This is a genomic window from Paraeggerthella hongkongensis, assembly GCF_003726035.1.
GTDB lineage: Bacteria > Actinomycetota > Coriobacteriia > Coriobacteriales > Eggerthellaceae > Paraeggerthella > Paraeggerthella hongkongensis.
Window position 1 is genome coordinate 1 of the sequence record NZ_QICD01000017.1, and the last position, 48,423, is coordinate 48,423.

Annotated in this window: 36 protein-coding genes and 1 riboswitch; of the genes, 24 read left to right on the top strand and 12 right to left on the bottom strand. The window is 63.4% G+C overall.

The annotated features are described in order from the left end of the window. Positions 1–566 precede the first annotated feature (566 nt). From DMP08_RS08525 to DMP08_RS08560, 8 genes are all read left to right on the top strand, one after another. Positions 567–1,118, top strand: coding sequence for a MarR family winged helix-turn-helix transcriptional regulator (locus DMP08_RS08525; protein ID WP_123192494.1), 552 nt, complete (start codon positions 567–569; stop codon positions 1,116–1,118). Then, positions 1,109–3,271 carry an ABC transporter ATP-binding protein gene (locus DMP08_RS08530; protein ID WP_123192495.1) on the top strand — a complete coding sequence of 721 codons (2,163 nt, stop codon included), beginning with the start codon at positions 1,109–1,111 and terminating at the stop codon, positions 3,269–3,271. Before DMP08_RS08525 ends, DMP08_RS08530 begins: the two co-directional genes overlap by 10 nt. Continuing rightward, a complete protein-coding gene (locus tag DMP08_RS08535) occupies positions 3,268–5,151 on the top strand; it encodes an ABC transporter ATP-binding protein (RefSeq protein ID WP_123192496.1) in 1,884 nt (627 codons plus the stop codon). The genes DMP08_RS08530 and DMP08_RS08535 overlap by 4 nt, the downstream gene beginning before the upstream one ends. Positions 5,152–5,236: 85 nt before the next feature. Then, complete coding sequence (locus tag DMP08_RS08540; RefSeq protein ID WP_123192497.1) at positions 5,237–6,028, top strand: HAD family hydrolase; 792 nt, start codon at positions 5,237–5,239, stop codon at positions 6,026–6,028. Positions 6,029–6,201: 173 nt separating this feature from the next. Continuing rightward, complete coding sequence (locus DMP08_RS08545; RefSeq protein ID WP_123192498.1) at positions 6,202–7,755, top strand: ribonucleotide reductase subunit alpha; 1,554 nt, start codon at positions 6,202–6,204, stop codon at positions 7,753–7,755. A gap of 3 nt (positions 7,756–7,758) precedes the next feature. Then, positions 7,759–8,340, top strand: coding sequence for an RrF2 family transcriptional regulator (locus tag DMP08_RS08550; RefSeq protein WP_123192499.1), 582 nt, complete (start codon positions 7,759–7,761; stop codon positions 8,338–8,340). Then, positions 8,331–9,209 carry an HhH-GPD family protein gene (locus DMP08_RS08555; RefSeq protein ID WP_123192500.1) on the top strand — a complete coding sequence of 293 codons (879 nt, stop codon included), beginning with the start codon at positions 8,331–8,333 and terminating at the stop codon, positions 9,207–9,209. The genes DMP08_RS08550 and DMP08_RS08555 overlap by 10 nt, the downstream gene beginning before the upstream one ends. 468 nt (positions 9,210–9,677) lie before the next feature. After that, positions 9,678–10,259 (top strand): manganese efflux pump MntP, encoded by a 582-nt coding sequence (locus DMP08_RS08560; RefSeq protein WP_123192501.1) that lies wholly within the window; start codon positions 9,678–9,680, stop codon positions 10,257–10,259. Between the two features lie 175 nt (positions 10,260–10,434). Here the strand turns inward: DMP08_RS08560 and pheA are convergent, their stop codons facing one another. Then, complete coding sequence (pheA, locus tag DMP08_RS08565) at positions 10,435–11,286, bottom strand: prephenate dehydratase (protein ID WP_123192502.1); 852 nt, start codon at positions 11,284–11,286, stop codon at positions 10,435–10,437. A 360-nt stretch (positions 11,287–11,646) separates the two neighbouring features. Here pheA and DMP08_RS08570 point away from each other — a divergent pair, with 360 nt between their 5' ends. Genes DMP08_RS08570 through DMP08_RS08580 form a run of 3 tightly spaced genes read left to right on the top strand, consistent with a single transcriptional unit; the run spans position 11,647 to position 15,211 of the window. Next, positions 11,647–12,858 carry a hydrogenase small subunit gene (locus DMP08_RS08570; RefSeq protein ID WP_123192503.1) on the top strand — a complete coding sequence of 404 codons (1,212 nt, stop codon included), beginning with the start codon at positions 11,647–11,649 and terminating at the stop codon, positions 12,856–12,858. A gap of 6 nt (positions 12,859–12,864) precedes the next feature. Further along, complete coding sequence (locus DMP08_RS08575; protein ID WP_123192504.1) at positions 12,865–14,511, top strand: nickel-dependent hydrogenase large subunit; 1,647 nt, start codon at positions 12,865–12,867, stop codon at positions 14,509–14,511. A 1-nt stretch (position 14,512) separates the two neighbouring features. Beyond that, the gene (locus tag DMP08_RS08580; RefSeq protein WP_123192505.1) at positions 14,513–15,211 is read left to right on the top strand and encodes a cytochrome b/b6 domain-containing protein; all 699 of its coding nucleotides are present in this window, start codon (positions 14,513–14,515) and stop codon (positions 15,209–15,211) included. A gap of 115 nt (positions 15,212–15,326) precedes the next feature. Here DMP08_RS08580 and DMP08_RS08585 read toward each other — a convergent pair whose 3' ends face one another. After that, on the bottom strand, positions 15,327–15,884 hold the full coding sequence (locus DMP08_RS08585) for an NADPH-dependent FMN reductase (RefSeq protein WP_123192506.1): 558 nt from the start codon (positions 15,882–15,884) through the stop codon (positions 15,327–15,329). Between the two features lie 97 nt (positions 15,885–15,981). Here DMP08_RS08585 and DMP08_RS08590 point away from each other — a divergent pair, with 97 nt between their 5' ends. The 4 genes from DMP08_RS08590 (at position 15,982) to DMP08_RS08605 (ending at position 18,212) form a co-directional block, all read left to right on the top strand. Then, positions 15,982–16,410 carry a viscotoxin-A3 gene (locus DMP08_RS08590; protein ID WP_114565878.1) on the top strand — a complete coding sequence of 143 codons (429 nt, stop codon included), beginning with the start codon at positions 15,982–15,984 and terminating at the stop codon, positions 16,408–16,410. Between the two features lie 5 nt (positions 16,411–16,415). Then, positions 16,416–16,958: a hydrogenase maturation protease gene (locus DMP08_RS08595; RefSeq protein ID WP_244596892.1), complete on the top strand. Its 543-nt coding sequence runs from the start codon at positions 16,416–16,418 to the stop codon at positions 16,956–16,958. Positions 16,959–17,118: 160 nt separating this feature from the next. Beyond that, positions 17,119–17,541, top strand: coding sequence for a DUF488 family protein, N3 subclade (locus tag DMP08_RS08600; protein ID WP_123192507.1), 423 nt, complete (start codon positions 17,119–17,121; stop codon positions 17,539–17,541). Between the two features lie 254 nt (positions 17,542–17,795). After that, positions 17,796–18,212 carry a PaaI family thioesterase gene (locus DMP08_RS08605; protein ID WP_123192508.1) on the top strand — a complete coding sequence of 139 codons (417 nt, stop codon included), beginning with the start codon at positions 17,796–17,798 and terminating at the stop codon, positions 18,210–18,212. A gap of 19 nt (positions 18,213–18,231) precedes the next feature. On the opposite strand, the gene DMP08_RS08610 is transcribed toward DMP08_RS08605, so the two are convergent. Continuing rightward, positions 18,232–19,374: an aldo/keto reductase gene (locus DMP08_RS08610; protein ID WP_123192509.1), complete on the bottom strand. Its 1,143-nt coding sequence runs from the start codon at positions 19,372–19,374 to the stop codon at positions 18,232–18,234. A gap of 68 nt (positions 19,375–19,442) precedes the next feature. Then, positions 19,443–20,105: an endonuclease III gene (gene nth, locus DMP08_RS08615; protein WP_123192510.1), complete on the bottom strand. Its 663-nt coding sequence runs from the start codon at positions 20,103–20,105 to the stop codon at positions 19,443–19,445. 495 nt (positions 20,106–20,600) lie between these two features. On the opposite strand from nth, the gene mfd reads away from it, so the two are divergent. Next, positions 20,601–24,086 carry a transcription-repair coupling factor gene (gene mfd, locus DMP08_RS08625; protein ID WP_123192512.1) on the top strand — a complete coding sequence of 1,162 codons (3,486 nt, stop codon included), beginning with the start codon at positions 20,601–20,603 and terminating at the stop codon, positions 24,084–24,086. Then, the gene (locus DMP08_RS08630) at positions 24,083–25,048 is read left to right on the top strand and encodes a DMT family transporter (protein WP_244596890.1); all 966 of its coding nucleotides are present in this window, start codon (positions 24,083–24,085) and stop codon (positions 25,046–25,048) included. Before mfd ends, DMP08_RS08630 begins: the two co-directional genes overlap by 4 nt. Positions 25,049–25,083: 35 nt before the next feature. Here DMP08_RS08630 and DMP08_RS08635 read toward each other — a convergent pair whose 3' ends face one another. Then, positions 25,084–25,620, bottom strand: a complete 537-nt coding sequence (locus tag DMP08_RS08635) for a DUF1697 domain-containing protein (RefSeq protein WP_123192513.1) — start codon at positions 25,618–25,620, stop codon at positions 25,084–25,086. A 119-nt stretch (positions 25,621–25,739) separates the two neighbouring features. Here DMP08_RS08635 and DMP08_RS08640 point away from each other — a divergent pair, with 119 nt between their 5' ends. Then, a complete protein-coding gene (locus DMP08_RS08640) occupies positions 25,740–26,831 on the top strand; it encodes a dipeptidase (protein WP_123192514.1) in 1,092 nt (363 codons plus the stop codon). Positions 26,832–27,077: 246 nt separating this feature from the next. On the opposite strand, the gene DMP08_RS08645 is transcribed toward DMP08_RS08640, so the two are convergent. The 6 genes from DMP08_RS08645 to DMP08_RS08670 form a co-directional block, all read right to left on the bottom strand. Further along, positions 27,078–27,479: a PaaI family thioesterase gene (locus DMP08_RS08645; RefSeq protein WP_123192515.1), complete on the bottom strand. Its 402-nt coding sequence runs from the start codon at positions 27,477–27,479 to the stop codon at positions 27,078–27,080. An 84-nt stretch (positions 27,480–27,563) separates the two neighbouring features. Next, the gene (locus DMP08_RS08650) at positions 27,564–28,616 is read right to left on the bottom strand and encodes a hypothetical protein (RefSeq protein WP_123192516.1); all 1,053 of its coding nucleotides are present in this window, start codon (positions 28,614–28,616) and stop codon (positions 27,564–27,566) included. Positions 28,617–28,632: 16 nt separating this feature from the next. Next, positions 28,633–29,757 (bottom strand): 4Fe-4S dicluster domain-containing protein, encoded by a 1,125-nt coding sequence (locus tag DMP08_RS08655; RefSeq protein ID WP_123192517.1) that lies wholly within the window; start codon positions 29,755–29,757, stop codon positions 28,633–28,635. Then, the gene (gene gltX, locus DMP08_RS08660; protein ID WP_123192526.1) at positions 29,750–31,243 is read right to left on the bottom strand and encodes a glutamate--tRNA ligase; all 1,494 of its coding nucleotides are present in this window, start codon (positions 31,241–31,243) and stop codon (positions 29,750–29,752) included. Before gltX ends, DMP08_RS08655 begins: the two co-directional genes overlap by 8 nt. A gap of 205 nt (positions 31,244–31,448) precedes the next feature. Then, positions 31,449–32,207 (bottom strand): lipoprotein intramolecular transacylase Lit, encoded by a 759-nt coding sequence (locus DMP08_RS08665; RefSeq protein ID WP_123192518.1) that lies wholly within the window; start codon positions 32,205–32,207, stop codon positions 31,449–31,451. A 10-nt stretch (positions 32,208–32,217) separates the two neighbouring features. Further along, positions 32,218–33,588, bottom strand: coding sequence for an ATP-grasp domain-containing protein (locus tag DMP08_RS08670; protein ID WP_123192519.1), 1,371 nt, complete (start codon positions 33,586–33,588; stop codon positions 32,218–32,220). A 480-nt stretch (positions 33,589–34,068) separates the two neighbouring features. After that, a riboswitch (SAM riboswitch) is annotated at positions 34,069–34,161 on the top strand. A gap of 8 nt (positions 34,162–34,169) precedes the next feature. On the opposite strand from DMP08_RS08670, the gene metK reads away from it, so the two are divergent. The 6 genes from metK (at position 34,170) to rlmKL (ending at position 47,335) form a co-directional block, all read left to right on the top strand. Then, positions 34,170–35,435, top strand: coding sequence for a methionine adenosyltransferase (gene metK, locus DMP08_RS08675; protein WP_123192520.1), 1,266 nt, complete (start codon positions 34,170–34,172; stop codon positions 35,433–35,435). A 165-nt stretch (positions 35,436–35,600) separates the two neighbouring features. Next, the gene (gene priA, locus DMP08_RS08680; RefSeq protein WP_123192521.1) at positions 35,601–38,006 is read left to right on the top strand and encodes a replication restart helicase PriA; all 2,406 of its coding nucleotides are present in this window, start codon (positions 35,601–35,603) and stop codon (positions 38,004–38,006) included. Positions 38,007–38,137: 131 nt separating this feature from the next. Continuing rightward, positions 38,138–40,912 (top strand): ATP-binding protein, encoded by a 2,775-nt coding sequence (locus tag DMP08_RS08685; protein ID WP_123192527.1) that lies wholly within the window; start codon positions 38,138–38,140, stop codon positions 40,910–40,912. A gap of 149 nt (positions 40,913–41,061) precedes the next feature. Beyond that, on the top strand, positions 41,062–43,338 hold the full coding sequence (locus DMP08_RS08690; protein ID WP_123192522.1) for an EAL domain-containing protein: 2,277 nt from the start codon (positions 41,062–41,064) through the stop codon (positions 43,336–43,338). A 220-nt stretch (positions 43,339–43,558) separates the two neighbouring features. Continuing rightward, positions 43,559–44,794 (top strand): RNA polymerase sigma factor RpoD, encoded by a 1,236-nt coding sequence (gene rpoD / locus DMP08_RS08695; RefSeq protein WP_114565859.1) that lies wholly within the window; start codon positions 43,559–43,561, stop codon positions 44,792–44,794. A gap of 213 nt (positions 44,795–45,007) precedes the next feature. Further along, on the top strand, positions 45,008–47,335 hold the full coding sequence (gene rlmKL, locus DMP08_RS08700) for a bifunctional 23S rRNA (guanine(2069)-N(7))-methyltransferase RlmK/23S rRNA (guanine(2445)-N(2))-methyltransferase RlmL (RefSeq protein ID WP_123192523.1): 2,328 nt from the start codon (positions 45,008–45,010) through the stop codon (positions 47,333–47,335). A 95-nt stretch (positions 47,336–47,430) separates the two neighbouring features. Here rlmKL and DMP08_RS08705 read toward each other — a convergent pair whose 3' ends face one another. Beyond that, entirely contained in the window at positions 47,431–48,102 is a 672-nt protein-coding gene (locus DMP08_RS08705) for a LemA family protein (RefSeq protein WP_161555451.1), read from the bottom strand. Positions 48,103–48,423: the final 321 nt, after the last annotated feature.

The following is a 48,423-nucleotide window of genomic DNA, read 5'->3' on the forward strand; positions in this document are numbered from 1 at the left end:
GCCCGAGATCAAAGCAAAACCCCTGATCGTGAGATCAGGCAACAGACTCAAAACACTTCAAAACGTCCGGCTAACTGCACAAACGCCTATTTAAACAAGGGTGTTCGGCTGACTTCGCAATTCAACCTTCTCATGCGTTCTCGTATGCTTCTGCGTGCGAGGGGGAAGGGAAGGCTCTCGTACGGAATGGGGCTGGCGGTTATCGACGGTAGGCGAATCACGCGTGTTGTTTCGCAGCCTCCTGGGGACTCGCGCGATTGCGCAGCCGTGCAATCGCGGGGCGGGCGAAGCGCTCGCGAGCCCACGCTCTACAACCAGGGGGCGGACGGGGTGCCTGCGCCAAGGCCGCGCTCCGTGATCCTAAGGGGGACGAGGCGCCCGCGGCAACCCCGCAGCTAGTCGCCGTTCCCGTGCTCTGTACGCGGCGCATGCAGGTTCTGTGTTCAAATAAACATTTCGGTACGCAGTATTTAACTCATGTTAAAGTTTAGCAACTAAATTATAGGGGTATGGGAAGGTCCGCCATTTGCGTTGCGCAGAATCTTCCCCAGCATGAGAGGAACGATATGCCTGATTCGTTCGGACAGATCAGAAGCGAGCTTTTCGAGCTCATGGGACGCATGAGGCACGGCAGCTTCACGCCGCCGACCCCCGATGGCATGACGCCCTCGGAGGCGCGCACGATCATGGCTGTAGACGAGATGGTTCGTCGCCACGGAGAGGCGCGACCGAATCGCGTGGCCGAGTTCGTGCGCACGACGCCCAGCGCGCTGTCTCAGACGCTTCGGTCGCTTGAAGACAAGAACCTCATAGAGCGCCGTCGCTTGGGCGGGGATTATCGGGGCGTCACCGTCAGCCTTACGCAGGACGGAGAGCGTCTCGCGCAAGAGGGAAGACGTCTTCGCGACGAGTACATTGACCGGGCCATAGCCTATGTTGGGGAAGGAGACATGCGCCACCTGGTGCGCATCCTGGGCAAGATGGCGGAGTTCCGCGAGCAGCACGGCGGCTTGGAGGCTGCGTCGACATGCGGAGGATGCTCATCCGATCCTTCGCGCGATGATGCGCAGAGGGATTGCCCTGTCGATGCGAAAGGCGGCGACGTTTCGTGCGCATAATTCGCTATCTGAAAAACTGCAAGCTCGCGGTGGCACTCATCGTGTGCTTGCTGGTTGTTCAAGCGGCCACGGATCTGGCCCTGCCGAACTACACGTCGCAGATCGTGGATGTGGGCATCCAGCAATCGGGCGTGGAACATGCGGCTACCGAGGAGATGACCGCGAAGACCCATGATGCCGTAGCCATGCTGCTGCCCGAAAACGACGAGCAGGTGTTTCGCGCTGCGTACGATCAGACGGAGCAGGGCACGTACAAACTCAACGATCAGGGACGCAGGGAGATGGATGCCCTCGACAAGATGGTATCCGTCCCCCTCGTGATCGCCCACTACGCCGACAAGATCCCTGATTTCGACCTCGATCAGGCTTTGCATGCCTATCGGGAGGGAATCGTCACGAAGGAGCAGGTTCTTTCGCTGCGCGAGCAAGCCGAAGAGCAGGTGGGGGACAAGGGCGAGGCCATTGTCGAGCAACAGGCCATCGCCGCCGCGAAAGCCGAATACGAAAACCTCGGTTACAATTTGTCCGACATGCAGATGGGCTACCTCGTTCGCGTGGGCCTGTTGATGCTGGGCCTTGCTGCCGTGGGCATGGTCGCTGCCGTATGCGTGGGCTTCATTGCCTCTCGCACGGCTGCGAAGGTGGCTGCGAGCTTGCGTTCCCGGCTGTTTCGCCAAGTGGTCGGCTTTTCGGACGCCGAAGTGCAAAGCTTTTCGGCCGCGTCCCTCATTACCCGAGGGACCAACGACGTCCAGTTGGTGCAGATGGTGATCGTCATGCTGCTTCGCATGGTGCTGTACGCTCCCATCCTGGCTGTAGGCGGCATCATCATGATCTCGCGCACGAGCCTTTCGATGAGTTGGATCATCATTGCAGCGGTGGTCGTCATCTTCGCGGTCATCATGGTGCTCATGCGCGTGGCGCTGCCCAAGTTCCGCATCATGCAGACGCTTGTCGATCGCGTGAACTTGGTGTCGCGCGAGATGCTTACGGGGCTGCCCGTCATCCGCGCGTTCGACCGCCAAGAGCACGAAGAAGCCCGCTTCGACGAGGCCAGCACGCGCTTGATGAAAACTCAGCTGTTCACGAACCGCGTTATGACGTTCATGATGCCGTTGATGATGTTGATCATGAACGTGGTGTCGGTGCTGATCGTATGGGTGGGCGGCAGCTATATCGATACAGGGGCCATCCAAACCGGCGACCTGATCGCGTTCATCACCTATTCGATGGTCATCATCATGGGCTTTCTCATGATCGGCATGATATCGATCATGCTTCCGCGCGCCGACGTGGCCGCGCAGCGCATCAACGAAGTGCTCGAGGCGCGTTCGACCGTGTGCGATCCTTCCGCCGACGAAGCCTGCGATCAACGTCTGGTCGAGCGTACCGACGGGGCTGCCATCGCGTTCAACGACGTGAGCTTCAAGTACGGCGACTCCAAAGAATGCGTGCTCGAGCACGTCGATTTCGTGGCCGAGCCGGGCAAGACCACGGCTATCATAGGCTCCACGGGGTCGGGCAAGTCCACGATTATCAAGCTGATCGAGCGTTTTTACGATGTGACCTGCGGATCCGTTACCGTGGACGGCATCGACGTGCGCGACGTGAGCCAGCACTGCCTGCGCGCCCAGCTGGGCTACGTTCCTCAGGAGTCGTTCCTGTTCAGCGGTACCATCGGTTCGAACATCGCGTATGGCAACGAGGATATGCCCCCCGAGCGCATCGAGGCGGCTGCCTCCATCGCCCAAGCCGGCGAATTCATCGCCTCAAAAGAGGAAGGGTTGGGCGCCCGCGTTTCACAGGGCGGAACGAACGTGTCGGGCGGGCAGCGACAGCGCCTGGCCATCGCCCGTGCTTTGGCAACCGATGCGCGCGCCTATCTGTTCGACGACAGCTTCTCGGCGCTCGACTACAAAACCGATGCCGCTTTGCGTCGCGAGCTGGCGGCGCGCCTGTCCGACAAGACGGTGGTCATCGTGGCGCAGCGCATCTCGACGGTTTTGAACGCCGATTTGATCGTGGTGCTCGACGAAGGCCGCGTGGTGGGAAAGGGCACGCACGAACAGTTGATGGCGTCTTGCAAGGAGTACCGGGAGATCGCGATGTCGCAGCTTTCGGAATCGGAACTGAACGGAGGCGATGCCGCATGAGCGAACGGAAACCTTCCGACCAGCAGCAGGCCGAGGCGCCGCGCCGCGGCCCCTTCGGCGGTCATGGGCCCGCGGGGCGCATGATGCCCGGCGAGAAGCCCAAGGATTTCAAGGGCACGCTTGGCAAGCTCGTCTCGTTCATGGGGCGTTTCAAGGCGGCGCTCGTGGTGGTCGTCGTGTTCGCCATCGGATCGACCGTCTTCAATATCGTGGGGCCGAAGGTGCTCTCCACTGCGACGACCGAGCTGTTCAACGGCATTGTTGCCAAGATCGACGGCACGGGCGGCATTGATTTCGACGCCATCGCGCGCATCCTGGCGTTCACGCTGGGCTTGTATCTGCTGTCGGCAGCGTGCTCGTTCGTCCAGGGCTGGATGATGAGCTCGATCTCGCAGCGTACGTGCTATCAGCTTCGCCGGGCTATTGCCGAAAAGATCGACCGCATGCCCATGGGGTACTTCGAGCGCACGCGGGTCGGCGATACGCTTTCGCGCATAACGAACGATGTGGACACGCTGGGACAGAGCCTGAACCAGGGCGTGACCCAGCTCATCACGTCCGTGACGACCATTATCGGCGTGTTGGTCATGATGGTGAGCATCAACCCGCTCATGACGCTGATCACCGTGCTCATCCTGCCCGTGTCGGTAGTGCTCATCCTGGTTGTGGTGAAGCGTTCGCAGAAGTACTTCGTGGCTCAGCAGAACACGTTAGGCGAGATCAACGGCTTGGTGGAGGAGACGTTTTCGGGGCACGCCATCGTGAAGGCGTTCAACCGCGAGCAAGGTGCGCTCGAAAGCTTCAACAAGACGAACGGACGGCTGTATGCATCGGCGTGGAAATCGCAGTTCATCAGCGGTCTTATGCAGCCCATCATGAACTTCGTGGGAAACCTGGGTTACGTGGCCGTGGCCGTGGCAGGCAGCTTTCTGGCCGTGCAAGGGGTTATCACGGTGGGCGACATCCAGGCGTTCATTCAGTACGTCAAGAACTTCACGCAGCCCATCACGCAGCTGACGCAGGTGTCCAACGTGCTGCAGCAGATGGCGGCGGCGGGGGAGCGCATCTTCCGGTTCCTGGAGCAGCCCGAGGAAGAGCCCGAGCGCGTGTCCGCGCGCACGGTCGACGTCGAGTGTCGCGTGTCGTTCGATCACGTGCGCTTCGGCTACGATGCCCAGAACCCGGTCATCAAGGACTTTTCGGCCGAGGTCGCTCCGGGGCAGACCGTTGCGCTGGTGGGGCCTACGGGTGCGGGCAAGACGACCATGGTGAAGCTTCTCATGCGATTCTACGACGTTCAGGACGGCGCGATACGGATCGGCGGCGTGGACGTTCGCGACTTCGCGCGCGACGATGTGCGCAGCTTGTTCGGGATGGTGCTGCAGGATACGTGGCTGTTCAACGGAACGATTCGCGAGAACATCCGCTACGGCAGCTTGCACGCGACCGACGAGGAAGTGGAAGCGGCGGCGAAGGCTGCGTACGTCCACCATTTCGTCCAGACGCTTCCCCAGGGCTACGACACCGAGATCAACGAGGACGCCAGCAACATCAGCCAAGGCCAGCGCCAGCTTTTGACCATTGCGCGCGCCATCTTGGCCGACCGGCGCATGCTCATCTTGGACGAAGCAACCTCGAGCGTCGACACGCGCACCGAGGAGCGTATCCAGAAGGCCATGGACAATCTCATGCGCGGGCGCACCTCGTTCGTGATCGCGCATCGGCTGTCCACTATCAAGCGCGCCGATCTGATCCTGGTCATACGCGACGGCGATATCGTGGAGCAGGGGTCGCACGATGAATTGCTGGAACTTGGCGGTTTCTACGCAGAGTTGTATAATTCTCAATTCGTTGCATGTAACGACGGTAGCGAGGGGTAGCGCGCGGCGGGCGGGGGTCCGCATGCGAGTCCCTGTCCGCCGCGCCAAGGGCGCGGCGCCGCCGACACGATGAGAATGGAATGCCATGTCCCGGAGCGGGGATCAGAGCGCGAACGTAGAACCGAACGTTGAAGCGAAGCCGAATCAGGAGGGCGCGGGGGTTGCTGCACCCGCAGGCGCGCGTGGCCAAGCGGGATCGACCGATTCCGACGCGCCCGTGCAGTTGGCGGTGTTCGATTTCGACGGTACGAGCATCGACGGCAACTCCCCGGTCTTGCTGGTGGCCCACCTCATGAAGCTGGGCCTTCTGCGCAAGCGCGTGGTCTCCCGCATCCTGCTATGGGCCGCTGCCTACAAGCTGCGCCTTCCGCAGAACGAGGCGCGCGTGCGCGGGCTGGTGTTCACGGCTTTCGAGGGATGGCCTGCCAAGAAGGTGGATACGTTTTTAGCTGACTTCTACGACCACAGCATTGCGCCGATTTTCCGTCCACAAGCCGATGCCGCCATGCGCGCCCATGCGGAAGCGGGCGACGTGGTGCTGGTGGTTTCCGCCACCTTCGAACCCATTATCCTGCGCGCCATGGAGCACCATCCCTTCGCGTACCAGGTGTCCACGCGCATGTGCGTCGCTCCCGACGGCACCTACGAGCGTCGCGTGGAGGGGCTTCCGGTCGAAGGCGAGGAGAAGCTGGCTGCGGTGCAGCGCTTCGGCGACGAGCATTTCGGCCCCGGCAAGTGGGAGTTGGCTGCCGCGTACGGTGACCATCATTCCGATCGCGTGGTTTTGGGCGCCGCGAAACGGGCGTTTGCCGTCACGCCGGATCGTCCGCTCACCCGTACGGCGCGCGCGTGCGGATGGAGCATCCTCAACTGGTAGCCTCTTTGGTTTCGGCGTTTTCGTTTCGCCCGCCCTCTGATTTCCGGGCGCAGTGTTTTTTGGGTTTTGAGTGCATGCCGTGCCGCATGGGTCTCTATCGGGTAAAATGTGACCTCAACATAGTCATTTTTGCGCACGATGTGCAGATACCATACGCAAAGGAGGTTGGGTACATGCTCGAGAACGACGCGAACAGCTCGCCCAGCCAAAACGACGAGCACGATAATTCATCCAGTGAGTACCTTCGCCGAGCTGCGCAGGCTTGCGCAGCGGGCGATGCGGTGCTGGGGATGCACTTGTACCTTGCCGCTTTCGAGCAGGCGCGCCGCGCCGACGGCACGGCGCCCGACGAGGCGGCGCTCGAAGGTCTCAAGCAAGCATGGGCGCTTGCCTGCGCGCTCAAGGAGCGTTCGATTGCCGAGTACGTGTTCGAGCGGCTGGAACCGTACCTGTCTTCCGACGAGACGGTCTCCTGCGCCGAGCAGCTGCAGGGCTTGGCTCTCGACAAGCTGCAGGAGTTCGGCCTTTCGCGCGAGGATCTGGAGGACATGACGGACCTCATTTCGCAGGACTTTCTGGGTTTTGACGGCGCGCGCCTCCTGCGCGTCGAGCACGTGACCGCCCCGGCGCAGCGCGCAGGGAAGGCGAAGTCCGCTCCCGGAGCGGCGGCGCCTGTCGAAAAGGATGCGTCGGCGGATTCCGAGGCCGCGTCTTCTTCCGACGAGGCCAAAGCAGCGGCGGCGCTTGAAAGCGCGGATGCAGCCGGCCATGACGCCGACAGCGCGGCTGTTCTTTCCACGCTTGAGCGCATCACGTATCGAGAGCTGGTGGGATACGATCGAACAGTGGCGCTCATGCGCGATTTCGGAGTGGGTATGCAGGGCGACCCTCAGTTCCAAGAACTGGTCAGGCAGCTGAACGCGCGGCACGGGCTGGATCGCATGCCCGCCGCCGACGCGCTGTTGTTCCGCTCTCCGGCGCGCGAGGATGCGAACCGGTTCATGGTTGCCACGCTAGGCGAGCTGGGCTTGCCTGCGCTGCGCATGCGCATGGAAGAGAACCTGCAGGGCATGCCCGTCCTTTGCGTGATGGCCCAGGCCGACCGCCAGCCTCAGTTGAACGCGGCTCGCAATGCTTTCGAAGGCGCGGGCGTTCTGCTGCTGGAGGATCTTGACCTGTGGGCATCGCCGGTGTCCGAGCCTGCAGGGGACGACTTCGGCGGCTTCCTCATGGCGAGCCTGTCCCGCGGCGCGCGCGAGGCCATCAATCTCATACGCTCGGCTGTCGAGAACCCCGACGTGTTCGTGTTGGCTTCTGCGTCCGAGGCGGGGGAGATCGAGCCGTTCTTCTACGATCTTCTGGAGCCGTTGTCCATTGTCGACATCGATTTCCCTACGGCGTCGGAGCGTGCGGACATTTGGATGGAGATCGCGCGCGAGCATCCTTCGCTGCGCGGCGTCGACCAGGCGGCCCTCGTGCGCTATTCGGCCCAGATGCCTCGCTACGACATCTACATGGCGGCGCGGGAGGCCGTGGAGGAAGCGTACAAGGCAAGCCTTATGGCGCGGCGCTACGTGCCGGTGACGGCGGACAATCTGTTTGACAAGATGGCGGCCTACCAGCCGCTTGACTCGGAGGAATATCGTGCGCTCGAAAATGCGGTGATCAGCGATTTTCGTCGCGACCTCGAGCACTTGGAGGACCTGCTGAAAGGGGAAGAGGGATAATCGATGGACATCACACGACGCTGCGATTACGCTTGCAGGATACTTCGTGCCGCTTATAAAAGCGGTGACGCTTACGTGTCGGTGTCCGATATCGCCGAAGACGAGGGAATTCCCTACGCGTTTGCGCGCAGCATCCAGCACGATTTGGTCAAGGGCGGGCTTATCAAAACGGTGCGCGGAGCGCGCGGCGGCCTAGCCCTCAATTGCGATCCTGCGGAGGTCACGCTGCTCGAGGTCTTGGAGGCCATCCAAGGCCCGGTGAGCGTGTCGTTGTGCGTGCTGGACCCCGAATATTGCGAGAAGCAGAAATCCTGTGCGTACAACAAGTTGTGGCAGGGCGCGGATCGCCTGCTCAACGATTACTTTGGATCCATTACGCTTAAGGATTTGATCGAGCTGGGGGCAACGCATCCCGTGGTGGAGGCGGCTCTTGCGAAGGCTCGCAGCAAGGAGGCTCCCGCACATGCGCCCGCCGACGCTCGCTCCGAGACATGCAGGGTAGCAAGCTGCTCGGTTTCCTGCGCTCATCTGGCCGTCGAGGCTCCGGACGACGCGGTCCCGGAAAGCTCGCAGCCGTGCGCGTAGCGGGTTTCGATTCGGCTTCGTGGCCCGCCGATGCTCCGTTGGCTCGCGAGACGTTCGAGGCCAAGGTTCGCGAAGAAGGGGCGCTGCGCTATCGGGAGCTGCCTTGGCGCTATCTGGACGACCCTTACGCGGTTTTGGTTTCGGAGGTCATGCTTCAGCAAACGCAAGTGACGCGCGTTTTGAAGCACTGGGAGCGCTGGATGTCGCTGTTCCCCACGGTCGACTCGCTGGCTGCGGCTGGCACCGCCGATGTTCTGGCGCAATGGCAGGGGCTTGGCTACAACCGGCGCGCCCTTGCCCTCAAGCGCGCGTGCGAGGAATGTTCCGCCAACCATGGCGGCGCTCTTCCCGACACGGCCGAACAGCTGCAGCAGCTCCCCGGCATCGGCCCCGCTACGGCGGCCGGCGTCATGGCGTTCGCGTTCGGCAAGCCTTCGATCTACATCGAAACGAACGTGCGCACGGTGTTTCTGCATGAGGTATTCCCCCAGCGCGACAAGGTGTCCGATCGGGAGCTGACGCCGCTCGTGGCCGCTACGTGCCCGCAAGACGATGCGCGCGCCTGGTACTACGCGCTTTTGGATTACGGCGCGCATCTGAAAACGCTTGTCGCCAACCCTTCGCGGCGCAGCGCTCATTACGCGAGGCAATCGACCTTCGACGGGTCGCGCCGTCAGAAGCGTGCCGAGCTGGTGCGCGTGGTGCTGGCCGAGCCAGGCATCGGCTTCGACGATCTGGCCGCTCGTCTAGATGCGTTCGAGCGCGCGGCGGGTCGCGACGGCGTGGATGCCGAGACGTTCGACTCCATCGTAAACGACCTAGTGCGAGAAGGGTTCTTCCGCCAAGAAGAAGGTGTCTTCAGGGCGTAGCGTGCGTGCTGTCTGCCTTCGTCTGCGTTCTGAAGTGGGCGCAAAACGGTACCTGGGGCAATTCGCGGGTGCTTGCGCGCGGTTTGAAGCCGCTTGAGTTTTTCATGACCTGGTGTTTTGCTTTTCGCGTGCGGCGATCCGGTGCATAAAGCGCGCCTCCGCCTGTCATAGGCGGCACTTTGCGTCCAGGCTGAGCGCGCGGCCCGCTAAAAGATGGGCGCGCGAGCGGGTCTCTGTGGTAGAATACCTCAATCCCGTGGGGGAGTAGTCGGCGCCGTACGGCGTGGCTGGGTCAACATACTGCTTCGGACGAAGCTGGCCAGCATTAAATGACAAGACTCGCGGTGTGGCGAAGGCGTCGCACCGTGCATTTCCGTAACCGGCGCGCGCCGGTATTTTTATGCCCTGGTGCGGGGAAGAGGCTGCGCGGGGTTTGCTGGGGTTGAAGGCGGACGAGAGGATTGCGCTGTGGGTTTTGTCGAATTGCTGCTGGTGGGCGTAGGTTTGTCCATGGACGCGTTTGCGGTTTCCGTGTGCAAGGGGTTGTGCATGAAGCGCCTGAACATGCGTCAAGCGTTGGTGATCGCGTTGTTCTTCGGAGGGTTCCAGGCGCTCATGCCGCTGATCGGTTGGGCGTTGGGTACCCAGTTCGAGCAGTTTATCACGCCGGTCGATCATTGGGTCGCCTTCGGGCTTTTGCTGATCATCGGCGCGAAAATGCTATGGGACTCGTTTCACGGCGACGATGACGAACAGCTTTCCTGCGCGGTGGACGGGCGACTTGACCTGCGCGAGCTGACGATGATGGCGGTGGCTACCAGCATCGATGCCTTGGCCGTGGGCATCACGTTCGCGTTTCTGCGCGTTGACATCGTGGCTTCGGTGGTCGTCATCGGCGTGACCACGTTCGCGCTTTCCCTTGTCGGCGTGGCGGTGGGGCACCGCTTCGGTGCGCGCTACGAAAAGCCCGCTACCGTCGTTGGGGGCGTCGTGCTCATTCTCATCGGCTTGAAAATCCTGCTCGAGCACCTGGGGATACTGACGTTCTAACGATTCTCGAGAACCTTCCAGGCAGAACCCGGGCCAGCGAAGAGCTGCCCGGTGGAATGGCCGCGATCGGCGGAGGGGCCGGGGAAGAGGTCCGCCGAGCGAGTTCCGCAGCGAAGCGAGGACTGTCTGAGCGATTGGGCCTCTTTCCCGACCCCGGTTCCCATAGGTTGATGCGCTAGCCGACCGGGTAGCTGCCGAGCACCTTCACCTCGCGCAGCTTGAGGCGCAGGCAGTTGAGCGCGGTTTGCACGGGCAGGTCGTTCACGCTGCCTTCCAGGTCCACGAAGAACATGTACTCGCCAAGCGCCTGTTTGGTGGGCCGGGACTGGATCTTGGTCAGGTTGATGCCCGCGTAGGCGAATTCGGACAAGATCATGAGCAGCGCGCCCGCCTTGTCCGCTTGCAGAAACAATGCGAGCGAGGTCTTGAAGCGCTCTCCCTCGAAAACCGGCGGATGCCCCTGGCGGCCGATGAGCGCGAACGAGGTTTGGTTGCCGTAATGGTCCTCGATGCCCGCTTCGGCTACGCGCGCTCCGTACAGCTTCGCGGCGAACGAGTTGCCGATGCCGGCTACTTCGGGATCGGATGCGGCCAGGCGCGCGCTTTCCGCGGTGGAAGACGTGGTGATGGTGGCGCGCCCCGGAAGCTGCTCGTTCAGGTAGCGTCGGCATTGCGCGAGGCCTTGCGGATGCGAGGCAACCGTCTTGATGCGCGTAAGATCGCTTTCGGGATGCACCAGCAAGCAGTGGTGGATGTCGAGCACTGCTTCGCCCAGGATGGTGGCCGAGCTGCGAAACGCGAAGTTGTCGAGCGTGGCCGTTACCGGACCTTCGAGGGCGTTTTCCATAGCTACGACGCCGTAGGCGCAGCGGCCGCGATCCACGCAATCGAACACCTCGCTGAAAGACGGGCATTCCACCAGGTTCGGCTCGTCGATTCCCAAGCGCGCGGCAAAGGACCGCGCGGCCTCGTCGCTGTACGTTCCAGCGGGTCCCAGGTAGGCGAAAGAAGCTTCTGTCAGCGTCATGTTGAATCCTTCTAGTTCTCAGGTTCTCTTTGCATATCGTGTGCTATCATACCCGTTTTGCGACGGGAGAAGTGGTGCACGACAAGAAACCGAACGGTCGCTTGCGTCGATTTACGGCTGGTTTCTTGCGTCGGACTGTTTGCATAGCAGGGGGCGAAACCCGGCAAATGCTGCATCAAAATGCAGGCATGAGCCGAAATGGTGAATACTGTTTGTTACGGCTTCGGACGGCGGTAACACTTTCGCGCCATTTGCGGGTTAAACGTTGCGCTCGCGCACCTTTTCTCCATTTTTGCATAACCGTCGTGGAGAATGCATAAGCAGGTAAGCAAGACGAGAAGCACCTGAGGAGGTGTGCACATGGGAAAAGAGGCCACCGTATCTGAGTTTCAGGATATGCTGGCGGCTCGAGGAGTAAGCCGCCGCGATTTCATGAAGCTTTGCGGCGCGGTCGCAGTTGCCGCCGGGCTGTCCGAACTGGCTGCTCCGAAGATAGCGCAGGCTCTCGAAAAATCCGTGATCGGCGCAACGAAGGGTAAGTTGTACCCGGTCATTTGGATCGAAGGCGCGTCGTGCACGGGTTGCACTGAGTCGTTCGCCCAAGTTGAGACGCCGAGCGCGGCTACGATCGTGCTCGAGATGATCTCGCTCAACTATTCCGAGACGCTTTCGGCCGCTGCCGGTCATTCCGTCGAAGAGGCGAAGGCGCAGACGATCGAAGCCGGCAACTACATCCTTATCTACGAGGGAGCTGTGCTGGAGGGATGGGGCGGCCAGGCTCTGCGCGTCGCCGATGCTCCGGGCACGCATCATCTGGAGGAGGCCGCTGCGAACGCCAACGCGGTCATCGCGCTGGGATCTTGCGCGGTCAACGGCGGTTGGATGGGCGCGCACCCCAATTCTGCGGGCGCCTTGGGCGTTCAGCAGTATCTGGAGAAGGCCGGCATCAACGTTCCGGTGGTGAACATTCCCGGCTGCCCGGCCAACCCCGAATGGCTCGTGTCCGTTTTGGTGGACGTCGTCCTCATGGACAACACGCTGCCCCCGCTTGACAACCAGAACAAGCCCGTCGGCATCTTCGGCCAGACCGTTCACGACAACTGCGAGCGTCGCGGTCATTTCGAGAACGGCGAGTTCGTGTACCAGTTCGGCTCCAAGGAAGAAGCCATGGGCTACTGCCTGTACCCGCTGGGATGCCGTGGTCCTCAGACGAAGTCCAACTGCGGCGTCGTGCTGTGGAACGACCGTCGCAGCTGGTGCGTCCAGGCCGGCTCTCCTTGCATCGGCTGCTGCGAGGCCAACCCCAACGATCCGGGCCAGAACTGGGTCGAGGTCAACACCCCGTTCTACAAGCGCCATCGCGACCTGCGCATCGGCGACTGGATGGTCCAGCCCGGCACTATCGCTTTGGGCATCACCTGCTTCCTGGCGGGCGCCCTGGTCGTGCACGGCTTCGGCATGAAGCTGTCCGGACGCATGGACGGCGGCGCGGACTTCGAGAAGGTGCGCGCTTGGGATGCCAAGCACCCCGACAAGTCCATCGGCAAGTACGACGATAAGGAAGGGAGGTAAGCCTACATGACCCGTTCAGTCATCGACCCGGTCACCCGTATCGAGGGCCATCTCCGCATCGAGATGGAAGTCGAGAACGGCAAGGTCTCCGACGCCTGGGTGTCCGGCGGCTGCTTCCGCGGTATGGAGCTCGTCGTGCAGAACCGCACGCCCGAAGATGCGGCGCAGATCGTGCAGCGCATCTGCGGCGTGTGCCCGGTGTCGCACGCTCACGCGTCCGCCATTGCCGCCGAAAAGGCTTACGGCATCAAGATCTCGAACAATGCGCGCATCATCCGCAACCTGATCGAGGGCGCGCAGTTCCTGCATAGCCACATCTTGTGGTTCTACAACCTGGCTGCGCTCGACTACGTGAACCCGCTCAACGCGCTCAAGGCCGATGCGGCCGACGCGTACGATTTGGCGCAGGCCGCCGGCACGTCCATCAACAGCGACTTCAACGTGCTGAAGGAGCGCCTGACGAACTTCGCCGACAACGGCCAGCTGTCCATCTTCTCGGGCAACTGGTTCGACGCCGAGGACGGCACCGCCTATCAGCTGCCGCCCGAGCTCGACCTCATCTGCACCGCGCACTATCTTGAGGCGCTGACCATGCAGGCGAAGGCTTCGCAGGTTTCCGCTTTGCTGGGCGGCAAGATGCCGCACGTCATGACGATCATCCCCGGCGGCACCGCGTTCGTGCCCACCGATCAGAAGCTCGACGATCTCAAGGGCCTCGTCGACGAGATCTACACCTGGGTTGCCACCACCATGATCCCGGACACCTTGGCTATCGCTCCGTACTACATGGACGCGCTCACCTGGGGCAAGGGTTGCGGTCGCTACATCGCTTGGGGCGTGTTCGAGAACAAGAGCATGGAGATGGCGGATCGCTATCTGCCCATGGGCGTCGTCGACGACAAGCTCAACCTGTCCGACGTGCAGGAGAACCTCATCACCGAGTACATGGGCCGTTCCTGGTACAAGGGCGACGCGACCATGACGTCTCCGTACTTCGTTACGGAGCCGGAGTACACGTCCTACGACGTGAACGACCGCTACACGTGGGTCAAGTGCCCCGCGTACGACGGCAAGGCTTGCGAGGCTGGCGGACTTTCCCGTATCTTGGCTGCGTACAAGCGCAACGTGCCGTTCGTCAAGGAGCACGTTGACGGTCTGCTGGATGCGCTGGGCGCTCCCGGCCAGATCGGCGTTGCCCAGTCCACGCTCGGCCGTACTGCCGTTCGTCAGATCGAGACGCTCTACATCGCCGGCCTCATGAAGGAATGGACCGACGAGCTGGTTGAGGCCGTCAAGAGCGGCGACAGCGAGTACTTCCGCGAGCCCGCCACCATCACCGGCGCCGGCTCGGGCTTCTGGGAAGCTCCGCGCGGCGCGCTTTATCACAGCGAGACCGTCAAGGACGGCAAGATCGATGGCTACCAGATCATCATTCCGTCCACGTGGAACTTGGCTCCCATGAACGGCAACGGCGAGAAGGGCCCGCTGGAGCAGGCGCTTATCGGCGTGCCCGTGGGTGATGTGGAGAAGCCGATCAACGCTTTGCGCACGGTTCACAGCTTCGACCCCTGCACGGCATGCGCGGTGCACGTCACCGAGCCGGCCACGGGCAAGAGCTTCGAAACCGTCACGAGCCCGTGGGGGGTGAAGTAACATGGCGCACTTGGCACATTATCGCGAAGCGCATCCGATGCCCTTCGTCATCACGCACTGGATCAACCTGGTTGCGATGGTCCTGTTGATCGTCACCGGCTTCGCTATCCACTTCCCGTTCTGGCCGCTGTTCATGGGCATTGCCCGCGGCGTGCATGTGTTCTGCGGCTTCGTGCTGTTCATCAACTGCATCGTACGCGTGCTGATGGCGTTCTTCGTCAAGTCCGCTCCGGACGGCGGTACGCGCTATCAGGTTACGGACTACAAGACGTGGCTGCCGCAGGCTGACAACCGTCACCAGCTGGGCGCGTGGATCAAGTACTATCTGTTCCTGAAGAAGGACCATCCGTTGGGCGCCAAGTTGGGCGTGCCCCAGAAGATCAGCTACCTGCTGATCCCCGTGCTCATCGTCGTCATGTTCTACACGGGTCTTGCCCTGTGGGCTCCTACGATGAACCTCGGGTTCTTCGCTGCCGGCACCGACCTGGTGGGCGGTCTTATGTCGATGCGCATCATCCACTACTTCATGATGTACATCTTCATCTGCTTCATGTTCATTCACATTTACTTGGCGAACATCGAGGGCATTTCCCCGACGCTGCTCATGTTCTTCTGGAAGGAGCACGGCGGCTTGGTCTACGATCCCGAGAAGCATACGATCGTGGGCGAGGACGACCTGCATCACAAAGAGAAGGCGTAAGCACTCTTCGTCGAAAGCGGCATAACGTACGAACCGGGCCGGATCCCTTATGGGGTCCGGCCCGGTTTTTTCATCGGCTGGCAGGTTTTTCGCGCTTGCGTACTCGTCCTTGCGCTTAACGTGCGGCTTCGATGAAGCGGACGAAGGCATCTGCTTGTCGTTCCAGATAAGGGGCGGACGCGTCCAGCTTAAGGACGCCCCCTTTGGCTTGCGAGCCAACGTGCGGTATGCAGAGGCGGGGCTTGTTCATGACGCGCACGTTGAGGTAATTCAGCATGCAGGCAAGTTGCTCTTGTGCATGCTCGGCGCCGCTCATGCCGATGCTGGCTCCCGAAAGGGCTACGGGCTTGCCTACGATGACCGGTCCTTCCGTTGCGCTGACCGGTCGCGAGAGCCAATCGAGAAGGTTTTTAAGCGGCCCGGGAATAGCATGGTTGTATTCGGGGCTGAACAGCCATACGCCGTCGGCGTTGCGAACGGCTTGCCGTACGCGAGCGATGGCGGGAGGCTCGGGGTGTTCGGAGTCTTCGTTCATAAAGGGAACGTCGTCCCAGTTCAGAATAGTGAACGTTACGTTGGGGTGTCGCTGTTTCAGCAGTTCGCCCGCCGCCTGTGCAACTTGGAGATTGTAGCTGCCCATGCGTTTCGACCCTACGATGGCAAGTACGTTCATGTGCTCTCCTTCCGCTTTGCCGGACCCTCCCGTAGAAGGGTGCTTCGTGGACTATAATGGCAGGGAATCATTGAGGTTTCGAAAAGGATACCGAACTGTGGCTGAATTAACCGAAGAGCAAATCGCGCAAGAAGAAAAGTTCTTGGAAGGCGTGCCTCGCGTCAACGTGGGCGCGTTGTTCCTTCCTCCCATCTGGGGGCCGGCTCACGGCATGTGGGCCACTATCTTGTTCTACCCCCTATGGCTGTTCGCGGACAACACGTTCTATGCGGCGTTCGCACAGCGCACGCCCTTGGCCATCGGCGTTGCGGTTCTGGTGCTGCTGACGTTGACGGCCGGGACGGTGGCGTTTTCCATCGTGGCGCAGCCGTTCGCCGCGCATCGGGCGGCCAAACGGGGCGTCGACAAGGAAGCGTACTTGAAGCGCGAACGCGTTTGGGCTGTTGCGAGCGTGATCATCGGGCTGTGCATGCTGGCGGCGGCGACGTACTACAACCTGGTCGTGCGTCCGACGATTGGGGCGTGACGGCCATGATGGCGGATGATGCTGCGAAGGGCTGCGACGACGCCCGCGCTTTGCGTTCCATCGCGGTTCTGTGCGTGGGCAACAAGCTCATGCTCGACGACGGCGTAGGGCCGGCCGTGTACGAGGAGCTGATCGAGCGCTACGAGATTCCCCAGAACGTGCAGCTGTTCGATTTGGGGTGCCTCAGCCTTGACATGCTCGATTCCGTTCGTGCGTTCGACATGATCATCACGGTGGACGCCGTGGACGGCACCGATGCCGAGCCGGGCACGGTGTTTCGCTTCGAGCCCGATGCCATGGCGCGCCGAAGCGGAGCCAGCGCATCGCTGCACGACCTCAAACTGATCGACCTGTTCGATTCCGCTGCGCTTCTGGGATACCGGGCGGAAGGCCTGTGCTTGGGCATGCAGGTGGAGAACGCCTCGCCCGCCGTGGTGACCATCGGGCTGACGCCGCGCGTGCATGCGGCCCTGCCGCTTCTGGTCGATACCGTGGCGGGGGAGCTTGCGCGCTTGGGCTCGCCGCTTTCTCCGAAGACGCTCCGCTAGCGTTCGTTCTGCGCATCGCTGCGGGGTGGCGGCGCGTCAACGCGGCATCTTCGATTCGGTGACGGTCGCCTGGTGCTTCTCCTGCGCGCAAGCATGCGCGCTATCGTTTTCGGGAAACGGTAGGATCGCGCGCTGCGCGGTTAGAAGGAGATGCACGTCTATGCTTATTCACACGATCAGCGCGTACGAAACTTCGGCAGAGGATTTTTTCGGTCGTTTGGCCGACTGGCGGGTCGATATGCTGCTTGATACGCGCCTAAAGAACACGAACCAGCTTTCCGGTTTCACTAAACGCGATGACCTGGCGTTTTTTGCTGACAAAGTGGCGCATGCGCAGTATGCGCACGACAAGCTGTTCGCTCCGGCTCCCACGATGCTCGAGCGCTACCTCAACGGCAACATAGGGTGGGAAGGTTACGCGAGCGCCTATCGTGCCGACATGGAAAAGCGCGCGGCGGTCGCGCGGTTCTTCGAACGGTACGGCGATTTCGAATCGGTTGCGCTTGTCGGCACGGCTACGCGCAAGCGCCGCTCCCATACCGAAGTGCTCGCGAACATGCTTCAGGAGGCTTTGAAGTCATAAGTGCCGATCGTCGCGTTCGGCTTTACGCGGATGGAGCAGGGCTCTTGGATCGGCGAGGACCGGCCCCGGCGGCCACGCACCGATCGGGATGCCATTGCTCCCGTGGCTGCCTGCGCGAGGTCGCTGCTGGACGAGGTGGTGCGACCGTAGCGCTGCGGAGTGCGGTGCGCGCTGTGCCACGCCGATGCGGGATTGCCCATCGTAGCGCTCGGCCGGCCGCCGTACAATGGGCCGGACGGAAGGGAGCGTGCGACATGGTTCGATGCGATGCGGCTATCGCGGATGCGATGATGGTGAACGTAACGGCTCAAAAAGAGCTCGAGAGCTTGGAGATATTCGAAGCCGAGCGGGGGCGCGTGGCGTTTCGGCTCGACGTGCCGCAGGAGGTGCTGAACTATCACGGCACCATCCACGGCGGCTTTTTGGCGACGTTGTGCGAGATCGCCGCAGGTATGGCGGCGTATTCGTGCGGCGTGAGCAACGTGGCGTTGACGAGTGCGGTCAACTTCGTCAAAGCGGTGGGGGCCGGCCCCCTTGTTGTGAGGGCGAACACGTCCCACGAGGGTCGCAGCACGGTGATCGCGCATTGCCGGGCCGAAACGCCCGAGGGGCGGTTGGTGTGCGAGGCTACGTTCACGCTGTTCGTGCTCGGGCCGCTTGAACGAGCATAGTGGTCCGAGTTCTCGGGCGCTATCCGAGCAGCTTCGCGATCTTCTCCATGCGCTCGGCGATCGGCACGCCGAAGGGGCATCGGGGCTCGCACGCCTGGCAGGCAATGCAGTCCGCTGCCGTGGCGTCGAGGACGTCGTAATGCGCCTTGACCGATGCGGGGGCTTCGCCTTGGACGGTCGCCAAGTCGTAGAGCTTGTTCGCCATGGCGATGTCGATGCCGGAGGGGCAGGGGGCGCAGTGCCCGCAGTACGTGCACTGGCCGTAGTAGGCGTGTTTGGGCGCATGGGCCAGGACGGTCGCGTAATCCTTCTGAGCGTCGTTCGCGGTTTCGTAGCGCACGGCGTCGGCAACGTGCTCCGGCGTGTCGAATCCTGCCAGGATGCTGGCGGCGGCGGGCCGCGTGAGCGCGTAGTGAATGCATTGGATGGGCGTGAGGGCCACGCCGAACGGCGAAGCTTCGGCGTTGAACAGGCGGCCTCCCGCGTACCCTTTCATGACGGTGAGCCCCACGCCCTCCCGTTCGCAAAGCGCGTAGAACTCGGCTCGAACGGGGTCCATGCCCTCGAGCGCGTCGTCGTAGTCGAAGGCGAACGCCGTTTCCAGGCTGGTCGTGGCTGGCAAAAGGTCGAAAGCCGGGTTAACGCTGAACATGATGACCTCGATCTTGCCCGAACGCGCCGCCGCCTGCGCCACGTCGGGGCGATGCGTGGACAGCCCGATATGGCCGATAGCGCCGCTTTCCTTGAGGTCTCGCACGTAGGCGAAGAACGGCCCGTTCATGATCTGCTCGAACTCGTTCAGGTCGTCCACGTAATGGATCATGCCCACTTCCACATGGTCGGTCCCCAGGCGCGCGAGCAGGTCTTCGAACGCGCTTTGCGCAAGGTCAAGGTCGCGCGTGCGCACGTACTGCCCGTTTTGCCAGGTGGATCCTATGTGGCCTTGGATGATCCAGCGATCCCGGTTGCCTGCGATGGCCTTTCCCAGGTTGCTGCGCACGGCGGGCTCGGCCATCCAGCAGTCCAGAACGTTGATGCCGGCCTGCGTGCAGGCGTCGACGACGGCCTGCACTTCGTCGGCGGGCTTGCGCTCCATCCACTCCGCTCCGAACCCGATTTCGCTCACTTCCAAGCCGGTTTTGCCCAGTTTGCGATAGCGCATATGGTTCCCCCTTCGATCGTTCGATTCGCTGTTTGCGCGCAAGGTCGAGGTCGCGCGTGCGTTCGAGCCTACGCTTTGCCGCAGTTGGGGCAAAGGTCGCAGATGAAGCACTCGCCGCATTTCGGGCGCCGCGCGATGCAGGTTTCGCGGCCGAACAGCACCCATTGGTGGTTGATGGGCCCCCACCATTCGCGTGGGTACAGCTTGAGCAGCGCATCCTCGGTTTTCGCAGGCGTGTCGGCGGAGGGTCCTGCAAGCTTGAGCTTGTGCGCGATCCGGAACACGTGGGTGTCCACGGCGATGCCCTCCACGATTCCGAACGCCTCGTTGAGCACGACGTTCGCGGTTTTGCGGCCCACTCCGGGAAGCTTCTGCAGCTCGTCGATGTCGCGCGGGATCTGGCCGCCGTACTCGGACACCACCAGTTGCGCGCACTTGATCACGTTCGCGGCCTTCGTTCGGTAGAACCCGATGGTTCGGATGATCTCTTCGACGTCGGCCGGGTTGGCGGATGCCAGGTCGGCTACGGCAGGGTAGCGTTCCCAAAGCGCTGGCGTTACCTTGTTGACGCCCTTGTCGGTTGTTTGGGCGGACAGCAACACGGCGATGGTCAGCTTGAACGGGTCGCCCCAGTAATGCAGGGCGCATTCTGCCGCGGGGTAGTGTTCGTTCATGCGCTGCGCGATTTCGATGGCGCGCTCGCGTTTCGCTTTCACGGTTTCGCGGGGCAAGGGATCCTCCTTTGCGGGATGCGATGCGGATGCGGTCAAGTATAGTGAACTTTCGGGTCGGTGTCTGCTTGCAAGGCGGGCCACGGGTGTTTTCGGCTTCGCTGGTCGGCTGGTTTCGAGGTCGTGTCAAATCGAGCGAGTTTTGCTGGTCCTCAATCAAGAATAAAGCGGGCTGGCAAGACTTTGACCAGGCATGATGAAAAACGTCCTTAGGCGATTTTGCGCGGGAAGGCGAAAAATCGCCTCAAAACTCGTCCGTTTTGGCAGGACTCGGAACCGCTGATGCAAACTGCCTGTTGCGAAGCGGGCGAATCGAAGGCGAGGGAGCGGCTTTCGTCGATGTTCTTTGTCGGTTGCCTCCGCTTTCCGCGCAGGCTTTGAGGTACACTGGTCGACGCTCGTCCGCGCTGATGCACGGCGGGCGCATACGCACCAAAGCTTCAAGCCGCCAGCTGCGGCTTTTCGTGCTGCTCGGATAGAGAAAAGGGAACGACCATGCTCATCGACTCGCTCACGTTCGCACTGGAGAAATCCGCGTGCCTCGACGCGTTTTGGGGCAAGCTGGATGCGGGCGAGGACGGCGCGCTCGGCGTGGCGAACTCGGCGCGCCCCTTCTTGATTGCCGCCCGTTTCGCGCACAAGCCGCAAACGACCCTGGTCGTGGTGGCGGGCGAGGACGCGGCGGTGTCGTTCGCCCGCAGCGTGGCGGCTTATCTGGGCGATGAGCGCGTCATCCGCTTTCCCGAGCGAACCGACTATCCGTTCAACCCCAAGCCCAGCGACGCGAGCGTCGTGGCGCGGCGCATGGAGGCCGTTCATGCGCTTTCGACCGGACGGCCGGCCGTCGTCGTGGCCAGCGCGCGCTCGCTTGTCCGCATGCTGGCTCCTGTGGGGTCGTCGGTTGCGACGCCGGTTGTTTTCGAGGCGGGAAAAGAGCTGGTCGCCATGGAGGGCGCCGACGCTGCGGGCATCGCTTCGTTCGAGGATGTGGCGCGTGCTCTGGAGGAGCGCGGCTATCGCAACACCGGAGAGCTTGACGGGCCGGGCACCTTCGCCGTTCGCGGGGGCGCGATCGACGTGTACCCGGGAAATTTGGTGTACCCGGTTCGCTTGGACTTCTTCGGCGACGAGCTGGACGAGGTGCGGCGCATCGTGCCTTCCACGGGGCAGACCATCCAGGCGCTCGCCTATGTGGAAGCGTATCCCGTGATGGAGTTCGCGTGCTCGAAAAGCGCTCTTGCCCGGGCCCGCAAGAAGCTTGAACGCCCAGCTCAAACGAATGCCGCCCTGCGCGATGCGCTTGAGAAGCTGGACGGGGGCCTGCGCTTCGACGGGTCGGACATGCTGCTGCCCTACCTGTACAACGAGACGGTGACGTTGGGCGCCTATCTTCGTCGCGACGCGCTTTCGGTGCTGGTGGAGCCACGTTCCCTATTCGACGACATGACGCACGTCTACGACGATATCGCGGGCCGCGCGAAGGGCACGGGCATCGCCCTCAAGGGGCTGTACGCCGAACCCGGCGCGGTCAGCTTCGGGGAGGGTCAGCGGGCGACTTACGTATCCATCATGCGCGTGGGCGGGCATGTGGACGACGAGCTTCCCGTGAAGCGCGTGGAGGTGGCGGGGCATCCCGACAAGCTGTTCGGGCGTTTGCGCAGTTTGGTGGACACCGACTACACGACGGTGTTCAGCGCACCGAACTTCAGGGCGCGCCAGGACATGAAGCTGGCGTTCGTGGATCATGGACTGCCGATCCAGGAGACGCTCGATATCGAGCAGGATCCGGGCGAGACGGAGGGCGCGGCCAAACGGCGGCTGCGTCGCGGCGTGGTGAACGTGGTGGACGTGGACGTGCCGCTGGGCATGATCATACCGAAGGCCAAGCTTGCGGTGATCAGCGTATCCGACACGCAAGGTGCCTCGACAGCCCGTCCGAGCAGGCACGTCGACATCACGGAGATCACGTTTCCCTACAAACCGGGCGATTACGTGGTGCATGCCGCCCACGGCGTGGCCCACTTCAAGGAGCTTGTCCGCCGCGATGTGGACGGCACGGCGCGCGACTACCTGTTGCTGGAGTATTCGGAAGGCGACAAGCTGTACGTGCCGGTGGAGCAGCTGGATCGCGTGACGCGCTACGTGGGGCCGGAGGGCGCGAGCCCACGGCTTACTCGCCTGAACACGGCCGATTGGTCGCGCGCCATGAAGAAGGCGCGCGCCGCCACGAAGAAGCTCGCCTTCGATCTGGTGGACGTGTACGCGCGTCGCGCCACGGTGCAGGGCTACCGCTTCGAGGCCGACACGCAAGCGCAGCGCGAGATGGAGGAGGCGTTCCCTTACCAAGAGACGCCCGACCAGCTTGCCGCCATCGCCGACGTGAAGGCCGACATGCAGTCGGCCAAGCCGATGGATAGGCTGGTGTGCGGCGACGTGGGCTTCGGCAAGACCGAGGTTGCCCTGCGCGCCGCGTTCAAGGCGACCCAGGATTCGAAGCAGGTGATGGTGCTGTGCCCGACCACCATTTTGGCGCAGCAGCATTACACCAACTTCAAGGAGCGCTGCGAGCCGTTTGGCGTGACGGTGGAAGTGCTCTCGCGTTTCCGCACACCGGCCCAGCAGGCGGCGGCGCTTGCTGGCTTCGCCGACGGCGGCGTGGACGTTTTGGTGGGAACGCATCGCTTGCTCTCCCGTGACGTGAACCCGCACGATCTGGGCCTGGTCATCATCGACGAGGAGCAGCGTTTCGGCGTGGGCCACAAAGAGCAGATGAAGAACCTGCGCGAATCCATCGACGTGCTGACGCTTTCCGCAACGCCCATTCCGCGCACCATGCAGATGTCGCTTTCGGGGGTTCGCGACATGAGCTTGATCCTCACGCCGCCCGACGAGCGGCGCGCCGTCGAAGTCCACGTGGGCGAATGGGATCCCGACGTGGTGAGCGGTGCTATTCGACGCGAGCTGGCGCGCGGCGGACAGGTGTACTACGTGTCGAACCGGGTGCGCTCGATCGACGAAGCCGTGCGTCGCGTGACGGCGGCTGCGGGCGAGGCGCGCGTGGGCGTGGCTCACGGCCAGATGACGCGCGAACAGCTCGAGCGCGTCATGGAGGATTTCAGCGCCGGCGAGCTGGACGTGCTGGTGGCCACCACCATCATAGAGAGCGGCATCGACAACCCGCATACGAACACGCTCATCATCGAGGATTCGCAGCGCTTGGGCCTGGCTCAGATGTACCAGCTCAAGGGCCGCGTGGGCCGGTCGTCCACGCAAGCGTACGCCTTCTTCATGTTCCCTGAGCACATGGAGCTCACCGAGGAGGCCGCGGCGCGCCTGACGGCGTTGAGCGAGCACACCGACTTGGGCAGCGGCATGCGCATCGCCATGCGCGATCTGGAGATTCGCGGAGCGGGCAGTCTCATGGGCGCCGAGCAGTCGGGCAACATGTCCGCCGTCGGCTTCGACCTGTTCGCGCAGATGCTCGCTCAAGCCGTGACGGCCACGCGCGAAGGCGACCTGAAGGCCGTCGATCAGCTGCCGCCGGCGCTGTCCGACATCACGGTGAACGTGCCGGGCCATACCTACCTTCCTGAGGACTACGTGCCGGAGGCGGACGAGCGCGTGCTGTGGTACCGCAAGATCGCATCGGCGGCGACCGAGCAGGCCGTCGAGGACGTGTACCGGGATATGGCCGACAAGCGGCCCGATATGCCGCAGGCCGCGAAGAACCTGTTCGACAAAGCGCGCATCAAGGCGTTCGCGAACGAGCACCATATCAGGACCGTTTCGGTGACGGCGGGTCGTTTGGTGGTGGAGCCTATCGACGTGTCGCGCGACCAGATGACGCCTTTGCGCCGTGCGGGCGGGCGCTACCTGGCCGACAAGCGCAAGCTCCAACTGCCCCTGCGCTATTTCAAGCTTGACGAGGGCGACAACCTTTTGGGGCCAGTCGCCGAGTTCCTGAAAGAGCTGGCAAAGTGACGGGCGAGGCCGTGCGGGCGGGCGAGGCGTTTTTCCGTCAGCGTTTCTGGCGCGGGATCGCGGCCGCCTTGGTGGGCGCGTCGCTGTGGGGCTTCTCGGGGGCGTGCGCGCAGTTCCTGATCGCGGGGTACGGGGCTTCTCCCGCGTTCATCACGGCGGCGCGCATGCTGGGGGCGGGCTTGCTGTTCTTAGCGGTGCTGCTGGTTCGCCAGCGCGCGCATGTTCTGGCGATGCTGCGCGATCGAGCGACCTTGGCGCGTTTGGCGGTGCTGGGCGTGGCGGGGCTGTATCCTTCCCAGATCACGTACACGATCGTCGTCGAGTACACGAACGCCGGTACGGCCACCGTGCTGCAATGCATGGGTATCGTGTTCGTCATGCTGTACGCGTGCTTGGCTACAAAAAAGCTGCCGCAGCGCCGCGAGCTGGTCGGTTTGGTTTTGGCGATGGCTGCAACGTGGCTCATCGCCACGCAGGCCGATCCCGGAGCGTTCGCGGTGCCGGTGGAGGGCCTGCTGTGGAGCGTTGCCAACGGTTTGGCGGTTGCATTCTACATCGTGTACCCGAAGCGTCTGTTCGCGCAATGGGGAAGCTTGCCCGTAACGGGGCTGGGCATGTTCGCGGGCGGGCTTGCGGCGTTGGGGATGTGGCTGGCGGGCGCGGCCTGGGGCCAGCCGCCGGTCGTGCCCAGCTTCGACGCGATCGGCTGGGCGGTGGTCGCGGCGATCATCGCGGTGGGCACGTTCGCGGCGTACGGCCTGTACCTGCACGGCGTGTCGGTGGTGGGCCCGGTGAAGGGCAGCCTGCTGGGGACGATGGAGCCGCTGGGCGCTACGGTGTTCGCGGCGCTTTGGCTGGGGACGGTGTTCACGGGCGCCGATTGGGCGGGCTTCGCGCTTATGGTTGCCATGGTGTTTCTGGTTACCGGGCAAGAAGCCGCAACCGAAGGGCAAGACCGCTAAACGCTGTCTTTCAGCATGAAGCTTGACGCGTTGCGCTACATCCCGGCCAGTTTCCTGACGGTGTTCGCCGTCCTGATCGTCAGCTTGCCGCTAATGCGCGCACTCGCGGTCTTCGACCACCAGTTGGTCTTGCGGTACTCTTTGCGACTGAAGGACCAAAAGATAGCGTTCCGGCAATGCTCTATCCGTTCCAGCCCTTCTTTGGGTTCTCCTATTTCATGGAAGACATCGGAAAACGTGGCGGGCGGCATGATGAAGATCAAGTTATCGTAGATTTCTTTATCTGCGCCTCCCCACCAGGCGGGTGCGTTTTGCAGAATATCCTCGAGCGCTTCTTTGGGCATGCAAAGGACGGGGATAGCGAAGCCAAAGCAGCCGTGTATCATCGACTCGATCTTATTGGTGCATCTTTCTGCGCTGTCGCTGCTTGAGAACAATGCGTTACCGCTGTTCAAATACGTTTTGACTTCCTTGAAGCCAAGCTCTTCGAAGCGTTTTTTCAGCTTTTTCATAGGAATCGTGTTTTTACCGCCGACGTTCACGCCGCGAAGAAACGCAACATACCTTTTCACCGTGCCGCCTTTGCAAGAGTTTTGATTCGATTGTCACCTATTGAAAGCGTGCGCGCAAGGGGCTTTGCAGCGGTACAATAGCAAGGCTTTGATGCGATTCGCGAGAGAGGAGCGCGGCCGTGGGGCTGTTCATGACGTTGGAGGATGCTTCGCCTGAAGAGGCTGCCAAGCTGTGGGGAGACGATGCCTTCTCTCGAGTGAAGGATGCGAATCCTGATCGCTTGCGCGTGTTCGACCTGCATTGCGATACGCTCGATCGCCTGGCGCTTTCGGGCGATCCCGGGGTTCCGGGCGGATTCGCCGAACATGATGCGGCGATCCCTCGCTCGCGCATGAGCTCGCTGGAGGACAACGTCGCCCATGTTTCGCTTGCGCGCACCGCGCCGTTTTCCTGGTGCCAGTGCTTTGCGGTGTTCGTCCCCGACCAGCTGCAAGGCGATGCAGCGTGGGCGCTGTTCGAGCGCGTGAGAAGGTTTTGGGAGACATCTTTGGAGCGCCATCGCGATGCGATCGCGCGCGTGCGCGACGTGCGCGAGATCGAGGATGCGTTTGCGGCGAGCAAGACCGCCGGGATGCTCACCGTGGAGGGCGCGTCGTTTCTGCAGGATGACGGAAAGGCGTCGGCGCGTCTTGACGCGTTGGCGGAAGCCGGGGTGCGCATGGTTACCCTTACCTGGAACGGCCGGAACGCGCTGGGAAGCGGCAACGAAACGCTTGACGGATTAACTTCGTTCGGGGGCGCGTGCGTGCGCGAATTGGAAGCGCGCGGCATCGTGGTGGACGTTTCCCATCTGAACGAGGCGGGCTTCAGGGACGTATGCGCGATAGCTTCCCGACCCTTCGCCGCTTCGCACTCGAACGCGCGGGCGATATGCGACCATCCGCGCAACCTGGAGGATTGGCAGTTGCGCGAGATTGCCGACTGTCAAGGCATCGTCGGCTTGAATTTCTGCCGGGACTTCCTATCGGACCTGCATGCCGATCCTTCGCCTGACGACGTGCTGCGTCACGTCGACCGCATCTTGGAAACGGCGGGGGAGGACGTGCTTGCGCTCGGCAGCGACTACGACGGCTGCGACGTGCCCAGCTGGCTCGATCCATGCGATCGCGTTGCCGACTTGCATGCGCTGCTCGAGCGACAGTTCGGGCCGAACGTTGCCGACAAGGTGTTCTTCGAAAACGCGCGCGCCTTCTTCGATCGTGCGGGGTAGCGGGCTTGCCTGAAAGGTCGGTTTGGTTATTCTCGGATAAGCAGTGTTCTTGTGTTTATGGGCGCACATGAGGACCTGTGGCAAAAAACCGGGTGCTCAGGGTGCGCTGCCGAATACCTTGCCGGTAAAAGGCCTGGTCGCATTTTGGGAAGCGGTCGGAATGCGGCTTTTCGCGCGTTCGAGATCGTCACAGGGCCCATTCGCGCCCAAATCCCGAGCGCTCCCATGGCTTCCGCCCGTGCTTGCTTATCGGTAGCATGTAGCCGTCATGCGTGCGATCCGCTTGCCCAGGTCGTCCTCGACAACAACGGTGTAGAAGGCCAGGTGGCTGCCTGGTTTGTCGCATGTGGCAGTCGCGGTCAGCTTCGACCCTTTCGTTGAGCGGAGAAAGCTGATGGCATGGTCTACGGAAACGGTGGGGCTTTCGCCGATGTTGCAGGCTATGGCCAAGGCGAAGTCCGCCAACGTGAAGATGGCGCCGCCCATGACGCCTCCCATTGCGTTTCGGTGCACGTCCGACAGCTCCATGTCGCAAACGGCTCGTCCCCTGCATCCTTCGACCACGCGGCAACCAGCTGCTTGAGTGGCGAAGCGGTCGTTCTCGAACACGGCTGCGATTTCTTCAAGGGAAGGGTTTTCGGAAAGCATGGGCGTCTCCTTTTCCGGGATGTTCGATGCAAACGCCCCGACGGAGCCGGGGCGTTTCAGGGTTCTGTCGATGCGCGATCGGGTTTATTCCGCGGGAGTTGCAACGGCGGCGTACAGCTCCAGATAATCGCCGTCCGTTACGGTAACGGTTTGAGATCCCCCTGCAATCACGTATTTCGTCTGCGTGATGGAATCGCTATCGAAGTTGAGATCCTTCATGACGAACGCCGCGCTGTCCTGGGAGGCGTTCGCGGACGCCTCGGTGCTCACCGTGACGGCATACGTTCCGGCGGGGATATCGACTCCCACGCGGTACAACCCGTTTTCGTAGGGGGCCTCGGGGGCGAAGCTCGCCTCTTTGCTCGGGTACATGCGCAGTTCGTCTTTGCCGGGCAGGAAGGCGATCGCGTCGCCGGCCTCAAGCTGTGCGAAGTAGTTGCCGAAGTACGAGACCGCCAGCTCAAGCGAATAGGTTCCCGTGTCGTCGTCGCGATCGAACACGTAGTAGGTGCCCTCGGCATCCGAGCTTCCTTCGAGGAAGTAGAGTCCCGGCTCGATGTCCTTTCCCGGGCCTATCTGGTACACGCCGGCCGTGCAGCGACCGTCCTCGACGGTGCTCGGAAGATCTCCCACCGCTTTTTTGATGTCCTCAAGCGCAAGCCCTTCGTAGCGACTGGCGCCGTAGTCGTCCGGGTTGCCGTTTTCGTAGGAATGGTTGTATCCGTATCCCGGTCCGTCGTAGCGAGGGTCGAACGAATCGTTGTAGCTGCGATCGAAGTACAGGGCGCCGCACGCTACGCAGCCGACGCATCCGCCAACGCCCAAAACGAACGCCAGCAGGCACCCGCATAGCACCCAAGGCCACACCTTCTTCTTTTGCGATGGCTGCGCGGCGGCCGGATAGGCCGGGTAGGGAGGCTGCACGGGGTACGGGGGCTGCGGCTGCGGCGACTGGCCCGCCGCAGCGTAGTGCGGCGAGGGCGCACCGGCGTAGGGGGATTGCGGCTGCTGCGGCTGGGGGCCGTCGTATGCCGGGGGCTGCGGCGGCTGGTTCGTGCTGCTGTAGGGTTGCTGGCCGTAAGGCGGCGCGGGCTGGTCGTTTTGCTGGTCGCCCTCGGGGCGCTCGGGTTCGTTCATGTGACCCTCCTAGAACTTATCGTTGCGGCGTGCCGCAGGTCTCGCTTGCCTGTTCGCACCCAGCTTCTTCGGTAAGGAAAACCTCGGCGCTTTCCTCGATCAATTGCACGGCTCCTTGCGCGCAGGCGCTTGCGCACAGGCCGCAGCCTATGCAGTAGCGCGCGTCCAAGGCAAGCGTCCCGTCTGCGGGGTCTGGGTAGCGCGCACCGGTCGGGCATGCCCTGGCGCAGTCGAGCGCGTTCGTGCAGATCGAGCAGTCCGTCTGCGAGATGACGATTGGGATGTTCGGGGCGATGCTCGAGTCGCGGTCGATCGCTTCAAGCAGCATGCGCCGTTTGGGATGCATGGTCTGTTTCGTGTGGCCTTCCGGGGCGAAGTCGTTGAATTGGCGGCTTTCGTTGAGATTGAGACGGGCGCGTGCCCGCGCGCGTTCCTTGCGTTCGTAGAACTGCTGCAAAACGTCGGAGTTGCGCAGGCGACGCTTGCCGGAAGCGACGTCTGCCACGTCGGCCGCAAGATTCGTGAACGCGCTGCGACGATCGACCCCTTCGGGATTCGCCAGGTCCTTGACCAGATTCTCTTTCTCGGGGATCGCTTCAAGGTAGCCTACTTTGCGGCCGGTCCACTGCTCGGCCGTGGCTATGGCGTGCGTGAACAGCATCTCGCCGAAGTCGCCTGCCCGATCGCAATCGGCGCAGTACGTCAGGTCTCCCGCAATGCTGACCGGGATGTTCTCGGCAAGCACGAGCGTCCAGAACTCGGGCGAAAGGGCGGCAAGGCAGGGAAGCACCACCACGTTGGCGGCGGGCTCCAAGCCGGGGAAGATGTTCTCCTTGCACGTGATCACCACGTCTTCGCCGCGCAACGCGATGCGCCTCACGCGGGCGTGCAGGTCGATCATCGTCACGCGCGTGGAGGTGAACGCGTCGCAGATTCCCAGGCATATGCCGCAGTTCGTGCAGGTTCGCGCGTCGATGACGGGCAAGTTCTCCGCGCTGAACGATATGGCTCCATGCGGGCATGCGCGGGCGCATCGGTCGCATTCCGAGCCAAGGGGGCGCGTGCAGAAGTCCCGCAGCACAAGGATGCGCTGCGGGTGCGCGATCCGGTCCTCCTGAACGTTGTCGGCGACCTCAGCCACCGAACACCTCGCTTGCCACCTGGTCGATGCGCGCAAGCACGTCCTCGCGGGGCAAAAGCTCGATGCTCTCGAACAAAGGCGGCGACACCATGTTGCCGCACACGGCTACGCGCAGGGGCTGGAACAGCAGCTTCGGCTTCAGTTCCAGCTGCTCGCCCACGGCGCGGCATGCTTCCTGCAGCGGCTCGGCTTCCCAGGCCACGCTTTGGTCGGCAAGCACGCCGCGGCAGGCCGCCAGAGCTTCGTCGGCGCGAGCGCACTCCTTCTTGAGCACCTTGTTGACGCTCTTCTCGTCGAGCTCGCGCACTTCAGGCCCCCAGAACATGAAGCCCAGCTTGGAAACCACGTCGTCAAGACGCGTCAGGCGTTCCGCTACCAGGGGATACAGCCCCAGGTAGAACTCGGCGCGCGCGGAGATGTCCTCCGGCGTGGCGCCCAGCTCCAGCAGCCAGGGAAGCGAGGCCTGCACCCAGGCGTTCGCGCCCATGTCCTTGATGTACTGGCCGTTCATCCAGTCGAGCTTCGTCTCGTCGAACACGGCGTCTTTCTTGGTCACGCGGTCCAGGCTGAAACGCTCGCACAGGGTGGCGCGGTCGATGAGCGTCGTCTCGCCGTCGAGCGACCAGCCCAGAAGCGCCAGGAAGTTCACCATGGCGTCGGGCAGGTAGCCGCGCTCGCAGAACTCCTCGACCGAGGCTGCTCCGTGGCGCTTCGACAGCTTCTTGCCGTCCGGCCCCAGGATCATCGACAGGTGCGCGAACGTGGGCACGTCGAAGCCGAGCGCCTCGTAGATGAGGATCTGGCGCGGGGTGTTGGACAGGTGGTCGTCGCCGCGGACGACGTGCGTGACGCCCATGTTCGCATCGTCGCACACCACGGCGAAGTTGTAGGTGGGGGAGCCGTCCGTGCGCACGACGATCATGTCGTCCATCACGTCGGCCGGGAAGCTGACGTGGCCGTACACGGCGTCGTCGAACTTGATGGGGCCGTGGTTCTCCGGCACGCGCAAACGCCACACGTGCGGCTCGCCCGCGGCGATGCGCGCGGCTGCGTCAGCGGGGTCGATGGAGCGGCAGGTGCGGTCGTAGCCGGCGTAGCCGCCCTCGTTCGCCTCGGCTGCGGCGCGCTTGGCGTCGAGCACTTCTTTCGTGCAGAAGCAGGGGTACACGCTGCCGCGCTCTTTCATGAGCTCGAGCGCTGCGGCGTACGTGTCCATGCGCTGGGTTTGGAAGTACGGTCCGGCCTGGCCGCCCACCTCGGGGCCTTCGTCCCAGTCGAGGCCGAGCCACTTCATGGCGTTGAGGATGACCTGCACGTTCTCTTCGGTGGAGCGCTCGGGGTCGGTGTCTTCGATGCGCAGGATGAAGTCGCCGCCCATCGCGCGGGCGAACGCCCAGTTGTAGATGGCCGTACGGGCTCCGCCTACGTGCAGCCGCCCAGTAGGCGACGGGGCGAATCGAACGCGAACTTTCTTCTCGTCTGTCATAGCCGTGGTAATCCTCCAGTTGAATAACGTCATGTTCAGGCCGAAGCGCGCGCTTCGGCGGTGCTTGCAAGTATAGACAACCCGAAGGCCGTCGAAAACCACGTCCGTTCATCCTCACTCAAAATGCTCGACCGCGCAGCAGGTAGGGCGTCGCCGTCGCGCAGTCGCGCGCGCAGGGTTTCCTCTTCGAGCGGCTCGTGCGATCTTACCGAAGGGCGGGCGTGCGTCGCAGGAGCATCCCTCCGATCGCTGCGGCCAGCGAAAGCGTTCCCGTGACCGTCAGCCAGACGGCGCCCATTCCCATCCAGAATGCGGGCGGATACATGGTGATGAGCAGCGACTCGTACGAGAACGTCCAGGTTCCGTCGGCGAAGAACAGCGAATGGAACGCGGCGAAAAAGCCGTTGAAGTCGACGACCACCCAGGCAGCCAGCGCGGCGAACACGGTCAGCACGGCGATCCCCGCGCCGGCCAGGACGCTGCCCACGGCCCGCCTCCCAACGCGCGCTCCCAAGTAAACGCAGAGCGCGACGGCGGCCAAGGCGATCGCCGCGAACGCGACGCCTGCCATGGATATCACGCGGTTCACGTCGTCGAGGTGCGAGAGGGCTTCGGGGTCGAGCGTGTAGACGTCGGGCGCGGCGGCAAGGGCCGCTTCGTCGGCCTCGGCGTAAGGGGTCTGCGCGTTGCGGTTGATGTCGCGCAGCATGGCGAACACGGCTTCCCGGTCGTTCGACCCCACGGTGTAGTCGCGCGTTGCGACGGCGGCTTGCACCAGATCGTCGTGCGAGAACGGCGTCGAGGGGTTGTCCATGCCGCTGAACATGCCGGCCAGCATGCCGGTGGTTTGCGGCAAGCAGCACGCGCCCAGCCCCGCCGCCACGAAGGCGACGGCGAGGGCGATGACGGCGGCAGCCTGCATCAGGCCGCGCTTCGCCGCCCCGTTCTTTTCGAGTGTCGGCATCCTGATCGCCTTAACGCTTGTCGACCCAGATGGTGGCGGCGGTCATGCCCTGCATGTCCTTCGAGATGGTGGGCAGGGGCCCCAGGCGGCTGAACACGCCCTGGAACACGCCGTCGTACAGGTACAGGCCGTTGAGGTTGTTGTACATCTGCGGATCGAAGGGCACCTGGTCGTCGGCCAGCTGGTCGATTCCCGTGTCGGGGGCAAGCGTAAGCGTCTTGAAGGGACGGATGTAGCGCTGCACGATGAAGGGGTAGCCCGCGCGGCCGTTCGCGAAGCGGTCGACCAGCTCTTCCCAGCGTTCTTGGGAAACGGCGCAGCCTGCGTAGACGTCGTCGGCTCCGTAGTGATCGGTGGGCTTGATGATCCACTCGTCCTTGTTCGCGCGGATCTGGGGCACGTTGACGTGGTCGTCATCCAGAAACGCGGTCAGGGGGACGGTCTTCTCGATGAACGATATCTCGTCGGAATCGAGAAATTCCATGGTGCGCTTGTCGAACAGGGCCTTGAATATCTGCTTGTCATGCACGATGTGTCCGGCGAAGCTGCCGATGAGCGCAACCTTCTCCGCGCGGACGGCTTCGATGAGCTGTTGCGAATCGTCCCAATGGTCGATGACGTCGTTCGTAACGCAGCGCCGCCAGATGGCGTCCACGCGCTCGCCGTCGGCATCGCGCAGCGTTTCGCCGTCGAAGGTCAGGTCGCGCACGTCGGTCACGACGCAGTCCACGCCGCGATGCCTGAACAGGTCGGCGTAGATGTGGAACTCGTCGACCACGCCGTTTTCCAGGTAGTCGCAGATGGCGAAGCGAGGATCGTCCACCTTGCGCTCGTAGGTATCGTAGATGGACAAAAACGCGTCGACCCAGGATTCGAACAGCTCGCAGCCTTCCACTCGATGGTTGCGAGAGAACGCTTCGAACGCGGGCGAGTTCGCGATGGAGGCCGTGATCTCGCGGTTCTCGTTCATACCCGAGGATCCGTCGCCGTTGAACTCGCAGAACTCCATGCGGTAGTCGTCTTCGTTCAGGAAGGTGTCCACGCGCGCGAAGGGCAGCAGGGAGTCGTAGCCGCGCGGCAGCAGGATGAGCTCTTCGAGGCGCGGATCGAAGTCGAACACGCGGCGGTACTCGGGGTCTTCCAGGTAGCGTGCGATCACCTTGCACAGAATGCGGTGCGAGGTTTCGGCCGTCTCCTTCATGGTGCGGTACGTTTGCGCGTTGAACAGGCGCGGCACGTACGAGCAGGCCACCACGCGGTGGTGCACGATGGCGGTGGAGCCCTGCATGTAACGGTATGCGGCGCGTCGGCCGGCTGCGTCGCCGTCAAGGCGCTCGAGGATGTCGAAGTACTCGCGGGTGTATGCGGCGTTGGTTGGCATGGCGATCCTTTCGCAGACCCGCCCCTGGAAGCGTCGGGGCAGGGGGTTCACGTTTGGAAAAAGTGTAGCACGAGCCGCTCGCCCGCATCGGGGCGGTTGCCGTATCGCCACAGGAACGGCGGCGGGCCTTTGCCGGGTTGCCGTTTCGGGCGCAAAGCGGCATCTGTGACGAAAAGCAGCACGACGAAGGGTGCTTCTTCGTGCAGCTCGCCGGCAAAAGTCCTGGTCGCATTTTGGAGCGCAGTCAACGCGCAGCCTTTCGCGCGCTCGAGGTCGTCATGGGTCCCGATTCGCGTCCAAAAGCTTGGGCGGGTGCGGGCTCAAGCCCGAGGACGGGGCCGGCGCCTTCGTCTTCCGGCTCGATGGCCGCCTCTTCGTGGGGACTCCGCGGGGCCGGGTATTCTCCTCTTGCGCGAATGGTTCTTTCACGGTACCATCGGCAAGGTTTCACGGGGATTCCGGCCATGCGCGCGGTTCTCTGTTTTATCAAGAGTCGGGGGAGAGAGTTGGCTCTGAGATCCCGACACCAACCTGGCGGATACGCCAAGGTGGTCCGGCCTACAGCGATGAAGGAGGAACTTATGGCCGAAGAATGCTCTACGTACCTGTTCACGTCCGAGTCCGTCACCGAGGGTCATCCCGACAAGGTGTGCGACCAGATATCCGACGCCGTGCTCGACGCCATCCTGGCCAAGGAGATCGAGCTGGCGGCTCAGGGCTACATCGCCCCCAGCGGACAGCCCGCCGACCCCGCGCAGGTGCGCTGCGCCTGCGAGACCATGGCCACCACCGGCATGGTCATCGTCACGGGCGAGATCCGCACGCAGGCCTACGTCGACGTGCCCGCCATCGTGCGCGAGGTGCTGCGCGACATCGGCTACGACCGCGCGAAGTACGGCTTCGACTGCGACACCTGCGGCGTGCTCAACGCCATCCACGACCAAAGCCCCGACATCGCCCAGGGCGTCGACGAAAGCTGGGAGGCCCAGCACGGCCTGGCCGAGGACGACCCCTACGAGCGCATCGGCGCGGGCGACCAGGGCATGATGTTCGGCTACGCGTGCGACGAGACGTCCACGCTCATGCCCATGCCCGTCTACCTGGCGCATCGCCTGGCCGAGCGCCTGACCGAGGTGCGCAAGAGCGGCGCCATGCCGCATCTGCGCCCGGACGGCAAGACCCAGGTGTCCGTGCGCTACGAGGACGGCCGCCCCGTGAACGTGGAGAAGGTGGTCGTGTCCACGCAGCACTCCGAGGCCATCGCCCATGACGAGCTGCGCGCGCAGATCATCGCGAACGTGGTGGAGCCGGTGTTCGCGCACGAGGGCGTGGAGCTGGCCGCCGACGCCGAGATCCACGTGAACCCCACCGGCCGCTTCGTCATCGGCGGTCCCATGGGGGACGCGGGACTCACCGGTCGCAAGATCATCGTCGACACCTACGGCGGCATGGGCCGCCACGGCGGCGGCGCGTTCTCCGGCAAGGACTGCACGAAGGTTGACCGCTCGGCTGCCTACGCGGCGCGCTGGGTGGCCAAGAACGTGGTGGCCGCGGGCCTCGCGCGCCGCTGCGAGGTGCAGGTCGCCTACGCCATCGGCATGGCCAAGCCCGTCTCGGTGATGGTGGACACCTTCGGCACCAACGCGGTGCCCGAGGCCGACATCATGGCCGCGATCGAGCGGACCTTCGACCTGCGTCCCGGCGCCATCGTGGACGCGCTCGACCTGCGTCGTCCCATCTACCGCAAGACGGCCGCCTACGGCCACTTCGGCCGCGAGCTTCCCGAGTTCACCTGGGAGCGCACCGACAAGGCCGACGAACTGCGGAAAGCCTGCGGGCTGGCATAGCCTGCGCTTCGCTGATAGAAAGAGGCCGCCCGTTGCGCATGCATGAGGGCGGCCTCTTTCTTGTCATGAGAAGCGATCGGGCCGGCCGAAAGCGCATCGGACGGCGGACGGGGAAGCGCGCGGGCGCGTTTCGGAGCGAACGAGGACATAGGATATACTGAAGTCATGAAACTCGCATCGGTCATCCTGGACATACCCACGCAAGCGCTCGACGCGCCCTACACGTACGCCGTGCCCGAAGACGAAAGCGGCGACCATCCCATCGAGGTGGGCTGCGCCGTGCTCGTGCCGTTCGGCCATCGCCGTGCGGTTGGCTTCGTGATCGGCCTCGAGGAGCGCGAGGACGGCGACTATCCCGCAGGGCTCGACCCCGCCAAGCTCAAGGTCATCGTGCAGGCGGTGAGCCGCCCGTATTTCGACGAGGAAGGGGCTGCGTGCGCCCAGTGGCTGGCGCGGCGCTACATCGCGCCGCTCTCGTCGTGCGCGCGCCTGTTCACCCCGCCGGGCGGGGTGCCGCGCATGGTGCGGTCGCGCGAGGGCTACTGGCGTTTGAAAGAGCCCGCCGTGGGGGAAGTGGACGATCGTTGGGTGCTTCCGGGCGCGGCCTTCGATACGTTCGAACCCCGTAAAAACGCCGTCAAGCAGACTTCCATAGTGGAGGCCCTGCGCGCGGGCGACCTGCGCGTGGCCGAGCTGTCGGCCGAGTTCGGCGCGGTGTCGGCTCCGTTGAAGGCGCTCGAGAAGCAAGGCGTCGTGCGCATCGAGCATCGCCGCCGCATGCGGGGCTTCGCGACTCCGCCGGCCTGCGGACCGGAGGGGTCGGTTGACGCTGCGCACGCCCTTGCCGGTTCGCTGCGCCAGCCTGCGGACCTGCCGCCTGCAGGCCTGCAGGCTGCAGGCGGCTTCACCCCCTCTCCCAAGCCGCCGCTCACGCAGGGGCAGGCGGCGGCGCTCGCCGTCATCGATGCGGCGCGCGAGCGCGGCGCGGGCGAGGTCGTGCTGGTGGACGGCGTGACCGGATCGGGTAAAACGGAAGTGTATCTCCAGGCTATCGAGGCGGCGCTCGCCGCGGGGCGCACGGCGTGCGTGCTCGTGCCCGAGATATCGCTCACGCCGCAAACCGTGGGGCGCTTCCGCGGCCGCTTCGGCGACACCGTGGCCGTCATGCACTCGCGCATGAGCCAGGGCGAGCGCTACGACCAGTGGGATTTCATCCGCTCGGGCGCTGCGCGCGTGGTGGTGGGCGCGCGCAGCGCTCTGTTCACGCCGCTTTCGAATCTGGGCTTGATCATCATCGACGAGGAGCACGAAGGATCCTACAAGCAGGACAGCTCGCCGCGCTATCATGCGCGCGACGTGGCCGTGTGGATGGCGCGCCGCGCGGGCGCCGCCGTGGTGCTCGGGTCGGCCACGCCTTCCATCGAGGCGCTTCATGCCTGCGCGAAAGACCCGGCATGGCATCACGTGGAGCTTCCCGAGCGCGCGAACGGCAAGCCGTTGCCGGCGGTGCGCGTGGTGGACATGGCCGTGGAGTTCAGCGGCGGCTCCCGCTCCATGTTCTCGGGAGCCCTCTCGCGCGCGCTCGCCGAGGAGCTGTCTGCCGGGCGCAAGGCGGTGCTGCTGCTCAACCAGCGCGGGTTCGCGAAGTTCTTGCTGTGCCGGGAGTGCGGGTTCGTGCCGGAATGCCCGTCCTGTTCCACGTCGCTGACCTATCATGAACGCGGGAATTTCCTGATATGCCACCATTGCGGGTTTCGCATTCCCGCGCCGCCCGTGTGCCCGGAATGCGCGAGCCCGTACCTCAAGAAGTTCGGCGCCGGCACGCAGCGGGTGGAGGCCGACCTCCGCGTTCTTTTGGACGAAACGCCCGGGGTGGGCCCCGGGGTTCCCATCGTGCGCATGGATGCGGACACGACGTCGGGCAAGGGCGCTCACCAGCGGCTTTTGGAGGAGTTCGCCGCCGCCGACGCCGCGGTGCTCCTCGGCACGCAGATGATCGCGAAGGGCCTTGACTTCGAAGACGTCACGCTGGTGGGCGTCATCAACGCCGACACCATGCTGAAGCTTCCCGACTATCGAGCCGCCGAGCGCACGTTCGACCTTGTGGAGCAGGTGGCCGGACGCGCGGGGCGCGCCGAGCTGCCGGGGCGCGTGCTCGTGCAGACCTACGAAGCGGACGCCGCCCCCATCCGGGCCGCGGCGTCGTACGACCGCGCGCTGTTTCTGCGCGACGAGCTGCCGAAGCGGCGCCTGTTGGGGTACCCGCCGTACGTGCGCATGGCGAACGTGCTGATCTGGGGCAAGGACGAAGCGGCGGTGCGCGGGGCGGCCCAGCAGCTGCAGCAGGGGATCGAGCAGGTCGTGCGCGATTTCGGAGGCGACGATTGGACGGTCCTGCCCGCTACGCCGTGCGTTCTCGCGAAGCTACGGGGCACGTACCGCTGGCACATCGTGGTGAAGTGCCCGCCGGAGGCCGACCTCTCGGCCGTGCTTCTTCCGTACTTCAGGCACCGCAAGCCCGACAAGGACGCGAACGTAGTGATCGACGTGGACCCCGACGACTTGCTGTAGGCGGCCTTTGGCGGGTTCGCTGCTCGTAGGTTTACAGTTTCAGCTGCGTCTTCCGTTGTCGTGGTATTCTGGGTGCCCTACAGCTGATTCGACTGAAAGCGGTGTCGCAGGCGATGGAGGAGGTTCGAGCCGTGGGGAAATGCGCGAAGCGCATCGCGTGCACGCTGGTGCTCTCGGCGATGCTGGCCGTCGCGTTCGTTGCTCCTGCGGTTGCCGACGAGCAGGCTTTGTCGTCTCGCGGGCGCGTGGTGAAGGTGGCGTTTCCCCCGTCCGAGGGCTTGAGCATGGTGGACGACCAGGGAAACCGCAGCGGGGTGCTCTTCGACTGGCTCACCGAGATCGCGAAGTACACCGGTTGGGAATACGAGTTCGTCGATGGAGACGTCGACAGCTTGATCGGTCGACTGCGCGATGGCGAAATCGACCTGGTCGGCGGCATGTTCGTGCGCGAGCAGCTTGTCGATTCCCTTGACTACTCGACCTACAGCATGGGCTCGAACCGTTCGCTGCTGGCGTGCGCGCAGGACAACGATGCCGTTGCGAGCTTCGACTTGAGCACCCTGAACGGCGCGACAATCGGCGTGTACGAGAAAGCCGTCGACAAGAACAAGCGGCTTGCGGGCTTCCTGAGCTTGAACGGCCTTTCCTGCACGCTTCTTCCGCTTGACTACGCTTCGTACAAAAGCTGTCTCGACGACGGCGCAGCCGACGTCATGTTGACTGGGGACACGGATCTTCCCGACAACTGCAAGGTCATCGCATCGTTTGGCGGCGAGCCGCAGTACTTCGCCCTTGCGAAGGGAAGCGACCTGCTGCCCGAGCTCGATGCCGCAATGGCCCAGGTGTACGCAGCCGACCCCGGGTTCGCCACCAAGCTTCACGACGCCTATTTTCCCCAGGCGTACCGGTTCCCCCTGGAGCTTTCCGCCGACGACCGCGCGTACATTGCAAGCCGGGGCGAGGTCAAAGTGGCCGTGGTGGCGGGGCAGTATCCTTTGTATTACGACCTTGAGGGATCGTACCGAGGCGTGGTGAAGGAGATCTTGGGCCTGGTGTCCGAGCGGACGGGCTTGACGTTTCGGTTCGTCCACGCAGGCACGTACGAAGCGGCGCTCGAGCTGGTGGAGTCGGGCGAAGCGGACGTGCTGGGCGGATTCCAGGGCGACGAGCGCACTGCATCCGAGCGCGATCTAGCCCTGACGGCAAGCTATGCGTCCTTGGACGGGGTGGTGCTTAGGAGCAAGGCGGGATCCCAACGAAGCGAGGGCCTGGTGTTCGCGCAGCTGGAAGGGCTTGCCGACCCGAAGGGCCTCGACGTGGCGCGCGTGGTGCGCTACGCGACGTACGAAGAGTGCTTGTCGGCTGTGAACGAAGGACGCGCCGACCTAACCAGCATGCCCGCTTCGTGCGCCGAGAGCCTGTTCGTCGAGCGCTCGTACGCCAACGTTGCCCCGGCAACGTCGGAGCACGACGACGCCGTGTTCTCCTTGGCGTTGCCCAAGCCCGTGGATGCGTCTTTGTACGCCGTGCTGAACAAGGCCGTGAACAGCTTGTCGAGCGACGAGCTTGGCGCCATCGTGTCCCGCAACTCCACGCCGGTGACCTCGCATCGCGCCACCATCGAGTCATTCGTGGCGCAAAACCCCTTTCTCGTGGTCACCATGGTTCTTGTGTTCGCCTTGCTTTTGGGGGTCATCGGCGTCGTGGTGTCGTTGTCGAAGGTGCGCGCCCGCATGATGGCGATCAAGCTGGAGAAAGCCGAGGAGGCCGGTCGCGAAAAGGCGGACTTTCTTTCGCGCATGTCGCACGAGATACGCACGCCCATGAACGCCATCATCGGGCTTTCCAGCGTGGCGTCGCTGTCGGGAGAGGCTACGCCCGCCATCCGCTCCAGCCTTGAGAAGATCAACACGTCGGCCCAGTTCCTGCTCTCGCTTGTCAACGACATCCTGGATATGTCGAAGATCGACAACAACAAGATGCGCATCGAGGTTGCTCCTATGCGCCTTCGTTGCCTGGCCGAGCGCCTGGAGAGCATGTTCTGCATGCAGGCCGAGGAGAAAGACGTGCGCTTCGAGGTGCGCTGCTGCGTGGACGAGGGCGTGGTGGGAGACGACGTGCGTCTTCAGCAGGTGCTGGCGAACTTGCTGTCGAACGCGTTCAAGTTCACCGACGGCGGCGGCTTCGTTCAGCTTTCCATCGAGGAGCTGCGCCGAGACGACGCGAGCGTGCGCATTCGCTTCAGCGTGAAAGACGACGGCGCGGGCATTCGCGAAGAGGATCTGGGCCGTATTTTCGATTCGTTCGAGCAGGCCGCTGAGAACCGTCGCAATGCCCAGGGAACCGGCCTCGGACTCGCCATCAGCAGCAGCCTCGTGCGTCTTATGGGCGGCTCGCTTGAGGTTCGAAGCAGTTTCGGACGGGGGTCGGAGTTCTTCTTCGCGATTGATCTGCCGCTTGCCGAAGAGGGGCAGGCCCCGTTGAACAAGGCTGTACCGTCGCCTGATAATGCCCCTGCTTTGAAGGGGTCGCATGTCCTTTTGGCCGAGGACAATGACCTGAACGCCGAGATCGCGGTTGCTTTGCTTGAAATGCAAGGCATGTCGGTGGATCGAGCGGCGGACGGACGCGAGGCGATCGATCTATTCGAGGCCTCGGAAGCGGGAGCGTACGATTTCGTGCTCATGGACGTGAGAATGCCGGTGCTCGACGGGTTGGCTGCTGCTCGCGCCATCCGTTCGCTCGATCGTGCTGACGCGCGAAAGGTTCCCATCGTCGCCTTGACCGCCAACACGTTTCAGGAGGACCGGGAGGAGGCGCGGGCCGCCGGCATGGACGGTTTCGTGCCCAAGCCGTTCGACGCCAACCAGCTCTACGATGCGCTTCGGGGATTCTTGAACGGATAGCGAACGAATTTGTCTGGGAGGCTTTCCCTTGCGCTGTGCGGCGCGCTTTGGAATAATGTGAAATCAAGTCAGCAAGCAAACCGCATAGCCCGACCGCGTACTGGACGCAGCCTGGCAAGGGCTTGTTTCATAGCGAAAAGGGGATAAGGGTGAAAGCGATCCTGCAGAGGAGCTATCTGCGCGTGTTCGCAGCGGTGTTCGCGGTCGTCGCGCTTGTTACCGGAGCAGTTTGCGCGATCACCTTGGTTCGCGGGGAGCAGGTGGTCATGGGGGAGACCGAAGGCTATCTGGCCGAGCTGTCCCAGCAGACCACGTACAAGATCAACCAGCGCATGGCGTTCAACGTCGAGTTGCTGGAGCACCTAGGGCGCCAGCTCAATGCGCTTCCCGGTGACGACCAATCTCGTTCCGCGGCCGTGGGGGCCGTTGTGGAGGGCAGTCCTTTCGGCTGGATAGGGTACGTCGATTACGACGGCATCCTGACCGTTCCCGGAAAAGGGTCCGTCGATGCGAAGGACTACGAGGTCATCGCGAACGCCATCGTGGGCCAGGCGAACGTCGGGTCGGAGCTGGTCGCCATTCCCGAGTTCGGCGAGGGCGCAGGCGCGCTGTACGCTGCGCCGGCCGTTGGCCCGAGCGATCTGGGCGCGGTGGTGGGATGGATCCCCCAGGACTCCATGCGCCTGCTCTACAACACGGATACGGCCGACGGCGTGGGCTTTGCGCACATCGTGACGAGCGACGGGGATTTCATCCTCCGTTCCGACAACGCCAATTCCTTGGTGACGGAGCGCAACTTCTTCGAAGGTCTCGAAGAGGAAGCCGTGCTCGAAGAAGCCGACCTCGATCGGATGATCCAGGATATGCGGCACGGCATGAGCGGTCGCGTGGGGTACACGGTGCAGGGCCAGCGCCGCGAGGTGAACTACTACCCGCTCGACTTGGGCGGTTGGTACTCTCTTTCCGTGGTTCCCCCTTCGCTGTACGCCAGCGCTGTTTCCGGCTATGCGAACCAGGCCATCGTGGGCACGGCCCTGCTCGCCTTGGTGTCGTTCGGCGCGTTCGGGGGCTGCCTTGCCTGGGCGACGTCGCGCAAGAACCGCGAGATCAGCGATCTGGCTTTCGTGGACCCGGTGACGGGCGGGCATACGGTGGCGCGATTCGACATGCTGGTGGCCGAGCGCATCGAAAACCGCAGCCCGTTCTCTTTGGTGGCGGTGGATATCGAGGATTTCCGCCTGGTCAACGACAGTTTCGGAAAAACTCGCGGCGACGAGCTGCTGTGCTACCTGCATCGGGCGATCGTCGAGGGATTGCGCGAGGGGGAGGCTGCCGCGCGGGTGTCGGCCGATGTGTTCAACGTCATGCTGAACGATACCGAGCAGGACCGCGTGCGGGCTTGGCTGCGCGATCTGTCGGAGCGCGTGAACGCGTTCAACGGCGAGAACAGCACGCCGTATTTCGTCAAGCTGAACTGTGGATCGTGCCTTGCCGAATGGCCGAACGACATCGTTACCGTCAGGGATCGGGCCAACACCGCGCGGAAGTCCCCGTCTGCAACGGGCAGCCGCTTGTACCGGTGCGCGTTCTTCAGCGACGTGGATCACGAGCGCCTGATCCGGGAGAAGGAAATGGAGAACGAGATGGAGCGCGCGCTCGACAACGGCGAGTTCATCTTGTTCCTGCAGCCCAAGATCAGCTTGGAAACGGGGCGGGCCATCGGCGCGGAAGCGCTTGTCCGTTGGGATTCCCCGAAGCGCGGCTTGATCCCGCCGGTGGATTTCATCCCCCTTTTCGAGCGCAACGGCTTCGTCATGAAACTCGACCTGGCCATGTTCGAGAAATCCTGCGCGCTCATACGATCGTGGATCGACGCGGGGATCGAGCCGCTGCCCCTTTCGGTCAACCTATCCCCGCTGCATCTGCGCGACGAAGGCTTCCTTGCCGCCTTCGAGGCGTTGCGCGAAGCCTACGACGTCCCCGCGGGGCTCCTTGAATTCGAGCTGACCGAAAGCGTTGCGTTCGAAAGCCTCGATCTGCTGCGAGAGACGGTCGATAACATCCACGAGCTGGGATTCCTTTGCTCCATGGATGATTTCGGCAGCGGATACTCGTCGCTCAACGTTCTGAAGGACATACCCGTCGACACCTTGAAGATCGACCGTCAGTTCTTCCTGGGCGACGAAAGGCGTTCCGAGATGGTGGTGGAGTCGGTCATCGATCTGGCGAAAAAGCTCAACATGGGAACCATTGCCGAGGGCGTCGAGACCATTCCGCAGATCGAGTTTCTGCGCAATGCCGAATGCGATGCCGTGCAAGGATACGTGTTCTCCGCCCCGGTTCCGATCGATCTGTTCGAGAAGATGACGTTCGGCCGCGTTGGATCGGATGGGGGAGCGCAGCCGGCAAGCTTCATGTCGCTTTGAGCGCGGGCGGTTTCGAGCGGCGCGCGGCTGTGTTCGGCTCGCCGGCCGCGCATCGGCCGGAAGTTTCAACAGGAAGCCGGTGGCGGCAGCAGTAGGTAACGGTTATAGATTGACCTGCGCATCGCCTGAGTTTTGTGATATAGTGTTCGGCTGTATCTTTGCGCCTAGAGCGTGCATGTCTTCATGCCCTGTGCGCCATCCTGTTGGAAAGGAAGATCACGTGGCCCAAGCCTCTAAGAAACAGCCGGTACAAGCGAATGACCAAGCGAAAGCCCCGATTGAATCTGAGGAGATGCTTGACGACGACGCGCTCGACGTCGAACCGGACGTAAGCGCTACCGATACGCTCGAAGACGATAAACTCGAAACGCCTCTGTCCGAAGATGGCGAAGAGGACGAGGACCTGCTTGCGGGCATTCCCGAAGAAGAGCTCAAGGCCGTCAGCGAAGTGCAGTTGCCGAAGGTGGGGGCTAAGAGCGGCCGCGTTCGCTCGTCGGTGCGCAAGCGCAACGCCGATGCGTCCGTGACCATGCTCACCGGCGACCCCGTGCGCATGTACCTCAAGGAAATCGGCAAGGTTCCGCTGCTCAACGCAGCTGAAGAGATCGACCTGGCCATGAAGATCGAAGCCGGCGTCGCTGCAAGCGAAGAGCTGGACAAGGCCGAAGACGAGGGCATCGAACTCGAGCGCCGCGAGAAGCGTCGCCTTGGCCGCATCGAGCAAGTGGGTTTGGACGCCAAGCAGCAGCTCATCGAGGCGAACCTGCGCTTGGTCGTGTCCATTGCGAAGCGCTACGTCGGTCGCGGCATGCTGTTCCTGGATCTGATCCAGGAAGGTAACCTCGGTCTTATCCGCGCAGTCGAGAAGTTCGACTACACGAAGGGCTTCAAGTTCTCCACGTACGCCACGTGGTGGATCCGCCAGGCCATCACGCGCGCCATCGCCGACCAGGCGCGCACCATCCGCATTCCGGTGCATATGGTCGAGACTATCAACAAGCTGGTCCGCATCCAGCGTCAGCTTCTGCAAGAGCTCGGGCGCGAGCCAACGCCGGAGGAAATCGGCAAGGAGATGGGCTTGCCGGCCGAGCGCGTGCGCGAGATCCAGAAGATCTCGCAGGAGCCCGTGAGTTTGGAGACTCCCATCGGCGAAGAGGAAGACTCCCAGCTGGGCGATTTCATCGAGGACGACGCCGCCGTGGTGCCGCCCGACGCTGCATCGTTCAGCATGCTGCAGGAGCAGCTGTCGAAAGTGCTCGACGGGCTGGCGGAGCGCGAGCGCAAGGTTATCGCTTTGCGTTTCGGGCTGGAAGACGGCCATCCACGCACGCTTGAGGAGGTCGGACGCGAGTTCGGCGTTACGCGCGAGCGCATTCGCCAGATCGAGAGCAAGACGCTGGCGAAGCTGCGCCACCCGTCCCGCTCCTCGAAGCTCAAGGATTACCTGGAAGACTAAGGGCTTGGGCGGCTCGAATGCCGCCCAAGTTGTTCGACGCCGTAGCGCGGATCGGTTTTGCCGACGAGGCCCCGCGATGTCCGAGTTTTCGCCTTGTTGCCCTTCCCGCATGTCGCACGGCATGCGGGCTGCGGAGCGGAAGGCGGCGGGCGTCGCGGGGCCTCTTTGCCGGCGCGCTGTTCCAACCTGCGATTTTACGATGGGACGTCATGTATGGAAAAATACAACCTCGAGTTGTTCGCAAGCTGTCTTTCCGGATTGGAAAAGCCGCTGGCCGACGAACTGAAGTCGCTTGGAGCTAAGCGCGTGCGCCCCCTTGGCGGGGGCGTTGCCTTTTTCTGCGATATGCGCGGCGCGCTCAAGGCGTGCTTGTGGTCGCGGCTTGCCTCGCGCGTGACGCTCGTGGTCGGTCGCGTGAACGCGTCCGATGCCAACCTGCTGTACGAGGGCGCGCGCCGCTTGCCGTGGGAACGGGTCATTGCTTCGGGAGCGAGCATGGCCGTGCAAGCGCACGGCATGAACGACCAGCTGCGCAATACGCGCTTCACCGCGCTCAAGGTGAAGGACGCGGTGTGCGACCGCTTGCGCGAGATGCGCGGCGAGCGTCCTGATGTGGATACCGATCAGCCCGACGTTGTGCTCGACGTGCGCATACGCGAAGGGCGAGCGACTATTTCGCTCGATTTGTCGGGAGAGTCCCTGTATCGACGCATGTACTTGGCGGCCGACGACGGGCCGGACGCTCCTTTGGAGTGCGCGCAGGCCGCCGGCCTGCTGGCCTTGGCCGGCTGGCACGACATAGCCGCATCGGGCGCTGCATGCGTCGATCCGACGTGCTCGGACGGCTCGCTTGTCATCGAGGCCGCGTCGGTCGCATGCGACCTTGCGCCCGGCCTTGCTCGCTCGCGCTGGGGGTTCTTCGGCTGGGCGGAGGCGGACGAGGACGCATGGGGCGATCTTCTCGCCGAGGCCGACGAGCGTTTCGAAGCGGGGCTGGCGCGCGTGGCGGCGTGCGATGCGCAGGATCCTTCGGCTCCGCCCGATTTGGCGTACGTGCGCTTTGCCGGGGCGACCACGTCGTCGCCCGCTATAGCCCGTGCCCGTCAGCGCGCCAAGCGCGCAGGGTTGCGTCAGGTTGTGAGCATTGAGCTAGGCGATGCTCAAAGTGCTCCTGACCTGGTTGGACGCGTAGGATCGGCGGCGGCGCGCGCAATGCGCGAAGCGATGGCCGACAGCGGCGCGGACAGCATGCAGGTTTCCGGGTTCTTGGTGGCAAGCGTGCTGCCCACCGGCGATCGCGCGCAATCCGAGGCGCGGCAGCAGGCCGAATCGGCCGCCTTCTCGCGCGCGTCCACGGCGGCGGGTCCGGGCGCGACGTTCGCGGTGGCGGGCGGCGAGGGCATCGAATCCCGGTTCGGCGTGGAGCCTTTCGAGCGGACGACGCTCGGCGCGGGCCGGGTTTCGGTCGAGGTGCTCGTGTTCGACGAGCCTCCGGTGGAGCCCGTGATCGTGATGGTGCCCGACTCCGCGGGCGGGGCCGAGCATCGTGTCGAGGTGTTCGAGTCTGCATCCGAGCAGTTCGCTTCGCGTCTTCGCAAGGTTGCGAAAGAGCGCCGCAAGTGGGCGAAGCGCGAGGGCGTGTCGTGCTATCGCATCTACGATGCCGATCTGCCCGACTACGCGGTTGCCATCGACCTGTACACGGGCGCGGGCCAGGCGTCGGGCAACACGTATGTGCATATAGCCGAATACGCCGCGCCCTCCACGATCGATCCCTCGAAGGCGCAGCGACGCTTCGACGACGTTCTGTCCCTGGCTCCCGTGGTGTTGGGCGTGCGTCCCGACCACGTGTTCTCCAAGGTTCGCTGCCGCGACAAGGGGGGAAGCCAGTACCGCGGGGCGGGAAGGCGCTCGTACGTGACTCACGTGCAGGAGGACGGGTACCTGCTCGAAGTCGATTTGTCCGGCTATTTGGATACGGGCATGTTCCTGGATCATCGTCTGACGCGCGAGCTGGTGGGCGCTCGAGCCGCGGGCAAGCGGTTCCTCAACCTGTTCGCGTATACGGGCACGGCTACCGTGCACGCTGCGGGCGGGCAGGCGGAGTCCACGTGCACGGTTGACCTTTCCCAAACGTATCTGGATTGGGCCGAGCGCAACATGGAGCAGAACGGCTTTACGGGCGAAGCGCATGCATTCGAGCGCGCAGACGTCATGACGTGGATAACGGAGTGTCGCCGCACGCCGCGCAGGTTCGATCTGATCTTCGTCGATCCGCCCACGTTCTCGAATTCCAAGGCCATGGGCAAGCGCACGTGGGACGTCCAGCGCGACCATGTGGAGCTGCTTATCGGCGTGACCCGTTTGCTGGCCGAAGGGGGCGAGGCCGTGTTCTCGTGCAACCTGCGCAATTTCAAGCCCGACGAGGAAGCGCTTGCGAAATACGGCGTGGTCATCGAGGATATCACCGCGCAAACCATCCCGCACGACTTCGAGCGCAATCCGCGCATCCATAAGTGCTACCTGGTGCGCCGCGCGTAACGGAGCCGCTCGCATTGCTCGCTTGCAGCCGCTTGCCACCCGGCAAGCGGCTTTTTTGCGCGACGGGGAAGGGACGGGCCGGACGGTTGCGCTCGCTATCGCCCGGTTCGATGCTGCGGCGCTTCTTCGAGCACCGTGTCGGATAGCCCGATGGCCCATAGCATGTAGGCGTTCATGATGCGGGGCGAAGCTTCCGCCAGCGCGGTGGAGCCGCTTGCGGCGGCCACGGCAAGGGGGTCGGACGCTTCGCGGGGCAGGTAGCGTTCGCGGGGCGCAAAGCCACGCTGCTTGGCGATGAGCAGCGTGGGAAACGTGCGCCCCGCGTTGCCGTACATGGTGGCGCGGTTGTTGTAGAGTCCCTTGCAGGTTGTCATGCGATCTTCCAGCTTTCCCAGATCCTCTAGGAGAAGCGCGAAGGGCGCGCGCTCGAGCAGGGCAGATGCGCGCCCTTCGATAAGGTCGAGCAGGTTGCGATGCGCTACGCAGAGCGCATCGTCGGCTTCTGCGGCGCGCGTCGGGTCTTCAGCGGCCTGCGCATCGGCAAAGGCGCGCTCGACGGCTTGCAGGGCGGAGGGGTCGTCCACGCCGTTTGCCCGTGCGGCGTCGGTTATCCGCGCCATGACGTCGTTTCGGCTGCGGCGGGTCGCTTGCAGCTGCTCCCACATGGCGTCCGACTCTCGACCAAGGCTGGCAAGGTTGCGTGCGAGGATGGTCATGACGGCGAAGGCGCCGGCAAGAAGGAAGGCGATGGGGATAAGCAACGTCAAGGCGTGCTCCTTCGGTTGGAGGGCCGCAGCGGGAACCGTCCTTATTGTAGGGTCGCTCGACCGCTCTGTTCCATACCGCAGGAAGTATGGTTTCGGGTGCTCATCTCCCTCGGAGGGTGGTAGAGGCATGCGTGCAGAGCCGCGTTTGCGGGCTGCTTCGGCCGCCGTGCTGGGAAGGGGGGAGCGGGTGGGCGTGGGTTAAGTTTCAAAAAGTGTGTCTATTTCTACCCTGTATTACCAGTTCATCAATAGAAAATAGACCCTAGAAGTTGTTTCGCACCAACTTCTAGGTGTTTCAAAAAGTGTGTCCGATTTCACCTT

Coding starts and splice junctions, on each gene's coding strand:
- rlmKL (WP_123192523.1), top strand. CDS start 45,008: ATGGAAAAATACAACCTCGAGTTGTTCGCAAGCTGTCTTTCCGGATTG.
- DMP08_RS08550 (WP_123192499.1), top strand. CDS start 7,759: ATGGACATCACACGACGCTGCGATTACGCTTGCAGGATACTTCGTGCC.
- DMP08_RS08580 (WP_123192505.1), top strand. CDS start 14,513: ATGGCGCACTTGGCACATTATCGCGAAGCGCATCCGATGCCCTTCGTC.
- DMP08_RS08595 (WP_244596892.1), top strand. CDS start 16,416: ATGATGGCGGATGATGCTGCGAAGGGCTGCGACGACGCCCGCGCTTTG.
- DMP08_RS08585 (WP_123192506.1), bottom strand. CDS start 15,884: ATGAACGTACTTGCCATCGTAGGGTCGAAACGCATGGGCAGCTACAAT.
- DMP08_RS08670 (WP_123192519.1), bottom strand. CDS start 33,588: ATGCCAACCAACGCCGCATACACCCGCGAGTACTTCGACATCCTCGAG.
- DMP08_RS08665 (WP_123192518.1), bottom strand. CDS start 32,207: ATGCCGACACTCGAAAAGAACGGGGCGGCGAAGCGCGGCCTGATGCAG.
- DMP08_RS08525 (WP_123192494.1), top strand. CDS start 567: ATGCCTGATTCGTTCGGACAGATCAGAAGCGAGCTTTTCGAGCTCATG.
- DMP08_RS08600 (WP_123192507.1), top strand. CDS start 17,119: ATGCTTATTCACACGATCAGCGCGTACGAAACTTCGGCAGAGGATTTT.
- gltX (WP_123192526.1), bottom strand. CDS start 31,243: ATGACAGACGAGAAGAAAGTTCGCGTTCGATTCGCCCCGTCGCCTACT.
- priA (WP_123192521.1), top strand. CDS start 35,601: ATGAAACTCGCATCGGTCATCCTGGACATACCCACGCAAGCGCTCGAC.
- metK (WP_123192520.1), top strand. CDS start 34,170: ATGGCCGAAGAATGCTCTACGTACCTGTTCACGTCCGAGTCCGTCACC.
- DMP08_RS08545 (WP_123192498.1), top strand. CDS start 6,202: ATGCTCGAGAACGACGCGAACAGCTCGCCCAGCCAAAACGACGAGCAC.
- DMP08_RS08645 (WP_123192515.1), bottom strand. CDS start 27,479: ATGCTTTCCGAAAACCCTTCCCTTGAAGAAATCGCAGCCGTGTTCGAG.
- DMP08_RS08570 (WP_123192503.1), top strand. CDS start 11,647: ATGGGAAAAGAGGCCACCGTATCTGAGTTTCAGGATATGCTGGCGGCT.
- DMP08_RS08535 (WP_123192496.1), top strand. CDS start 3,268: ATGAGCGAACGGAAACCTTCCGACCAGCAGCAGGCCGAGGCGCCGCGC.
- mfd (WP_123192512.1), top strand. CDS start 20,601: ATGCTCATCGACTCGCTCACGTTCGCACTGGAGAAATCCGCGTGCCTC.
- DMP08_RS08610 (WP_123192509.1), bottom strand. CDS start 19,374: ATGCGCTATCGCAAACTGGGCAAAACCGGCTTGGAAGTGAGCGAAATC.
- DMP08_RS08605 (WP_123192508.1), top strand. CDS start 17,796: ATGGTTCGATGCGATGCGGCTATCGCGGATGCGATGATGGTGAACGTA.
- DMP08_RS08575 (WP_123192504.1), top strand. CDS start 12,865: ATGACCCGTTCAGTCATCGACCCGGTCACCCGTATCGAGGGCCATCTC.
- pheA (WP_123192502.1), bottom strand. CDS start 11,286: ATGACGCTGACAGAAGCTTCTTTCGCCTACCTGGGACCCGCTGGAACG.
- DMP08_RS08540 (WP_123192497.1), top strand. CDS start 5,237: ATGTCCCGGAGCGGGGATCAGAGCGCGAACGTAGAACCGAACGTTGAA.
- DMP08_RS08650 (WP_123192516.1), bottom strand. CDS start 28,616: ATGAACGAACCCGAGCGCCCCGAGGGCGACCAGCAAAACGACCAGCCC.